This is a genomic window from Synechococcus sp. Tobar12-5m-g (genome assembly GCF_024345415.1).
GTDB lineage: Bacteria > Cyanobacteriota > Cyanobacteriia > PCC-6307 > Cyanobiaceae > Regnicoccus.
The window spans coordinates 1-57671 of sequence record NZ_JAGQBB010000017.1; the positions used below are offsets into that span (position 1 = coordinate 1).

Here is a 57671-nt window from a genome sequence, read left to right on the forward strand (position 1 = left end):
TGGAAGCGGGCCAGTCCCCAAACATGGTGAGATCAGGCTCATTCCAGCCTGATCTCTGCTGAAATAGTCCAATCCGAACAATTGGTGGACCGCGACTGGCTATGCGGACGTGTTGTCCAGAGCTTCCCTAGCTTTCCCGCAGTTGACGTACCAAGTCTTCCACCGGCATAGCCTCAACCTCCGAGAGCTTCTGATTCCAGTCGTCCTTGGCGTCAACCCCTGCAAACGAAGCCACCGAAGACCGCTGTTCTGTCTGTGCCAGCGACGGCTCACTCAGGAAAAGCACCTCGGAGAGGAAGTGATCCACCAAGTCATCCACCGTGGGCTTCTCGAAAACAAGCGATTCGGATAGCGACACGCCAATGTTCTTCTCCAACAGCACATTGAACTCGAGCGCCATCAGCGAATCGAGCCCCATGTTGAAGAGCGGCTCTGACGCATCAATCTGATCAGCCTCGGCAAGGCCCAGCACCTTGGCCAGCTGCTCCTGCACGAACGTTCGGAGCACGGCTCGGCGTTCCATGGTCGGGGTGGCCTGCAGGACGGCAAGAAAGGCGGGAGGGCCAGAATCCCCGCCGGGTGAAGCACCGGATTCGCCGCCTGCCAGCAGGTCGGCCAGGAAGGCCCTCTGGCCCCGGGGAGCCTGACGGGCCAGGCGCTTCCAGTCGTTGCGCAGCACGGCCACGCAGCCGCGAGAGCTCCTGCCCAACAGACTCTCCAGCGCCACCAGGCAGCCCTCCGGTGGCAGCAAACCCACGCCCAGCGCCGAGAGCCGCTGGCGATCCCGACCACCCATGGCCGCGGCCATGCCCTCCCCCTGCCAGGGGCCCCACTGGATCGCCAGGCGGTGGCCAGCGGCAGTCCGGCAGGCGCCATCGAGCGCCCCATTGGCGGCGCCATAGCCGCTCTGGCCAGGCGAGCCCAGCAAGGAGGCCATCGAGGAGAACGCCACGCCGAAACCGAGCGGCTGCTGCGCCAGGGCCGCCTCGATCGCCATCCAGCCGTTGACCTTGACGGCCAGGGCCGCCGCCAGGCGTGCCGGCGTCTGGCCATCCATCAGGCCATCATCGAGCTGGCCCGCTGCATGGAAGAAGCCCCGAACAGGGCGCTCCACACCGCTGAGGCCAAGCCGCAACCGATCAGCGGCATCCGCCGCCGCCAGATCGATCGCCAGGCGATGCAGGCGCACCCCCCGCTGCTCCAGGCTCTCCAGCAGGTCAAGGGCCGTCGCTGAGGGGTCCTCCAGGGAACGGGACACCAGCACCAGCTCCTTCGCTCCCTGGTCCACCAACCAGGGCAGCAACTGCCGGCCGATCCCGCCCAGGGCTCCACTCACCAGGTAAGCCCCCTCGGCGTCGACCCCCAGCGCCGCGGGCCGGGGTGGCTGGGTGATCACCACCTTGCCGGTGTGGCGGGCCTGGGCCATCAGCCGGAAGGCCTCGACGCTGCGCTCGATCGGAAAAACGGCGACCGGCAAGGGGGTGAGCCGGCCGTCGCCCAGCTCGTCGATCAGCCGCACCAGGAGCTCCCGCACCAATCCCGGCGTGGCGGCCGCCACCTCCAGCAGGTCGAAGGGCAGGTAGCGGGCATCGGGGCGCCGTTCCCGGGCCTCCTGGCGGCTCCAGATCTCGATCTTGCCAAGCTCGATGAAGCGCCCCCCCTGAGCCAGGGCGCGGAAGCCGGCATCCACCGCCTCGCCCTTGAGGCTGTTGAGCACCACATCGACGCCGCGGCCGCCGGTGTGGGCCAGCACCTGATCGGCAAACTCCAGGCTGCGGGAATCGAACACCGCCTCCACCCCCTGCTCCAAAAGGCCCGGATGCTTCGCGGCGCTGGCGGTGGCCAAAATGCGGGCGCCGCAGCGGCGAGCCACCTGCAGGGCGGCCTGGCCCACACCGCCGGCGGCCGCATGGATCAGCACGGTTTGGCCCGGCTGCAACTCCGCCAGTTCCACCAGCCCGTACTGGGCGGTGAGGAAGGCGGTGGTCACGCTGGCGCCCACCACCGGGTCCATGGCCGCCGGCAGCGGCACCACCAGCTCGGCGCGGCAGCAGACATGGCTGGCCAGGCTTCCCACCGCCAGGGCCGCCACCACCGTCTGGCCGACCAGCTCATGCGGCACCCCCGCGCCAACGGCCACCACCTGGCCGACACACTCGCCACCGAAGGGCACCTGGGCCTGGGCATCGATCCCCAGTTGGCGGCTGTAGGCCCGCAACAAGCCAAGGGCATTGAGCACGTCGCGGAAATTCAGGCCGGTGGCCGCCACCGCGATCGCCACTTCCCCCGGGGCCGGCTCCTGGGCGGCCAGGGGTTCGGGCCGCAGGCTCTCCAGCATCCCGATGGACGCCGTGGTCCAGCGGAAACGATCGGGAGGCAGGGGCATCATGCGCTCGCAGCGGGCGGTGCCGTTTTGCCAGGCGATCGACCCTTCCTGCTCCGCCAGGGCCCAGAGCAGGGGCCAATCCGCCGGGCCGGGAGCCAGGGTCCGATCCTGCGGCAGCCACAGCCGGCTCCAGCTCAGCTGGCCCTGCTCCAGGGCCGCGGTTTTGCTGAATGCCTCGAGGGCACCCTGGACCGGACCATCCCCCTCCAGCACCAGCCAGATCCGACGGGGCTGGGGGGAGCGCTTTGGGTCGCTGCCGAGCTGCTGGGCCAGGGCCAGCAGGGCCTCCAGCGCCTCCTGCAGGGAGATCCTGCCCAGATCTGGCCAGAACACCACCGGACCAGGACCAGGCACCAGCTCCCCCAGGCCAAGCCGGCGAGCCATCGGGCCCTCCTGGGCCGTCCAGGCCAGGAAGGAGGCGGCCTGGTCGTCGCTGGCCCCCACCAGCCAGGGGGCCTGGGGCGGGCGAACCGGCACCGGCTGGGGCTCCGTCGGCAAGCCGGTCCAGACGCTATGGAACAACCAGTCCGCCGGATTGTCATCACGAGAACTCGCTTCCTCCGGCAGGGGGAACAGCCAATCCAGGGCCTGGCGGGGAAGACGCCGCAGCCGGAAGCCACCGATCCAGCCGATCAGAGCCTCCTGGGGGGCCATGGACGGATCCAGCACCAGCAGGTCGGCTTCCACGAAGGCGGCTTCGTCGTTGGCAACGAGCCGCACCTGGACCTGCAACCGATCGGGCAACGGCAGCCGGGCCAACCAGAGGCGATCGAAGCCAACGGGAAGGAAGACCTGGCCGGCTGCCGCGCTGGGATCAAGGGTGGCCGCCACCGCCTGCAGGCAAGCGTCGAGCAGGGCCCAGTCTTTGGCCCCCTGGGGGCGCTCAAGCTCGGCCCAGGCCAGGCCCTGCTCCTGACGGAGGCCAACCACCCCCCGGAAGGTGGGTCCGTACACCAGACCGATGCGCTCCAGGGCCGCGTAGAAACCCGCCAGCTCCACGGCTGGGGCCGTGGTGGGACAAGCGCTGGGCTCGAACGGCGGCTGAATCGGCTCTTCCGCGGAAGCGGGTGAGCGACCACGGCCGTGGAAGCTCCACTGGGGGGCACTTGAACCGGCCGCGCCGGCGGCATCGGTCAACTCCAGGCTGTGAAATTCCAGGCACTGGCTCACCAGCCCCTGGTTCCCATGGCCCTGGGACCCAGGCCCTTCGCCCATCACCAGCTGCAACCGCACCGGGTTCTGGCCAAGCTTGAGGGGGCGCTCCAGCTCCAGCCCTTCGATGGCAAGAGGGCGCCCCTGCTCCTGGAGCTCCTGCAAGGCCAGAACCAGGAAGCCAGCGGCGGGGAACACCACCTGATGGCGGAGGGCGTGGTCGGCCAGGTCGGCCGGTCGATCGGCGCGCAGGAGGATCTCGAAGCGCTGCTCACGGCCACCCGGAAGGTCGAGCCGCTGCAGCCGTGCTGGCTCCTCCGCAGCGAGCCCTGCTCCAGCCGCAGCGCCGCCAGCTCCGATGCGCGCTACCACCTGCGCGGCGGACCCAAAGACATGGTGGAGCCAGAGGCTGGCCGGTTCCTTCGACTCCCCCAGCACCGGCCACCAGTAACGCTGCTTCTGGAATGGATAGCCCGGCAAACCAACGGAGCGGTGGGGGAAGGGCCGGTGGAAGCCACGCCAATCGACCCGGTGGCCCTGGCAATGCAGATGGGCCAGGCTGGTGAGCATGACGCGGACATCCTCTTGGCCGGGGCGCAGGCTGGGCCACCAGGCCAGGGCCGGATCCGGGAGGCACTGACGCCCCATGCCGGTCAGGGTGGGACGCGCTCCGATCTCCAGAAAGGTCTGGGCGCCCTGGGCCGCCAGGGTGTCGATGCCCCGGGCGAACAGCACGGGACGAATCAGGTGATCGCACCAATAGGAGGGCTGGACGATCTCCTCCCCCGCCAGCCGGCCGGTGAGGTTGCTGACCAGGGCTTGGCGGGGGGGCTGGAAGTGAAGCTGGCTGAGCTCCCGCTCGAAGGCCCCTCGCATCGCCGCCATGGCGGGGGAGTGGAAGGCATGGCTCACCGCCAGGCGATGGACCGCATACCCCTGGGACTGGGCCTGGAGCTCGAGGCGATCGAGCTCCTTGAGCGGCCCGGACACCACGGTGTTGGCGGGACCGTTGCGGGCGGCCACCGTGAGCTGCGGATGCTGTTGCAGCAACCGATCGACCTGGTCGGCCGTGGCCAGCAGGGCCACCATGCCGCCGCCAGAGGGCAGCTCCTGCATGAGGCGGCCCCGGGCCACCACCAGCCGCAGGCCGTCTTCGAGGCTGAACACCCCCGCCAGATGGGCGGCCACCACTTCGCCGACGCTGTGGCCCATCAGCAGATCAGGCCGGATTCCCCAGCTTTGCCAGAGCTGGGCGAGGGCGTAGCCCACCACGAACAGGGCCGGTTGGGTGTAGCGGGTCTGGTTGAGGGCGTGGGCGGCGGCGGCCTCCGCGCCTGCTGGCGGATAGAGCACCTCAGCCAGGGGCTGGGGCAGGAGCGGGTCGAGCAGGCGGGTGCAGGACTCGAAAGCCTCCCGAAAAACGGGATGGTGTCGGATCAGCCCTTCGGCCATGCCCAGGGTCTGGGATCCCTGGCCGGTGAACAGGAAGGCGAGCTTGCCGGGGCGGCGGGCGGCCTGACCCCAGGTGATCCCCTGGGGCTCTTCACCCGCAGCGAAGCCATCGAGCTGCTTCAGCAGGACGGCCGGATCCTGGGCAAGGCAGACCAGCCGGCGCGGGAGCTGGCTGCGCCGCTGGTTGGCCGTGGCGCAGACATCCGCCAAGGGCGGACGACCCGGCTGCCGCATCCACTGGCCCAGCGACGCGGCCTGCTGCCGCAGGGCCGCGTCGGTGCGGGCCGAGAGGCACAGCAGCTGAAGGGGCAACGGCTTCAAGGCCCGGGGCGGCTTCCCGCCGGACTGCTCCGCTGCCGCCTGGGTGGCTTCGCCGAGCACCACGTGGGCGTTGGTGCCGCCGAAACCGAAGGAACTGACCCCCACCACGGCCGGGCGATCCGCTTGCGGGAACGGCTCCAGGCAGGTCTGGACCCTGAGCTTCAGCCCCTTGAAATCGATCGCGGGATTGGGGCTGTGGCAATGGAGGCTGGCGGGAAGCTGCCGGTGATGGACGCAGAGGGCGGCCTTGATCAGCCCCGTGATCCCTGCGGCGGTTTCGCCGTGGCCCAGGTTGCTCTTCACCGAGCCCACCCTGCAGGGCTCCTCCTCCGGCCGGCCTTCACCGAGCACGGTGCCAAGTGCCCGCAGTTCCACCGGGTCCCCCTGGCGTGTTCCAGTGCCATGGGCTTCGACGTACTGCGCAGTGGCCGGATCGATGCCGGCCCGCTGGAACGCCTGGCGTACACAATCCACCTGGGCGCGCAGGTTGGGGGCCACCATGCCGTTGCTGCGGCCGTCGGAATTGATCGCCGTGCCGTGGATCAGGGCGTAGATCAAGTCACCGTTGGCCCGGGCCGCCGAGAGGGGTTTCAGCAGCACCGCCCCGGCCCCTTCGGAGCGCACATAGCCATTGGCGCTGGCATCGAAACTCTTGCAGCGACCATCGGGGGAGAGCAGACCGGCCTTGCAGAAGCCCATCTGGATGGCGGGGCTGATCAGGGCCTGCACCCCCCCGGCCAGGGCCGCCACCGACTCGCCGCGCCACAGGCTCTCGCAGGCCAGATGCACCGCCACCATTGAAGAGGAGCAGGCGGTGTCGACCGTGAAGCTCGGACCCTTGAAGTCGAAGAAATAGGAGAGACGGTTCGCCGCGATTGAGCCGGTATTGCCAGGCAGCAGGAAGGGCTCGTTGTCGGGAACGGCATAGCCTTCCTTGGAAACCCACATAAATTCCCTATAATCCGATGTGGAAATCCCGATGAACACCCCCACCGCCTGACCGCGAACCGCCTCCAGGGGCTGGCCCCCGTCTTCGAGGGCCCGCCAGGCCACCTCCAGCAACAGCCGTTGCTGCGGATCCATGGAGATTGCCTCCCGGGGCGAGATGCCGAAGAAAGCCGCGTCGAACTGGTCGATGCCCTCAATGAAGCCGCCGTGCCGCACGTGCTGATGCAGGGGCCGCTGGGGATCAGGATCGAAATGGAGGGCCAGGTCCCAGCGCTCCGGTGGCACCTCGGTGATCGCATCCCGGCCCTGGATCAGCAAGTCCCAGAAATCCCCAGGTGAATCCACGCCTCCCGGCAGGCGGCAACCCATCCCCACGATGGCAATCGGCTCAGGTGAACGTTGAGCCAAGGAATCGCCGTTGCTCATGCGCATCTATGCAGCCCGACCGGATAACGCCCGCAGGAACAGGCTTGAATACCGTTCGATCAATTCCTCCGGGGTGGGGCACCCAACACCGAGTTCTTCAAGGACCGCCAAGGTCCGGCGACAACTGGTCCTGGAGCGCAGGCCCGGCGTCATCAGCTGGGAGTAGGTGAGTTGTTCGATCCCCCAGCGCTGGGAGAAGAACGGGATGAGGGGATAGAGCGGATTGGCGGGCTGCTCCGACAACGCCCGCAGCCAATCCTCAAGCGGAACCTGCTGCGGGCTCTGGTCGCTGAATCCGTCCAGCAGGTCACTCCACAGCACCGGCTGGGGATGGCTGAGATGGAAGACCTGACCGGCATGTTCGCTCTTCCAGGCCAGGGCGCCGATGGCAGCAGTCACGTAATCCACCGGCACCAGATCCAGCTCTGCCATGACATCGAGGGTCTGGCCCAGCTCAAGGCAGCCCCGCACCAGGCGATGGATGTAGTCGTCAGCGTTCCAGGCGCCGCTGCGGGAATGGCCGCCGATCAGGGAAGGCCGGAACACCGTCACCGGCAGGCCCCGGGCGGCCGCGGCCAGCACCAGACGCTCGCTGACCCACTTGGTCTGGGAGTAGCCGAGCACGATTCCCTGCCATTCGGTGAGGTCATCGGATTCGAGGATCTCGCGGTCGCGGTAGGCGGTGGCTTCGGCCACCGCGGTGCTGGAGATGAACTGGACGGGCAAGGGACGGGGGCCAGCCACCGCCAGGCGCAGCACCTCGAGGGTGCCCCCCACATTGGTGGGGCGGAGCTGGCTGTAGGGCAGCGTGTAGCTGAGCCGGGCCCCGTTGTGAAGAATGCCGCCCAGCCCTTCAGCCAAGACATTGAAGCTGGCGGCGTCCAGGCCGAAGCGGGGCTCGGAGAGGTCACCCGCCACGCCGACGATCCGCTCGCCATAGGACTCCCTCCAGAGCCCGTAGCTGCTCAGATTGGCCCGCACCCGCTCACGGGCCCCCGGGTTGGAATCGGCGCGGGCCAGGCAATGGACCGTGAGATAGGGCCAACGCTCGAGCTGGTCGGCCAGCAGGTGGGCACCAAGGAAGCCGGTGGCCCCGGTCATGAGCACCGCCTGGCCAGGGCCATCCGGCGAAGTGCCCGTGGCGCTGAAGGACCCTGGCCAGTCAGCTGGCAAGACGGCGTCTCTGGACAGGTCGGTGCCCGCTCCAGCGCCGTTGGCCGACTGGCTTCCCCCTCCCAGCAGCAGCAGCACGTGGCTGGCCAGGCTTCCCAGCGAGGGATCCCCCGCCATGGCCCCGAGTCCCAGGCTCACGCCCAGGCCTGACTGCACCGCCGTGGCCAGCTCGACGGCCATCATCGAATCCATCCCGAGCAACTGGAGGTCGGTGCTGGCCTGAAGATCGGCCACGTCATAACCCCCCAGCTCAGCGAGCACATCAGCCAGGCAGCGCACCATGGCCGCCTCGGCCGTGGTGCCGTCTGTGTTGCCCTCGTGCTCCCTGATCTCCGCGAGCTCCAGGGTCAAGGCCTTGAACCGGGGCAAGAAGCGATCATGGGCCTGCTCCTCCAGCTCCACGACCACGGCCCGGGCCGCGCCGCTCCCCATCCAGCGCTCCAGGCTGGCCAGGGCCTGATTTGGCTTGATCTTGCGAAGAAAATCAGCCGTCCCTGCCGCCATGCCCTCTCCCGCCCAGGGGCCCCAGTTGATGCTCAACGCCGGCAGGCCCTGGGCCTTTCGCTCGGCCATCAGCCCGTCAAGGGCCCCATTGGCGGCGCCATAGGCGGCCTGGCCAGGCGAGCCGAGCAGACCCGCCACGGAGGAGTAACAGAGGAAAAAATCGAGCGGCAGGCCCCGGCTGAGCCGGTCAAGCTGCAGAGCCCCCAGCACCTTGGCGGCGGCAACGGCGGCACAACGCTCCGGTGTCTGGTTGATCAGCAGGCCATCATCCAGCACACCGGCGGCGTGGATGATGCCCTGCAGGGGCAGTCCGCTGGCGGCGATGCGGGCGAAGACGGCTTCAAGGGCGGCGCCATCAGCCACGTCGGCACTCTCCACCGTCACGGTGGCCCCGAGGGCTTCGAGTTCGGCGACGACGCCGAGCTGGGCGGGGTTGGCGGGCCGGCGGGCCAGCAGCACCAGATGCCGGCTGCCGGCGCCCACGAGCCAGCGGGCCGTGGCGAGGCCCAGGGCCCCCAGCCCTCCGCTGATCAGCACCGTGGCGGCGGCCCGCAGCGCCGGGCCAGGGGCCTCGAGCAACGCCGGCGGCGCCGGATCCAGGCTCACCCGTTCCACCCTTCCGCCCCTGAGCCGCCGTTCTTCGAGGGCCTTCAGGGCCGGTGCCTGGTGGAGCAGGGCGGCCAGCTCGGATCCGCAGGAATCGCACCACAACAGAGCTCCCCCCTGGGGCCCCGCTTCCCGAATCCAGCAGCGGGCCAGGGCCGCCAAAGCTTCGCCGCCGGCCTGGTCCAGGCCGCTCAGGGCCCAGTGCACCGCTTCGAGGCGGCCGCTGCGCTCCAGCAGGCCCCGCAGCAAGGGCAGCCATTCCGCCCAGAAGGGCTCTCCAGCCAGGGCTTCGGCCGCGGGAGGTTCCAGGCCCGCCAACAGCACGACCACCGGCGGGCTGGCGCCATCCCCGTCCGCCCGGGGGCCATCGAGCCAGGCATCGAGGCCGTTGAGATCGGCACTCCAGCAGGCTCCGGCCCCGATCGCTTTGGCCAAGCCTGATCCGAGGTCGGCCTTTCCCCCGAGCAACATCAAGGGAGCGGTCCCAGGAAGGGCACCGTGCTCGAGGACCTCCAGGGGCATCCAGCAGCGCCAACGGTCGAGGTGAAAAGCCTGGTTGGGCTGGATCCGGTGGTGCTCCTCAATCCAGAACGATCCACGCTCGAACGGCACGGTGGGGAGCACCTGGCGAGGCCAGAGTTGCCGAGGGGAAAGCGGACGCCAGTCGAGCTGGCAGCCCGCCAACCAGAGTTCCACCGCCCGGGCGATGCCGGGAGCTTCGAGGGGAAGCTGCACGTCATACCCATGGGCCGTGAGTTCCTCGCTGGCCTCGGAGGCAGCCACCAGGCGGGGCCGTGACGGGAACGCCGCGAGCATGTGGGCCAGGTCCGCCGACTCGGGGCCATACACCACCGCAGAGGGCTCCACCCCGAGTTGCTGCCAGGCCTCCACCCAATCGCTCCCCTCCCGCGGCAGCGGGACCAGCAGGTCCCAGGCCAGGCGAGGAGCGGTGGGCAGAGCCTCCCTGCAAATCACCGCGGGCGACTCGGCCCCATCCAGCCAGTCAGCGAGGGCGGCGGCGGCCGCCATCGGCGACGAGGCATTCAGGGCCAACCGCCAGCGAAGGCTGCGGCGGCCCTCCCGGCTGGTGGCACACAGAACCTGCCAGCTCGACTGGGGCCGTTCGGGCAACCAGCCTGCATACCGCACTACCAGCCTGTGGAGGTTGTCCTCGCTGGAGGCCGACAGCAGCAGCCAGTCGTCAGCTGGGGGCGCCGCAGGCGGCTCGATGATCGACTCCACCGGCGCCTGCTCGAGGATCACATGGGCATTGGTGCCGTTCCAGCCGAACGAACTCACCGCCGCCCGCCTGGGGCCCTCCTGGCGTGGCCAGGGTTCCAGGACCTCGGGAAGCCGGAGCGCCCACTGATCCCAGTCCATCAGAGGGGTGGGTTGGCGCAGATGCAGGTGCGGCGGCACCAGCCCCTTCTGGACCATCAGGATGCCCTTGATCAGGCCGGCGATTCCGGAAGCCCCCTCCAGGTGGCCGATGTTGGTCTTGACCGAGCCCAGCAAGAGGGGAGCATCCCTATCGGCTGTGGCGTAGATCGGGGCCAGGGCCTTGAGCTCGATCGGATCACCCAGGGCGGTGCCGGTGCCATGGGCCTCCAGCACATCGATCTGATCACCCTCCAGTTGGGCCAGGGCCAGGGTCTGGCGCATCAGGGCGGCCTGAGCTTCGCCACTGGGAACGGTGAGCCCCGCCGTGGCACCGTCCTGGTTCACGCCACTGCCGCGCAGCACCGCCCAGATCGGATCGCCGGCCGCCATCGCATCGGCCAACCGCTTCAGCACCACCACGCCGCAGCCTTCGCTGCGCACATACCCGTCGGCAGCCGCATCGAAGGATTTGCAGCGGCCATCGGCGGCCATCATTCCGCTCTTTGCCAGGCAAAGGCTGTTCACCGGCGAAAGAATCAGGCTCACGCCACCGGCGATGGCCAGGTTGGAGCCCCGATCCCGCAGGGAGCGGCAGGCCAGGTCCACCGTCACCAGGGAGGAGGAGCAGGCGGTATCAACCGCCAGGGAGGGCCCGGTCAAGCCCAACAGGTAGGAGAGCCGGCCCGGCGCCATGCTGAGGCTGGAGCCGGAGGCGAAATAGAGGTCGAAGCGTTCATCCCCAACCTCGCTGCGCAACTGGCGCCAGGAGTAATCGCTGGTGCAGATGCCCATGAACACCCCCGTGGCCGTGCCCTTCAACCGATCGGTGGCGATGGCCGCCGACTCCAGAGCGTCTTGGGCCACCTCGAGGATGAGCCTGTGCTGGGGATCCATGGCCTGGGCCTCCCGGGGGGAGACGCCGAAGCTGGCGGGATCGAACTGGTCGACATTGGCCAGGAACCCACCCCGCCGGAAATGCATCTTTCCGGGGCGGCCGGGGCTGGGATCGAAAAAATCGTCAATCGGCCAACGGCTGGGGGGCACCTCACTGAGCCCATCGCCGCCTTCACAGAGAAACGTCCAGAACGCCTCCGGACTCTCCAGGTTCGGCTTCCCTTCACCACCGGGGAAACGGCAGCCCACCCCAATGACGGCAATGGGTTCAGCCTGGAGAAGTTGACGCTGATCGTGGGCCTTCTGGGCCAGCAGTGCCAGTTGAAGCGCAGAGAGACCCTTAACCATGGAGCAAGTATTCCATGACCTTCTGGGGATCGGAATGCAGGGCGCACTCCCGGTAGCGATGCCGCAACAGCTGATAACGGTCAGGATCGGCCAGCCAGGCTCCCACAACCGCCGCCAGGTCACTGGCGCTATGGATGGTGGTTTCGAGCCCTCGGTCGCGGAAGAACCGCAGGGCCAAAAGCTCCTGGGGCATGGTGCCCCCTAGGTGGTGAAAGATCAGGGGACAGCCCAGCATCAGAGCTTCTGTGGCGGTGCGGGCTCCAGGCCGGCTGACCATCGCCCAGCAGCGGCGATAGAGGGCAGCCATGGCCTTGGGTTCCTGGAAATCCATGGCCGTGACAGCCAGGTCTGGGTGGCGAGCGGTCCACTCCTCCACGGCTTCCTTCACTTCCCTGCGGCGTCCGCACAGGGCCACCACCTCCAGTTGACCCGCCCAGGGGAGCAGCTGCTCCAGAAGGGCCAGATGACTGTTCGCGCCGTTCGAACCTGACCCGAGCACAAGGAGAGGAGACCCATCAAGGGTAAGCGGTGCTGGGCCACCCCCATGGAAAGGCACCGGGAGGAGCGGGCCCAGCACGTTGATGCGCTCCTGGGGATATCTCCGCTTCTTTGCCTCAAGAGCCACAGCCTCGGTGATAGCCCAGAAGCCATCGGCCGCGCGGGTTACCCAGTTGCGGGTGAAGCCGAAGCCACCATCGACTTCCGTGCAACAGACGACGCAGCGTAGGTGCGGCCCGACGATGTGCTTTGCCAGATCGAAATGACCGCGGTTGGTGTGGGGATGGGTGGAGATCAGCAGATCCGGACGGAATCGGCGCAGCTCCTGAACGAAATGGCCACGGCCGATCAGGACGGTGCCGGGCTTGGTGAAATCTTCGGTTTCCAGGATTCGCCAGTAGATCTTGTGGAGCCAGGGAGCTTTCGTCTGAATCCAATTATAGAGATTGGTCGCGTCGTCATAGTAGGCACAGGTGTCTTCGTGGAAGAGGACCGCTACATCCACGCGGGGAGTCTGAAGACCAAACCACTCAACCAGGGCATTCGCGGCCGCCTGATGAGCGGTGCCTGCCCTGGAGGTGAGAATCAGAACGCCCATCATACAAGCGTCGCAGGAAGGCTTCCCTGCCGCTTGATTTTTTCCGACTGCCACACAAGAACCACCAGCAACAGCCAACCCACCACAAAGATTCCAATCGCCATCGCTCGACCGGCGGAGAAACCCATCGTTTCCTTGATCCAGATGGGCCAGAGGCTCCAGGACATCGCCGGCTGCACCAGGCGATCGACGACAACGGCGCTGCTGAAAAACGCCGACAGCCGGGCGCCCCATTCCAGGGCGAAACGCGCCGCGAACAGTCGCGGCTGCTGGTCAAGGGTGATCGCCGCTTGCCAGAGGCACTGGAGGGCGGCCCCGACGATGGGAACGCCTGCTGAGAAAAGGGCAAGGCCAGCAAACCAGATCATGGGGAGCTCCTCGAACACCACCAACCCAGCCCCGATCAGGATCACGCTCTGAACCGCCAGAGCTGAAAGAAGCAGCAAGGCCCAGCGGCGATGTTGCACCGCTTGCCAAGCGATCATCCCGAGTCCATACCCCCCTGCCCCAACCGCGAGGGCAACACTGAGTCGTGATGCACCCATGGCCGTGACCACCCAGGCGGGGAATAGAAGGTCGCAGGCCGCCAACGCGAAGGCCACGGTGGTGCCAAGCAAGAGGAGTGGCCGGGTCGAGGAGCTTGCCCAGAGCTCCGCTACTCCAGCCCGCAGGCCAGGCACCCAGACCTGACGAGGCCGAAGCGGGGCGAGGGCCACCCGGGGCCAACGGACCAGGGCCACACACGCCAGGGCCACCAAGCAGGTGGCGCCGTCGAGGACCAGCGCCCCCGGGAGGCCGCCGATCCCCGCCAGGGTCGCGCCAAAGATAGGGGCAGTGGCCATCACCAGTCCCTCGCCATTGGCAAACAGGCCGTTGGCCCTGCCCAGTTGCTGCGTCGGAACCATCTGGGGGATGAGGCTCGCGAAGCAAAGCACCAGCGTGGCTTCCGCCACCGCTGCCAGGGACAGCAGAGCCAGGATGAACGCCAGCGGAACAGCCTGGCGCATCAGGGCAACGGCCAACAGCAGCGTGACGGTTCCGCCAAGGCCGTTGGCGATCAGCATCACGCGGCGCCGGGGCCAGCCGGCCAGCCTTCGACCCAGCAAGGGAAGGGCGAGCAGCTTGGCCAGCAGGATGACGATCGCCACCGTCGCAAAGCTGGAGAGTTGGCCATCCCGCTGGAACAACCACAGCCCGAGCGCATAGAGGCTGGTCTGGGTTCCGAAGTTCGAGACCAGCTGACCTGCCCAGAGGATGGTGAAGGCATTGGGCAAAGCAGGCGCTTCCCACGGGGCCGGATCCTAGGTACCAGCAAAGGTCGCGCCCTACGGTGCCGGAACGGACACCTCCGCTCCCCCTTGACCCTCAGGCTCACCAACACGCTCACCCGGCGCAGCGAACCCTTCGTCCCGCTGGTGCCCGCTCAGGTGTCGATCTACTGCTGCGGGGTCACGGTCTACGACCTCTGCCACCTGGGCCATGCCCGCAGCTACATCGCCTGGGATGTGCTGCGCCGGTACCTGACTTGGAGCGGCTTTGCGGTCACCTTCGTGCAGAACGTCACCGACATCGACGACAAGATCCTGCAGCGGGCCACCGCCGAGGGCAGCTCCATGGAGGAGGTGAGCGAGAGGAACATCACCGCCTTCCAGGCCGATATGGCGGCCTTGAACATCCTGCCGCCCGACCGCATGCCCCGGGCCACCCGCTGCCTCGATGGCATCCGCCAGTTGATTGGTGAACTGGAGTCGAAGGGGGCGGCCTATTCCGCCGACGGAGATGTGTATTTCGCCGTGACCAAGGCGGCGGGCTACGGCAAATTGTCGGGCCGCGATCTCAGCGAGCAGCAGGACAACGCCGACGGCCGGGTGTCTGGCGAGGAGGAACGGCGCAAGCACCACCCCTTCGACTTCGCCCTCTGGAAAGGGGCCAAGCCCGGCGAACCCAGCTTTCCTTCCCCCTGGGGACCGGGCCGGCCGGGCTGGCACATCGAGTGCTCGGCGATGGTGCGGCAGGAACTCGGCGATTCGATCGACATCCACCTCGGCGGCGCCGACCTGATCTTTCCCCACCACGAGAACGAGATCGCCCAGTCGGAAGCGGCCACCGGCAAGCCCCTGGCCCGTTACTGGCTGCACAACGGCATGGTCAATGTCAGCGGCGAGAAGATGGGCAAGTCGCTCGGCAACTTCACCACGATCCGGGCCTTGCTGGAGAGCGGCGTCAGCCCGATGACCCTGCGGCTGTTCGTGCTCCAGGCCCACTACCGCAAGCCGCTCGATTTCAGCGCCGAGGCCCTCGAGGCGGCCGCCACAGGGTGGCGCGGCCTCAACGCCGCCCTCGAGCTCGTGGCGCGGTTCGGCGACCGGCTGGGCTTCGAGCCCCCCGACCCGGCCGAGCCGCTGTCAGCGAACCCCGAGAGCAGCGACACCAGCGACTCCCGGGAGGCCTTCATCGCCGCCATGGACGATGACCTCAACAGCTCGGCCGCCCTGGCGGTGTTGTTCAAGCTGGCCCGACCGCTGCGGGCCCTCTCCAACCGGCTGGAGCGGGGCGAGGACCCCCACGAACCCGATCCCCTCCCCGGCGCCACGCCATCCGACCTCCTGGCCCAGTGGCAGCTCCTGGTGGAGCTGGCCGGGGTGCTGGGGCTGAAGGCTGAGCCCTCCCCCACGGCACCGCCCCGGGAAGACCCTGCCGCCGCCGGACCGGTGGAACGGGAGATCGCCGCCCTGATCAAACAGCGGTTGGAGGCCCGAAAGGCCAGGAACTACGCCGCCGCCGACGCGATCCGCGACCAACTGCGCGGCCATGGCATCGAGCTGATCGACCGCCCCGGCGGCAGCACCGACTGGATCCGCAGGTAGGGCTGAGGCTGGCCCTGAGACAGCGGGGGAACAGATCCAGCAGCTGCCCAACGCCGATAGCGTGGAAGCCACCACAACCCAGCCACGTCAGACCCGCCGGGAACAGCCACCGCTGCTCGATCTGCCTGGGGTCCTCACCCTGATGGTCGGCACAGTCCTGGCCCTGATCGCACTCTTCTCCAGCGACGACCATGTCGACCTCTTCCGCCAGCAGCGCCTCGAGCTACCCCAGCTGGCCGGCGTCTGGCTCATCGCTGGGTCCCTTCCGCTCCTTCTTGTCGATGCTCAACTGGCGACCCGTCGCCGATTTAGAGCGGAGAGAACAGATCGCCGAGAGCAGGATTCAGCAGCTCAAGAGCGAACAAGAGCAGCTGAAGAGCGAGCGAATGCAGATCGAGAGCGACTGCGTGCGGATCGAGAACGAGATCGCGCGACTGAAAGAGCTCAACGCCAAACTCGCTGCGCTCTGGCCCAGCTCCAGCACCAGCTCGACCCCACCGACGACTCCCGCCAGCGACTGCGCGCCGTGATCGCCTTGCTGCGGGAGTACGGCGAGCTGGGGTAGGCGATGGTCGATCCGGGGCTTGCCTTCTGAGCCGGGGTTTGCCGTCTGAGTCCGTCGGGAGCTCACTCCCCCGGCGAACCGGTCGGGCCCTTGCCGGCCATCAGGGTCTCGATCCGGCGGATGCGCTTGACCGTGGTTTGCCACACCTCGCGGCGGAAGGACTCCTCGGCGGGGCAGGCTTCCACCAGTGCCTCGATGGGCTCGCCCCGTTCGAAGGCATCCCAGAGTTCCCGCTCCAGCCGGGCCCGCTCGATGAAGTTCCAGCGCTTCAGCCAGAGCACGGCGGACCGGCAGGGGCCTCCAGTGTGACGCCCACACCCCGGCCCATGCGGGGGCCTGGCGCTGATGGGAGACTGGCGTCCATCGACGGAGCTTCGTGGTGAAGGCGATCAGCGTGCTGGGCTCCACCGGCTCGATCGGCACCCAGACCCTGGAGCTGGCCGAGGAGTTCCCGGATCGCTTCCAGGTGGTGGCCCTCACCGCCGGCCGCAACCTGAGCCTGCTCACCGAGCAGATCCAGCGCCACGCCCCCGAGGTGGTGGCGCTGGCCGATGCCGCCCTGCTGCCCGAGCTGCGCGCCCGCCTCGATGCCCTGGAGCCCGCCGCCCGGCCCACCCGGCGGCCCGAGCTGCTGGGGGGCAGCGAGGGTCTGTGCGCCGCCGCCGCGTGGCCCACGGCGGAGCTGGTGGTGACCGGCATCGTCGGCTGCGCCGGCCTGCTGCCCACCCTGGCGGCGATCCACGCCGGCAAAGACCTCGCTCTCGCCAACAAGGAGACCCTGATCGCCGCAGGTCCGGTGGTGTTGCCGGAGCTCAAAAAAAGCGGCAGCCGCCTGCTGCCCGCCGATTCCGAGCACTCCGCCATCTTCCAGTGCCTGCAGGGCACCCCCTGGGCCGACACCGCCCGCCTCTCGACCGGCGTGCCCACCCCGGGCCTGCGCCGCATCCAGCTCACCGCCTCCGGTGGCGCCTTCCGCGACTGGCCCGCCGCTGATCTCGCCAAGGCCACCGTGGCCGACGCCACCAGCCACCCCAACTGGAGCATGGGCCGCAAGATCACCGTGGATTCCGCCACCTTGATGAACAAGGGGCTGGAGGTGATCGAGGCCCATTACCTTTTCGGCCTGGGCTTCGACCAGATCGAGATCATCATCCACCCCCAGAGCATCATCCACTCGATGGTGGAGCTGGCCGATTCCTCGGTGCTGGCCCAACTGGGCTGGCCCGACATGAAGCTGCCCCTGCTCTACTGCCTCAGCTGGCCCGAGCGCCTGGGCACCCCCTGGCGCCGGCTCGATCTCACCGAAGTGGGCACGCTCAGCTTCCGTGCCCCCGACCGGGCCAAGTACCCCTGCATGCAGCTGGCCTACGCCGCCGGCCGCGCCGGTGGCACGATGCCGGCGGTGCTCAACGCCGCCAACGAGCAGGCCGTGGCCCTCTTCCTGGAGGAGCGCATTCCCTTCCTGGCGATTCCAGAGCTGATCGAGCGGGTCTGCGATCGCCACCGGCCCGACCTGCAGGCCGATCCAGCCCTGGACGACGTGCTGGCCGCCGATGGCTGGGCACGGATGGCGGTGCACGAGGCTGCCGCCACGATGGTGCCTGCCTCTGGCGCCACGGCCCAGCTCCTGCCCCGCTAAGCCATGGCGATCGCCCATCACCTGCTGCTCTGCGCCACGCCCAGCAAGCCACTGTGTGGGGATCCCGCCGTGGGGGCCGCCAGCTGGGAGCGGCTCAAACAGCTGGTGCGGGAGCTGGACCTGGAAAATCCGGCCCGGGCCGGCGGAATCGTGCTGCGGGGCAAGGCCGATTGCCTGCGGATCTGCGGCGGCGGCCCGGTCCTGCTGGTCTGGCCGGAGGGAATCTGGTATGGGGGCGTGACGCCGGAGCGGATCGAGCGGATTGTGCGGGAGCACATCCTTGGCGGCACCCCGATCGAAGCCTGGATTCTCAGGCGCACGCCGTTTGACCAGGCTGCCGTTCCAGTTGCTGGCGCAGCCACTGGGCCGTGAGCTGGTCCGACCAGCTGCCACCGGGGGCGTGAAAACCGTTGTGACCGCCACCGGGGGTCAGCACAACCTCAAGCGCGTCTTCCCGGGCCTCGAACGCACGCCCTCCCTCCCGCCGGCCGGCCAGGGCGACGGCGGGGGCGGCCGGAACCCAGGGGTCATCGAGGGCGTGGATCAGCAGGCTCGGCGGCAGGGAAGGCGCAGACTCCAGCAGTCCGGGCAGCGGACTGGCCTGGGCGTAGTAGTCATCCACCGAGGCGAAGCCCCAGCGGGGCGCGGTGATCAAGGCGTCGAAGCCGCGGATGCTGCGCACCTGGGCCAGGGCACGCCGCTCGGCCGGGCCGAGAGCCTGGGGATCGGCAAGGGTCTGGCGCCGCAGGCTGCGCAGCAACCAGCGCTCATAAAGCCGGTTGCGGGGCCGGCCGATCGCCGCCGAGCACGCCGCCAGGTCGAGCGGACTGCTGATCGCGACCAGCCCATCCAGCATCCGTTCCCCCTGCTGGGCGGCTCGCACCCCGTTCAGGAACACGGTCCCGCCCAGGGAGAACCCAACCCCGAAGAGCGGCCGCCCATCCGCCAGCTGCCGGGCTCGCCGCAGGGCCGGGGCCAGGTCTCCGTTGCAGCGGGCCGCGTAGGTGCCGGGGGCCAGGGAGCGGCCGGCGCCGGCCCCCCGCAGATTCAGGCGCAGCACCGCAAAGCCCGCCGCCTGCAGGGCCAGGCCCAGGCGGCGCACCCCGGTGGCCTGGCTGGAGCCCCCCAGGCCATGAAGCAACACCACCAGGGCGTGGGGCTGAACGCCCGCGGGACGATCGAGCAAGGCCAGCAACTGTTCGCCCTTCCCGATCGGGATCCGATGGGCCACCCCCCGATCGGCGGGGAAGCGGGGTCCCTGCAAGGTGTCCCGCAGGGTCTGCAGATCGGCGCCCCACCAGGGGGGCCGGGGCCGAAAGGGCGGAACCTCAACCGCATCAGGCATGGGCAGCAGCCTGGGGTTGCCCCTGCAGCCACTCCGCCAGGCCGATCGGCGCCACATCCGGGCCGCTGGTGATCTCGATGATGCGGCCGGACGCAGCGGGAACCTGGAGGGCATCGAGGCAGACCCGGGCCACCAGGCGCCGCGGGATGCTGTTGCTCTCCTGCTGATCCGGGCCGCTGAAGCGAATGCCTTCGGCCTCGAGGTTCTGCTCCGTTTCCTTGAGCCCGCCGGGTCGCACCACCGTCCAGGCCAGGCCACTCTCCTGAAGCCAGCGCTCCCCCAGCCGCTTCCAGAGCAGGATCAGGCCGAACAGGTTGAGGGGATGGAAGAGGCGGCCGCTGCACAGGGAACTGACCAGCACCACCCGGCCCACCCCGGCGGCGCGGCAGGCGTCGATCTGGGAGCGCATCGCCAGGGCGTCCACCTGCAGAGGGCCGCTCAGGTCGATCGAAGGGCGCGCCCCGGTGGCGATCACCAGGACCTCCACCCCCTGCAAAGCCCGCTCCAGGGCTGGCTGGTCGCCAAGCTCAAGGCGGATCAGCTCGGCCCCCTCCAGGCCAGCCGGAACCAAGGAGCTGGGCCGCACGATCGCCCTGACCCGATAACCCCGTCCCAGGGCCTCCTGCACCACCCGCCAGCCGGTCTTTCCCGAGGCGCCGGTGACGGCCAGCATGCCTGGATTGGAAGGATCGGTCATGGAAGATCAGAAGACAGGGTCCAGTTCTCAGGGTTCACCGTCAAATCCATCTGCCTTGGATCAATCAGGTGTGTCAATCATGGCATCGGCCCGTAACTCCGCCGCGGATGGTCCGCCCTTCCTTCCCCTTCCTTCCCCTTCCTTCCTCCTGAGCAACTACTGCCGGCATCTCAGTCATGGGCATCTTGCCTTCGGATTTACAACTGAGCCGCCTTGCCCGATCTTGCCTAGGCCAACTCAGGCCCACGCATCCAACCTAATCTGTGGCACAGGCTGGCTCCTTGCTCACCTCAAGAAGCTTCTGGAGGCGCCGCTTGCGACGAGGCGTCAGGATCAATGATCCGTCTTCCGTGACAACGTGGTAACTGGCCAACGCCTGCAACCAACTCTGGGACTCCTCAGAACTTGGAGCGCCTGCAGCCTTGGTGCGCAGAAAGATCTCAACGGCCTGGGCAGGAAGATTGGTCCATGCATCGCCAATCCAAGGCTTCGGGCTTGTAACAAAGTGCAAGATTTTTGCAAAGCCAAGGCCGGGGTCGGAGAGAAAGTTGGCAGGGAGATAGAGGGGCGTCACGTTCCAGAGAGGGGAAAGAAAATGAATCGAACCAGCGAGAACGACATTCATGACATCCTGATCCTGGAGACGCAACGATAGGCCTTTGGCCAGAATTTTATCTCGCCCACGAATCAATTGATCAGCAATCGCCTCACGTCGCCAAACCTCCAGCGACAAGACGAGGACACCGGTATTGAAAACCTCGCCTCGGCGCGTTGAAACTCCTAACGCCCTCAGGTGGGGACGATAGAACAGGAAATAGGTTGATGGCTGACAGGCAGCGAATGGCATGTCGGGCGCTGCAGCAACGGCGACTCCTTCCGGGAGTTGGTCAATTAGCAGACGGAGGTCATCTTGAATGATGAGGTCCGTATCAAGGTAGATGACTCGATCAAGGCTGGATGGCAGGAGCTCTGCCAAGAGCCAACGTCCGTAGAACGCCGCAGCGTTGCCTTGGCAGCCCACGTTGTACGTTTGCAAGTGGGGGAAGCGGGAAGCGGATAGCTCGCCGAGCCAGTAGGTCACACAGGGCAGCCCGTGGCGCGCAGCCTCACTGGCCACGCGCGCTGGAAAGCCGCTGTCCGAGCCAAAGCAGACGAAGTGGACCGTTGGCGCCGGTGGGGCAGTGTGGCGCGCAATGGACCAGAACAGGGATGGGAGATGGGGCTCGACCGACGCGTCTGCACAGTGGCAGAGGTGCAGGTCAGGGACGGATGGCATAAATCGCTGATGCAGTGACGACGTTCGGAATGCAGTCGTTGATCCGTAGGCCATCGATTCGGCGTACAGGAGGCGGCAGCGTTATGCCGCGAAAAGCTATGAGGCGAGCCCGTGAACCCTCCAAGGAGGAACTACTTTAGGCGCATGACCACCAATCGAAGACGAACCTGGCGAAAGGCCTGATCAATTCGTTTGCAATTGATCGTACTCGATTCGAGGGAAGTTCAGGTGGGTCCTTGAATCACTTGCCCAGAACAGGACCGATGGTTGGCCGGGTTCCTCACACAATCGGGCGCCTGATTCAGGTCATTGATAAAAACCCTTGCGCAGGAATTCAACGGCCTCAGACAGTTGAATTGAGGGGCCAAGGCAAAGTCTGGGGGGAAAGGCTGCCCATGGCCCGGTTTCGGCCGCACAATGACGGCCTGGATCCCTGGCCATGGCCTCCCCCTCCTTCGACCTGGCCCCGCGCCGCTCACCGACGGGGGGAACGCCACTTGGGGGATCGCCGCCAGGCCCCAGGCCGCGTCAGTGGCAGCTGCGGCTGATCGAACTGCTGCGGCGCCGGCTGGAGCGAAGCGGAGCCGATGGCGAGGACGTGCTGATCCATGCCGGACCCGGAGCCGGCAAGACGCTCGGAGCCCTGCTCGCCTTCCAGCGCCTGCAGGGGGAAGGACGGCTCAGCCACCTGCTGGTGTTCTGCCACCGCAGCTCCATCGCCGCCCAGTGGCGCGCCGCCGCCAGCCAGCTCGGCCTCAACCTCGGCGATTGGCCCCTGGCCTCTGCCGATCCGGCCAGCGGCGCCGGACTGCTGCTCAGCTACCAGGGCGCGGCCCGCCAGATCGAGAGGCTCGAGCGGGAGCTGAGCTGGACCGCCAGCGCCCGGGTGCTGGCGGTGGCCGATGAGGTGCACCACCTCGGCATCGATCCGGAGGAACCGGAGGCCGCCGTCTGGGGCCAGGCCTTCCAGCTGCTCAGCCAGGGCTGTGTCCTGCGGCTCGGGCTGAGCGGCACCCCCTTCCGTGCCGACAACCTGGCCTTCCGCGCCGCCCGGCGCCACAGCCAATGGGAGCGGGGAGAACTGGTGGAGCGGATCGCCGCCGATCTCACCGTGGAGCCACGCCAGTTGATCGCGGCCGGGGATGTGCGCCCCCTGGAGTTCCGCTTCCAGGATGGCTGGGTCGACCACGGCCGCCTCGGCGACACCGAGCGCTCCGCACTCTCGGTGGAGCTGCGCGAGAGCTGGCGCGCCCGCAACCTGCGGCGGGCCATCCAGCCTGGCGATGCCAGCAGCATCGCCCTGCGGGTGCTGCTCCAGGCCCAGCGCCGCCTCGACAGGTTGCGCGCCACCGAGCACCCGGAGGCGGGCGGGCTGGTGATCGCCCGCGACATCGCCCATGCCAGGCGAATCACCGGCCTGCTCGAGGAGGAGGGGGATCGGGTCGTTCTGGTCCATTCCCAGGATCCCGAAGCGGCCACCCGCCTGCAGGCGTTCCGCCAGGGAGAAGCCAAGTGGCTGGTGAGCATCGACATGTGCGCCGAGGGGTTCGACGCCCCCCGCCTGCGGGTGGTGGCCTACCTGTCCACGGTGGTGACCCGCAGCCGCTTCCTCCAGGCCATCACCAGGGCGGTGCGGATGGAGGCCGGTCGCTGCGGCCTGGAGGGAATCCCGCGCCAGGCCTCCTACGTGTTCGCCCCCGCCGATCCGCGCCTGATCGCCTTTGCCCGCACCTGGTCGGTGGCGGAGCCCTACCAAATCCGGCCAGCGGCGATTCCCACGGACGCGGTCGCTGCTGGTGGCGCCAGTGGCGGCACCAGCCTTCCCCTCCAAGCCCTGGCCGAGGGTGTCGGCGAGGTCATCCGGCTGCGGGGGCCGGAGCTGCCGCGCTTCCTGAGCCGCCCTGCCTGATCCCCCTGGCAGCGGTCACACCATTGCCGTTGAAGAAAAAATGCGAAGTTGCGCGCAACAACCAGGCAGGTGATCGAGGCTGTCGCCAGCCTGATCCACCCTCGGGGCAGGACCATGGGCCAGGCGTCTCTCCATCGCGTGCTTGCGGCCCAGGTGAGCTGGGCGTCAGCTCGAATCGCCGCCCTCGACGGCCACGAACGCTACGAAGACAGCTTTGCGCTCACCGAGGAGTTCCGCGAGTGGATCCTCTGTGTGGACGACCATCCCGGTCGGCTCGAAGCCCTCCTGGCTCCCTTGCCTCCCTTGCGGCGACGAGCGGAGTGGCCCCCGGGCGAGCCACGCCAGCCGGAAGGATTCATCGAGTCCTGACCCTGAGGGCACACCCTGAAGGTCAGGCCCAGCCCAGACCCGCGCCCCGCTGGACAGCCACCCGCCGCCAGCGGCCTTGGTGCCCTAGGCTCAACTCATACTCACTCCGCTTAAGCCCGATGACGGTCGAGAATCCCACCGCTGACCAGCCGCCGGTGGAAAACCTGGTGATCGTCGGCTCCGGCCCGGCCGGATACACCGCTGCCATCTACGCCGCCCGCGCCAATCTCAGCCCCCTGCTGATCACCGGTTTCCAGGATGGCGGCATCCCCGGGGGTCAGCTGATGACCACCACCCATGTCGAGAACTATCCCGGCTTTCCCGATGGCATCCTCGGCCCCGACCTGATGGACCGGATGAAGGCCCAGGCGGAACGCTGGGGAACCCGGCTGGTGGAGGCCGATGCCGAGGCGATCGATCTGTCCCAGCGTCCCTACCGGGTGCGCGTCGAGGGCGAATGGGTACAGACCCAGGCCCTCATCCTGGCCACCGGCGCGAGCGCCAACCGGCTCGGCCTCCCCCAGGAGGAGAAGTTCTGGAGCCATGGCATCAGCGCCTGCGCCATCTGCGACGGGGCCACCCCCCAGTTCCGCAACGAGGAACTGGCCGTGGTGGGTGGGGGCGACTCCGCCTGCGAGGAGGCGGTGTACCTCACCAAGTACGGCAGCCACGTGCACCTGATCGTGCGGCGCGATTCCCTGCGGGCCAGCGCCGCCATGGCCGATCGGGTGCTGGCCAACCCCGCCATCACGGTGCACTGGAACCGGGCCCTGGTCGACGTCAGCGGTGACGACTGGCTCAGCAGCCTCACCCTGGGCGATCTCAACGGCGGCTCCAGCCTGGAGTTGCCGGTGCGCGGCCTCTTCTACGCGATCGGCCACACCCCCAACACCCGCCTGGTCCGTGACCAGCTGCAGGTGGATGCCAAGGGCTATCTGGTGACCACCCCCGGCCAGCCCGACACCAGCTGCGAAGGGGTGTTCGCCGCCGGCGATGTGGCCGATGCCCAGTGGCGCCAGGGGATCACCGCGGCGGGCAGCGGCTGCCAGGCCGCCCTGGCGGCGGAGCGCTGGCTGAGCCACCACGACCTGGCCGTGACCGTGACCCGCGCGGCGGTGGAGCCCGAGCCGGCCGGCGAACCGGTCGCCACGCTGGTGAGCGATGCCGAGAATTTCGATCCGGCTGCGCTCTGGCAGAAAGGCGGCTTTGCCCTGCGCAAGCTCTACCACGAGAGCGACAAGCCCCTGTTGGTGGTCTACACCTCGCCGAGCTGCGGCCCCTGCCACGTGCTCAAGCCCCAGCTCAAGCGTGTGCTGGGCGAACTGGGTGGCACCGCCCTCGGCGTCGAGATCGACATCGAGGCCGACCAGGAGATCGCCGTGCAAGCGGGAGTGAACGGCACCCCCACCGTGCAGCTGTTCTTCCACAAGCAACTGAAACAGCAATGGAAGGGCGTCAAGCAGCGCAGCGAATTCCGCAGCGCCATCGACACCCTCTTGCTGACACCGGTGCGTTGATCAGCGTCGCCGCGGGCCGCCGGGGCGGTTGCCGCCCGGGCGCGGGCCGGTGGTGCCCACGTTGCGCTCCCGGTAGGTGATGCGTCCCCGGGTGAGGTCGTAGGGGCTGATCTCAACGAGCACCTTGTCCCCGGCCAGCAGCTTGATGCGGAACTTGGTGAGCTTGCCGGCGGCGCGGCAGAGACACTGGTGACCGGAGGGCTGATCGAGGGTGACCAGGTAGAAGCCGTTGCCCTGTTCCTTCTCGATCACACCCGAGGTTTCGATCATGCGCGGCTGGTGCTCGATTCAGACAATCCCTTCACCATAAATTGGCGCCTCGCCACCTCAGCGGCGACTAGGGTCAGCGTCGGCCTGAACCAAAAGCATTTTGATCGCCCCCCCCCTGTCGTTGGACCTTGGCCTGCTGCTGATCTCCATCGGGGTGGTGAACCTCTGGAAAGCCCGCCAGAACGGCAGCGCCAGCTGACGCTGCCGGCCTCCCGCCCTGACCACCCTCCTGTTCCACAAGCCCTACGGCGTGCTCAGCCAGTTCACGGCCGAACCAGCCAGCCGCTGGAGCAGCCTCGCCGGTTTCATCGCCATCCCCGGGGTCTACGCCGCCGGCCGCCTCGACGCCGATAGTGAAGGGCTGTTGCTGCTCACCAGCAACGGCGCCCTGCAGCAGCGACTCACCGATCCCCGCCGGGGCCACTGGCGCCGCTACTGGGTGCAGGTGGAGGGGACTCCCAGAGCCAGCAGCCTGGAGGCCCTCCGCTCCGGGTTGATCGTGCAAGGGAAGCGAACCCTGCCGGCCCGGGCCGCCATCCTGAGGGATCCACCCCAGACACCACGGGATCCGCCGGTTCGCCACCGTCTCACGGTTCCGACCAGCTGGTTGCAGCTGGAGCTATGCGAAGGACGGAACCGCCAGGTGCGCCGCATGACGGCGGCGGTGGGCCTGCCCACCCTGCGGCTGATCCGCAGCGCCATCGACCTGATGGACGGGGAACCGGCCCTCAGCCTCAGCGGGTTGGAGCCGGGTCAGTGGCGCCTGCCGAGCGAGCGGGAAAGCAAACGGCTGCAAGCGCTGTTGCGCCGATCAGAATCCCATTCCCCGGGCCCTGGCGGGTAGGGAGGCTTGGCCAGGGGTCAGCCGATCACCTTCTGCAGCTCCCGCGCCGTCTGGAGTTGGCCGTAGTAGTAGTTGGCGCGGGAGCGCCGATCGGCATCCTCCAGGGAATCGAAGGCATCGAAGCCCACGGTGAGCCAGAGTTCATGGCCGCAGATGCGGTTCAGCTCCGCCACCGCCTCCTGCTCGAGGTTGGCGAGCCGGCGCTGCAGGTTCTTGATCTGGGCAATGGACATGGCAGGGCTGGGCAGGGAAGGATCGGAACTCGGCGGGGACGTCGCCCGGCGAACGCACGGGGCGAGAGCCATAGTACATCTGAACTGATCAGAAGGGGAGCTTCTTCTTGACGTCCTTGGCCAGGTCCACGTCCATCTCCCGCAACCGCTTGAGGATCGTGCCGAAGTACTCCTTCAGGTAGTCCTCCAGGTGGGTCGTGGCCGCCGGGTCGAGATCGAAGGCCGCGTAGCTCTCCTGCATCGGCGCCTCCAGGCTGACGCCGCCGCCCGTCACCTCGGCGAAGGCCAGACGCTCGGCCACGTTCACACCCGGCTCGAAGAAGGAGGCGAAGGCCTGCATCATCCGAATCAGGACCGGCCGCACCCGGAACACCCGGGCCGGCTTGCCGCTGTACTTCTCACAGAGCTGGGTGAGCTCGCCGGTGTTCCATGCCTTGGGTCCAACCACGGGATAGGCGTGCTGGATCGTGGCCGGGTGATCCAGGGCCGCCACCGCAAAGCGGGCCACGTCCTGGGTGTTCATGTAGGCGATGGGGGTCGGCGTGCCACTCACCCACACCGTCTGGCTCTCCAGCACCGGCATGGCGAACTGGCCGATCACCCCCTGCATGAAGGCCACGCAGCGCAGGATCGTGTAGTCGAGGCCCGAGCCGATCAGGGCCTGCTCGGTGCAGTACTTGATGTCCATCAGCGGCACGTTGCGGTGCTTCTCGGCGTCGAGCAGGGAAACAAAGACAAAGCGCTGGACGCCCGCCTGCAGGCAGGCCTGGATCAGGTTGAGCTTGCCGGTCCAGTCGATCGTGTAGATGCTTTCGCTGTCGGTCGCCCGAGCCGTGGCCGCATCGATCACCGCATCCTGGCCCTCCAGGGCATAGAGGAGGCTGTCCGGTTCGAGCAGGTTGCCCCGGGTGAGCTCGCAGCCCCATTCCTGCAGAAACGCGGCCTTGCGGGGTGAACGAACCATGCAGCGCACCTGGTGCCCCTGATCGAGGGCGCGGCGGGCGATCTGGCGACCGAGGGTTCCCGTGGCGCCAACGACCAGAACCTGCATGAACCACCGGCATGGAGGGGGAGCCTAGGGCTGCGGCCGGGGGCGACGCGGGCGCTGCTCAGTCTTTCTGGAGCTTGAGCAGAACCGCGCCGCCGACCAGGCCCACCGGAATCAACACCCAGAAGATCGCTGCGATGCCGAAGATTTCAGAGGCCATGACAGGTGGCGGCAAGAGCTACCCATTGTGCGCCCCCGCCACCTCCAGCACCACGGCCAAGGGGGCCTCCGTGCGCAGCTGGCCCGGCATCACGCCGCTGACGGCGGCAGACCAGCCCGCCGCCCGCAGCGCTTCCACCAGAGCAGCCATCCCCGGGGGGCCACGCCCCAGCCTCCGGCCGATCTCCGCCGTGGGCCAGCTGCGGGCCGGTAGGCCCCCATCCGCCGCCAGGGCGGCGTGGAGCCGCGCCGCTGCCCGGCAGAGGCTGGGGTCCTCAGCCGGGACGGCCATCGCCACCAGGGTGGGGCCGTGCTGCAGGGGCCCGATCCAGAGCGGTCCGCTCACCGCCAGGGGCCGATCCGGGCCGCAACAGCCCGCCCAACTGCGCAGGTTCACCAACGGCTGCACCTGTTGATCACCGCAGCGGTGGCAGTAGGCCACCATCCCCAGCTGGTTCTCCTCCCCGGGCTCAAGGCGACGCCGCAGGCGCACCGCCGTCCGGAAGGTGCGCCCCTCGCTGAAGCTGAACAGGGGCTCCACCCCCCGGCCCATGGCCCAGGCCGTCCGGGCGATCACGCCCAGCTGCAGCCGCAGGGCCAGCTCCCAGCTGGCCGGATGGGCCCGGGCCGCCGCCCCCAGCAGCCGGATCGCCGCCGGCCGGTCATGGCCGGTGGGGGAGCGACCGTCGGTGCTGGCCAGGTAGAGCACGCCGCCGAAGCCGACGGCCTCCAGGGCCAGGGGCAGGAGGGCGGTGGGGCAACCGAAGGCATCGAGGTCGACCAGCTCGAACCGCTCCTCCCTAATCAGACAATCGGCCAGCAACTTCTGGGCGGTGAGGCAGGTCACCCGCAACGGCACCACCGGCCGCAGCCGCAGGGGGGCGAGGTTGGCCTGCAGCAGGGGCAAGCGGTCGGGATCGGCGTCGTTGGCCCAGACGGATGCGGCTGCCGCCTCCTGGCCATAGCGCAGGGCGCGGATGCCGCAACCGGCCATCAGATCCAGCACCCGCAGCGGGCCCCGGCTCGCCAGGTGGCGCGCCAGCAGCACACCCAGGTCCCGGGCCGGCCGCGAGGCGGCCTGGAAGAAGCCAGCCCCGAGGCGCAGTCGCGCTGATGCTTCGCAATAGTGAGTGGAGTCCTGCGTGGGTTCTGCTCCCTTGGTGACGACCCTGCTCCAGCCTGTCGCAACGATGGGCGCCGATTGGGGCCGTCAGGCGATCTGGCACTGGCGGGGCCTGGCCTGCCACTGGCGGGTGCTGGGGGATCCTGGCCACCCGCCCCTGCTGCTGCTGCACGGCTTCGCCTGTGGTTCCGGCCACTGGCGCCACACGGCCGGGCCCCTGGCAGCGGCCGGTTGGTGCGTATACGGACTGGATCTGATCGGCTTCGGCGGCTCAGCCCAACCTGCACTCAGGCTCGACAACCGGATCTGGGCCCGCCAGGCCCGGGCTTTCCTGGAAGAGGTGGTCCAGGCTCCCGCCGTCCTGGTGGGCCATTCGCTCGGCAGCCTGGTGGCCCTCAGCTGCGCCACCTTCTTCCCGGGCTGGGTGCGGGCCGTGGCGGCCGCCACCCTGCCCGATCCCACACTGTTGATCACCCTGCCGCGGCGGCGCGCCCCCTGGCGGCGGCGCCTGAAACGGCTGGTGGTGACCCTGCTCTGCCGGCTGTTGCCCCTGGAGCTGCTGGTGCCGCTGATCGCCCGCACCCCACTGCTGGATCTGGGCCTTCAATCGGCCTACAACCGGCCGGTGATCGGGGATCGGGAGCTGCATCAGCTGATCGCCAGACCAGCCCGGCGTCCCACCGCCGCCTGGGCCTTGCGGGGCATGAGCATCGGCATGGCCCTTCGGCCGCGGGCTGCCACCGCCGCGGCGCTGCTGGATCGCATGGGCCAACCCCTGCTGGTGCTCTGGGGCGGGGCCGACCGGCTGGTGCCGATCGAGGTGTCGCGGCAGCTGGCAAGGCACAAGCCCGATCTGGAACTGGTGGTGCTCGATGGCATCGGCCATTGCCCCCAGGATGAGGCCGCCGGCCCATTTGTTGGGCTGCTGCTCGACTGGCTGAGCCGCCTCCCGGCCCCGGCCCCAACCGGGCCGCGGCCACCCCTGAAGGCGGCCACGTAATTTGGGTGCTGGCGAGCGCTGCGGGCATGAAGCACACCCTTTCGGTGCTGGTCGAAGACGAATCCGGTGCCCTCAGCCGGATCTCCGGGCTGTTCGCAAGGCGCGGCTTCAACATCGAGAGCCTGGCGGTCGGCCCGGCCGAGCGCCAGGGGGTCTCACGGCTGACGATGGTGGTCGAAGGCGACGCCTCCACCCTTCAGCAGATGACCAAGCAGCTCAACAAGCTGGTCAATGTGCTGAATGTGATCGACCTCACCACGATTCCGGCGGTGGAGCGGGAGTTGATGCTGTTGAAAGTGGCGGCGCCACCGGAGCGGCGCTCGGAAATCCTCGACCTGGTCCAGGTGTTCCGCGCCAATGTGGTGGATGTGGCCGACAACGCCCTGATCCTCGAAGTGGTGGGGGACCCCGGCAAGCTCGTGGCGATCGAGCAGATCCTCGAGGCCTACGGCATCCTGGAGATCGTTCGCACGGGCCGGGTTGCCCTGGAGCGGGCTTCCGGGGTGAACACGGCCTTCCTGAAGGTCACCGCCTCCGACAAGCGGGTGCCGGCCTGAAGCTCCGCCAATGGTTTGCCCTTGAACTCAGGGTTTGCCCTTGATCAGGGTGCCGCCCTCCACCAAGGTGGCCGTGATCAGCCGGTCGCCCTGCCGGATCTGATCCACCACCTCCATGCCTTTCACCACCCGGCCGAACACCGCATAGCGGCCGTCCAGCTCCACCAGCGGCCGCAGGGCGAAATAGAACTGGGCGCTGGCGGAATTGGGGTCGGCCGAGCGGGCCATCGCAATCGCGCCCCGTTCGTGGAGCAGCTTCAACTTGCCGAGCTGGGTGGGATCGAGCAACTCCTGGCCATAGCGGGGGTCAGCCTCCCCCTTCAGCCCGATTTCCAGGGGGATGGTGCGTGGCTGGCCCGTGGCTGTGTCGATGAAGCCGCCACTTCCATAGAGGCTGGATGACACCTTCGGATCGGCGCTCTGGGGATCGCCACCCTGAACAACGAAGGGGGAAGGCTCCCGCACCACCCGGTGGAACACCGTGTTGTTGTAGGTGCCGCGGCGCACCAGATCGACGAAGTTGCCGGCGGTCAGCGGGGCCGCCTCTCCGATCAGGGACACCTGAATCTCGCCACGGCTGGTCTTGAGGGCCACCAGGGCCCTGCCGCTCAGGCACGGGGTGGTGGCGGTGGCACAGCCGACACCGGCCTTGCCTGGATCGGCAGCGCAGGCGGTGAGGCCAACCGGCGCGAACAGCAACAGCGCCAGCAGGAGGACGCGGGTGAGGGGAACGGCCATGCCGATCAAACGCCCTCCAGGGGAACCTTGAGGAAGCGGGCCAGCTCGGCGCCGCTCTGCTCCAGCTGGGCCAGGGGCAGGGGCTCACCCACCCGGGTCAGCGGCAGATCGCGGCGCCCCTGAAGACGCAGGGCCAGGCGTCGGCGGGGATTGAGCCCGTCGCGCACGTCCACCTTCACCGCCTGGATGTCCCGCAGGGGGATGTCGATGGAAATCCGTTGGCGAAAGCCCCGGCGGCTGATCGTGGCGGTGCCCGTGGCCTGGTCGAAGCGGTTGCTGCCCGAGCCCAGGTCGATGGCGATCACTCCCCACAGATAGGAGGCCAAAAGCAGGGCCGCCAGGCCGTAGGCCCCCATCACCAGCCCCTGGGGAACCCAGGCGAGGGCGGCGGGGTGACCGATCGGCAGCAGGTCGATGCCCAGGCGGCTGGAAAGGCTGGTGAGCAGGAAGCCTGCGCCACCGGCGCTCACCGCCGCCGCCACCACCAGGTTCGACGGTCGCCGGGATCCCAGCACGGGTTGATCGAGCAGCTGGGAGGTGTTGCCGGCCGGGGGCCGGGGCGGCGAGGCGGCCGAGGAAGGGACCGAAGCCATGGCGGGCATGGGGGAGCGATGTTCTGCCATCTTCGCCTTCCCACCGCGAGGCCGTGCTCGGGGGCGTTGCAACCCCGCAGCGGTGAATGGGAAGAAATGCTTAAAGCCCAGCCATGGGAAGCCATGTCAGGCCGTTGCGACCAGTCCCGGCCTCCCCTCGAACGTTGTTACGATCGCCGGGTCTTACATCAAGCAGCGGGTTCTCCACCTGCCTATGCACCCATGACGATTGCCCTAGGGCGCGCGCCGGCGACACGGGGATGGTTCGATGTCCTCGACGACTGGCTCAAGCGCGACCGGTTTGTTTTTGTCGGCTGGTCCGGCCTGTTGCTGTTCCCCACCGCTTACCTGGCGTTGGGCGGCTGGCTGACCGGCACCACCTTCGCCACCTCCTGGTACACCCACGGCATCGCCAGCAGCTACCTGGAGGGCTGCAACTTCCTCACCGCCGCCGTCAGCACCCCCGCTGATGCGATGGGCCACAGCCTGCTGCTGCTCTGGGGCCCGGAAGCCCAGGGTGACTTCGTGCGCTGGGTGCAACTGGGCGGTCTCTGGCCGTTCGTGGCCTTGCACGGTGCCTTCTCCTTGATCGGCTTCATGCTGCGCCAGTTCGAGATCGCCCGGCTGGTGGGAATCCGCCCTTACAACGCGATCGCCTTCTCCGGGCCGATCGCCGTGTTCGTGAGCGTGTTCCTGATCTATCCGCTGGGCCAGAGCAGCTGGTTCTTCGCTCCCAGCTTCGGTGTGGCGGCGATCTTCCGCTTCCTGCTGTTCCTGCAGGGCTTCCACAACTGGACGCTGAACCCCTTCCACATGATGGGGGTGGCCGGCATCCTGGGCGGTGCGCTGCTGTGCGCCATCCACGGCGCCACGGTGGAGAACACCCTGTTCGAGGATTCCGAGCAGGCGAACACCTTCAAGGCGTTCGAGCCCACCCAGGAGGAGGAAACCTATTCGATGGTCACAGCCAACCGCTTCTGGAGCCAGATCTTCGGGATCGCCTTCTCCAACAAGCGCTGGCTGCACTTCTTCATGCTGTTCGTGCCGGTGATGGGTCTGTGGACCAGCAGCATCGGCATCATCGGCCTGGCGCTGAACCTGCGGGCCTACGACTTCGTGAGCCAGGAGATCCGCGCCGCCGAGGACCCCGAGTTCGAGACCTTCTACACGAAGAACATTCTTCTCAATGAAGGTCTGCGTGCCTGGATGGCACCGGCCGACCAGCCCCATGAAAACTTCGTCTTCCCTGAGGAGGTCCTGCCCCGTGGTAACGCTCTCTAGTCCCTCCCTTGTCGCCGTCGGCGGCAAGGACCTCGACTCCACCGGATATGCCTGGTGGGCCGGTAATGCCCGCCTGATCAATCTCTCCGGCCGTCTGCTCGGGGCCCACGTGGCCCACGCCGGCCTGATGGTCTTCTGGGCCGGCGCGATGATGCTGTTTGAAGTGAGTCACTTCAGCTTCGACAAGCCCATGTACGAACAGGGCCTGATCCTGTTCCCCCACGTGGCCACCCTGGGCTATGGCGTCGGCCCCGGTGGTGAGGTCACCAGCCTCTACCCCTTCTTCGTGGTGGGGGTGTTGCACCTGATCAGCTCGGCTGTGCTCGGCCTGGGCGGCCTGTATCACGCCTTGCGCGGCCCGGAGATTCTGGAGAACTACTCCTCCTTCTTCTCCCAGGACTGGCGTGACAAGAACCAGATGACCAACATCATCGGCTACCACCTCATCTTGCTCGGTGTCGGTGCCCTGCTGCTGGTGTTCAAGGCGATGTTCTTCGGCGGTGTGTACGACACCTGGGCGCCTGGCGGTGGCGACGTGCGGATGATCACCAATCCCACCTTGAGCCCGGCCGTGATCTTCGGCTACCTCACCGCCGCACCCTTCGGAGGCGAGGGCTGGATCATCGGGGTGAACTCGATGGAGGACATCATCGGTGGCCACATCTGGATCGGCCTGATCTGCATCTTTGGTGGCATCTGGCACGTGATCACCAAGCCGTTCGGCTGGGTGCGACGCGCCTTCATCTGGAACGGTGAGGCCTACCTGAGCTACAGCCTGGGGGCCCTGAGCCTGATGAGCTTCATCGCCTCCACCTACATCTGGTTCAACAACACCGCCTACCCCTCTGAGTTCTACGGGCCCACCAACGCCGAATCCTCCCAGGCTCAGAGTTTCACCTTCCTGGTGCGTGACCAGCGCCTCGGCGCCAACATCGGATCGGCCATGGGCCCCACCGGCCTGGGCAAATACCTGATGCGTTCACCCACCGGTGAGATCATCTTTGGCGGAGAAACCATGCGCTTCTGGGACTTCCGCGGCCCCTGGCTCGAGCCCCTGCGTGGTCCCAATGGCCTCAGCCTCGACAAGCTCCAAAATGACATTCAGCCCTGGCAAGTGCGCCGGGCCGCTGAATACATGACCCATGCCCCGAACGCGTCGCTCAATTCCGTGGGCGGCATCATCACCGAACCCAACTCGGTGAACTTCGTGAACGTGCGTCAGTGGCTTTCGGCCACCCAGTTTGTTCTGGCCTTCTTCTTCCTGGTGGGTCACCTGTGGCATGCGGGACGGGCCCGCGCCGCGGCCGCCGGTTTCGAGAAGGGCATCGACCGCAAGGCCGAACCAACCCTGGCGATGCCCGATCTCGACTGAGTCGTGCCTCGAATTGATTCCTCTGAGGATCGATCCAACCCCCGGCCCTGCGGGGGTTTTTTCATGGTCAACGCCACGGGGTTGGCCTGATCACTCCAGCAGCCAACGGCGCACCAGCGGAAGGCTCAGTCCGATCACATTGCTGAAACAACCCTCAATCCGCTCCACCATCAAACCGCCGCGGCCCTCAAGGGCAAAGCCGCCGGCACAGAGCAAGGGCTCACCACTGGCGACATAGGCCTCGATCTCCACCTCTGTCAAGGCGGCGAACAGCACCCGGGTGGTCACCGTGGCAAGCAGGGGTGCCGCCAGGGGGTTCTCCCCCCTGAGCAGGCAATGGCCGGTGTGGAGCTCCCCCCAACGGCCCGCCATCCGTCGCCAGCGCCGGCTCGCCTGAGCAGCATCGCCGGGCTTGCCGAACACCTCCCCCTCGAACTCCAGCACCGAATCGCAACCCAACACCGGGTGCCCGGGCCGCCCGCCAGGGGCTGCGGCCCCGAGGGCAACCACGGCCGCCGCCTTCGCCTCGGCGAGCCGCTGCACCAGCTGGCGGGGGTCGCGGCAGGCCGCCGCAGCGGCGATCGCCTCCTCATCGACGCCGCTCACCTGGACGCGGTGGGGAATAGCCGCTTGCTGGAGCAGGCGTCGGCGTGCCGGTGAAGCGGAGGCGAGCAGGAGGGGCTGCATCAGAATGGCCTCTCGAGTGGTTGAACGGTGGCTCCCATCCTGCGTCGCGTCCGCTCCTGACCGTCCGGGAGAATCAGAACCATGGACCTGGAGACCCCCCCCAACGACGGCCGTTCGTTCAGCCGGGCCGCCAGCGCCCTGCGCTGCCTGCCGTTCCGACGGGCCTTCTACGCCCTGGTGCAAGGGGAGGCGATCAGCAGCGAGGCCCTCTGCGACCGCCCCGACTGGCGCAGCTTCTGCTTTCTGTCGATGGGTCCACAGCGGGTCGAAGACCACTTCATCTGGCTGATCCGGCTCGGGGTGCTGCGCCGTGAGGTGGACGGCCAGGGGCTGACCGATCGGGTTCGGCTGACACCGATGGGGCGCCAGTTGCTCGCCGGCTTCCCCGAGGAAATCCCCCGGGCCGGCCTGGCCGAGCGGATCCACCAGAATCTGCGCCGCCACCGGCCCCGTCTGTGAACAGCGGCCAGCCAACGCACCCTGGGGCGCTGATGGTGCTCGGCACCAGCAGTGGCGCCGGCAAATCCCTGATGACCGCGGCCCTCTGTCGGGTGCTGCGGCGACGGGGCGAGGTCCCGCTGCCCTTCAAGGGCCAGAACATGAGCCTGAACGCCTGGGTGGATGCGGCCGGCGGCGAGATGGCCTACAGCCAGGCCCTTCAGTCCTGGGCGGCGGGGCTGGAGCCGGAAGTGGCGATGAACCCGGTGCTGCTCAAGCCCCAGGGCGACAACACCAGCGAGGTGATCCACCTGGGGCGTTCGGTGGGCATCGCCCGCGCCGAGCACTACTACCGCGACTGGTTCCGGCCGGGCTGGGCGGCGATCCGCACAGGATTGAGCAGCCTCAGGACCTCCCATCCCAGCGGACGGCTGGTGCTGGAGGGGGCCGGCAGCCCGGTGGAGGTGAACCTGCAGGCCCGCGATCTCACCAACCTGCGCCTCGCCCAGTTCCTGCGGGCCCGCTGCCTGCTGGTGGCCGACATCGAGCGCGGCGGGGTGTTCGCCCAGATCGTGGGCACCCTGGCCCTGCTGCGGCCGGTGGAGCGGCCCCTGATCAAAGGGATCCTGATTAACCGCTTCCGCGGCCGGCGAGAGCTCTTCGATGAAGGCCGCCTCTGGCTGGAGCGGCAGACGGGGATTCCGGTGCTGGGGGTGATGCCCTGGCTCGATGAGCTGTTTCCCCCCGAGGATTCGCTCGATCTGCTGGAGCGGCGCGCCCGCAAACCCGACGCGGAGCTGGAGATCGCCGTGGTGCGCCTGCCGTCGATCAGCAACTTCTCCGATTTCGATCCGCTCGAAGCGGAACCCAGCGTTCGGCTGCGCTGGATCAGGCCGGGCGAGCCCCTTGGACAACCGGCCGCCGTGATTCTGCCGGGCAGCAAGCAGACCCTCCGGGACCTGTCGGCGCTGCAGGCCAGCCCGCTGGCCGACGCATTGCGGCATCACGTCGAAGGGGGAGGCCATCTGTTCGGAATCTGTGGCGGCCTGCAGATGCTGGGGCAGAGGCTGCACGACCCAGAGCGCCTGGAAGGAAGCGGTGCGGACGCTGCCGTGGAGAAAGGGCTGGGCTATCTGCCCTTGGACACCCGCTTCGGCGGCGCGAAAGCCTTGCGCCAACGACGCAGCAGGGCCCTTTGGCCTGGCATCGCCGCCGCCGAACTGGCCGGCTTCGAGCTCCACCGGGGGGTAAGCAACTGCACCGATCCCCAGGCCTGCCACCCGCTGGCGGAAGCAGATGGCCTGGGCTGGTGGCGAAGCGGCCGGTGCGAGATGGAGGGAACGGAACCGTGCGGAAGCGTGGCAGGCACCTATCTGCATGGAGTGTTCGACAATGGCCCCTGGCGCCGAGGCTGGCTCAATCACCTGCGTGCCGGCCTGGGCCTGGCCCCCCTCAACGAGCTGGTACCCGATCACGCCAATCACCGCGAGCAGCTACTGGATCGCCTCGCTGATGCGTTCGAGGCCCATGTGAACCTGCTGCCCCTGTTGGGCCGAGATTAGGCTGCATCGAACCGGCAGCTCCGGGTGTCAGGCATTGCCCCAGACCGCTTTTTTCAATGGCGCGAGCATCAGCCTGCAGCCTTCCAGTCAGGCCCAGCGCACCCCGGCCGTGACAACCCGATCAACTTCAGCCAAACCAGGATCGGGTCGTGCTCAGCAAAACCACCTTTCCGGCATTGAAAACGCTGGGGGAGCAGGCTTGACTGATCGTTCTGATCTTGCCTTGGTGAGCAGCGATGCCGCCGCGCTGCTGGGCCCCTCCTCCTTCGAGCTGGTGGCCTGAACGGCATGGGGCAGGAGGTGCTCATACAGTGGCCCAACGGCCAGACCAGCCGGGTGGATACCGGTGTGGCCTGGCTGGAGGCCGCCCGCAGAGCCGATCAGGCCATCCCCACCGGCTGCCTGGGGGGAAGTTGTGGGGCCTGTGAAATCGAGGTGAACGGCCAGGTGGTGCGCGCCTGCATCAGCGCCGTGCCGCCGGCGCGCAGCGGTCAGCTGCAAGTGGATTTAGCCAGTGATCCCTACTGGTGAAGCACGTCGCCCTGGCTTCAGGCTGCGGCCTGCGGCAGCTCCCCTTCCACCAGGAACGACTCCCGGGGAAAGCGATGCACCGTCCCATCGTCATGGCACAGAAAAGAGGCGTGATCACCCGTTGACCTCCGTTGACCTCGCAGGTGAACTCCACTGGATCGAAGGGTGTAGAGCCCAGGGGCCATGGAAAACTCGCGAGCGGATCCTCGCTGGATCAACCCTGCTGGATCAGCCCACCCCCCAGCAGCAGGTCACTGGCGTAGAACACCGCCGCCTGCCCCGGTGCAATCGAGAACTGTTCCTCTTCGAACTCCAGCCGGCCGCGAAAGGGCCGCTCTGCGGCCTGATCAGCGGCCGTTGCCGGCAGGGGTGTGAGCAGGGCCCGCACGGGCCCACTGCGATAGCGCACCTGCACCTCCAGGTCCAGAGGCTCGGTGGGGGGATCGATCGACACCCAGTTGATCGCTCCCACAACGCAGCTGGAGCGGGCGGCTTCGGCGCGGGGGGCCACCACCACCCGGTTCAGGGCGGCGTCAAGCCGCACCACATGCAACGGCTCGCGCCAGGCAACCCCGAGCCCCTTGCGCTGGCCGATCGTGAAGTGCTCAAGGCCGTCATGATGGCCGATCACCGTCCCGTCCGCCAGCACGATCTCCCCCTGCCGAGGGGGCAGGTAGGCATCCAGAAAGGCCTTCATCGAGCCGTGGTGATCGGCCAGGCAAAGGTCCTGGCTTTCCGGCTTGTGGGCCGTGCGCAGCCCCTGCCGCTCCGCCTCGAGGCGGGTGTCCGCCTTGGTGATTTCCCCGAGCGGAAACACCAGCCGCCCCAGCACATCCTGGGGCAGGTCGTAGAGGAAGTAGCTCTGGTCCTTGCTGGCATCGAGGCCCCGCAAGAGCTGGGTGCGGCCGTTGGGGCTCTGCTCTGCCGAGCGCAACCGGGCGTAGTGACCGGTGGCCACGCGCGCGATGCCTCGTTCCGCCTTGGCCCAATCGAGCATCGGGGTGAACTTCACCTCCCGGTTGCAGCGGGAGCAGGGCAGGGGGGTGACGCCGCCGGCGTAGCCCTCCACCAGGAAATCGACGATCTGCTCCTGGAAGTGTGCGCGGGAATCCACCACGTGGTGGGGAACCGCCAACTGCTCGCAAAGGCCGGCCGCATCCACCAGCCCCTCGGCGCAGCAGCTGCCCTTGCCGCTCATCAGCCAGAGGGTGATCCCCTCCACCTGCCAGCCGGCTTCCACCAGAAGGGCAGCGCTGAGGGAACTGTCGACGCCGCCGGAGAGGCCCACGGCCACCCGATGCTCGCCCGGCCAGGCGCGCAACCGCTCGATCGCCGCGGCCGTGGCGGGAGGGGCGGGGGCGGAGACGGAACGGGTCACAGCGGAGGGCCTCGACGCGGAAACGAAGCGGCCTGCGACAGAACTCCCATCATGGAACCAGCCCGCGCCGCCCTTGCCGTGCCCCCCTGGCCCGCCCGTGATGCCGCCCACCTTCTGGTGCACTCCGACCAGATGGCGGCCCTTGAGGCGGAGCTGTTCGCCAGCGGGCTGCCCATCGAGGCCCTGATGGAGAAGGCTGCCCTGCAGATCAGCCGGCGGCTGCTCGCCGAGCCGGCCCTGCTGGCTGGGGGGGTGGTGGTGCTGGTGGGACCCGGTCACAACGGCGGCGATGGGCTGGTGGTGGCCCGGGAGCTGCACCTGGCCGGCATCGACGTGACGCTCTGGTGCCCCTTCGAGCGCCGCAAACCGCTCACGGACGCCCACTGGCGCCACGCCCTCTGGCTGGGCCTGGCGTGGAGCACCACCAGCCCGGATCCAACCGACCCCCGCCTCTGGATCGATGCCCTGTTCGGCATCGGCCAGCACCGCCCCCCCGGGGAGGCGATCGAGCGCCTGCTGGCAGCCCGCCAGCTGGAGCGGCCCGGCCACCTGGTGGCGATCGATGCGCCCACCGGCCTCTGCGCCGACAGCGGTCGGGTGCTGGGGGGCGCTGCCGCCTGCGCCAGCCGCACCTTCTGCCTGGGGCTGCGCAAGCAGGGGCTGGTGCAGGACAGCGCCCTGGCCTGGGTGGGGGAGCTGGAGCGTCTCGACCTGGGACTGCCGGCCGCCCGGCTCAACGCCCTGCCGGCGGACCAGCCCCTGGGCCTGACGGCGGCGGATCTGGCTTCCGCCCCCTGGCCCAAGCCCCCCCCGGCGGCGGCGAAGTACGGGCGGGGCCGTTTGCTGGTGGTGGCCGGCAGCAACGCCTATCGCGGCGCTGCCCTGCTCAGCCTGCTGGGGGCAAGCGCCAGCGGTTGCGGCAGCCTGCGGGCCGCCGTGCCGCTCCCGGTGGCTGAAGGCCTCTGGGCCGTGCAACCCCACGTGGTGGCGCACCGTGCCCTGGCCAGCACAGGCTCCGGGGGCCTCTGCCTGGCGGCTCTGGGGGAAGCGGGCGCCCTGGATCGCCTCGACGCGGTGCTGCTCGGCCCGGGCATCGGCGGCGCCAACGTCGGCGATGGTGAGGATGCAGCCGATCAATCCCTGGCCTGGCAGGCGCTGCAGGCGTTTGGTGGCCTGCTGGTAGTCGATGCCGATGGACTCAACCGCCTGGCCGCCGGCGCGGCGGGCAGGCCTGGCGAGGCCTGGCTGCGGGGGCGCCGGGGTGCCACCTGGCTGACGCCCCATGCCGGCGAGTTCGCCCGGCTCTTCCCTGACCTGGCGGGGGAGCCGCCGCTGGAAGCCGCCGCCGCCGCCGCCGCCCGCTCTGGTGCCACCGTGCTGCTCAAGGGGGCCCGCAGTGTGGTGGCCGCGGCCAATGGCCGCCGCTGGCAGCTGCTGGAGGCCGCCGCCCCGGCCGCCCGCGCCGGGCTGGGGGATGTGCTGGCAGGCTATGCCGCAGGCCGTGGAGCCACCGGTGGTATCGAACCGGAGTGTGGCCAGGATGGGGAGCTGCTGGCGGCCGCCGCCCTGGAGCATGCCCAGGCCGGCCTGCAGTGCTGCCGGATGTTCGGCGCCGGCGCCGCCACGCCCCAGGCGATCGCCGCCCGGCTGTCCCGGCAACTGTTCTGTTTTGCAAGCAAGGCCGTGAAAGGTTGTTGAAAACACACCCCACCAGGCCAATTGCCTGGAGATTGGCAAAACTTTTCGGGTTTTCATGGCTGTCGCCAGTCTTCAGTCCCGGGACAGCGGCCGCAGGCGCAGGACGGATTCAATCCATTGGTACCTGACCTCGATCGGCCGCGAGCCGCTGCTCACCCCGGCTGAGGAAATCGAACTCGGCAACCAGGTCCAGACGATGATGCGCCTGCTGGAGGGCGACGAACCGGCCGAAGCCCCCGGCAAGCACAACCAGGTGATGCGGGTCGGCCGCCGGGCCAAGCAGCGCATGATCAAAGCCAACCTCCGGCTGGTGGTCAGCGTGGCCAAGAAGTACCAGGGCAAAGGGCTTGAGCTGCTCGACCTCGTCCAGGAGGGTTCCCTGGGGCTCGAGCGGGCTGTCGAGAAGTTCGACCCCACCCGGGGTTACAAGTTCTCCACCTATGCCTTCTGGTGGATCCGCCAGAGCATGACCCGGGGGATCGCCTGCCAGTCGCGCACGATCCGGCTGCCCGTCCACCTCGGTGAGCGATTGAACGCCGTTCGCCGCGTCAGCCTGGAGCTGGCCCAGAAGCTCGGGGCGATGCCCAGCCGCCTGGAGATCGCCGAGGCGATGGCGATTCCGATCGAGGAGCTCGACGGGCTGTTACGCCAATCTCTCACCACCTCCAGCCTGGATGCTCCCGTGAATGGCCAGGACGGCCGCAGCGCCCTGGGTGATCTGATCGCCTGCCCAGCCAGCCAGGAGCCCCTCGAGCTGATGCAACAGGCGATGGACCACGACCAGCTGCAGCAGTGGCTCGGCCAGCTCTCGGCCCAGGAGCGCCAGGTGCTTGACCTGCGCTTCGGCATCAACGGAGCCCAGCGCAGCACCCTGGCCGAGATCGGTCGGTTGATGGACGTGTCCCGTGAGCGGGTGCGGCAGGTGGAATTGAAGGCTCTGCAGAAACTGCGCAGCCTGTCCGAGTTGTGCTCAGTGGGCCCCTGAGAGGTCAGTGCTCGGCTTATCAGTCTTCTGCCCAGATGAAACGGGTGAGTTCGGTGGGATCGGGCTCGGGGGCCGCCAGGGCAAAGCTCACTGAATCGGCCACCTCGGCATCGATCTCGGTTTCAATCGCCTTGAGTTCCTCGGCGCTGGCCAACCCGGCGCCGATCAGCTGGGCCGCCAGGGCCTTGATCGGATCCCGCTGGGCCCAGAAGGCCTTCTCCGCTTCGCTGCGCAGTTCGTCGGGATCGGCCAGGGAGTGGCCGCGGAACCGATAGGTGAGGCACTCCAGCACCGTGGGGCCATCACCAGCCCGGGCCCGCTCGATCGCCCGCTGGGCGGCGGCGCGCACCGCCAGCACGTCCATGCCGTCGACTTCCTCCCCCGCCATGCCGAAGGCGGCAGCCTTGCGCCAGATCTCCGGCTCGCTGGTGGCCCGTTCGTGGGCCATGCCGATCGCCCACTTGTTGTTCTCCACCACGAACAGGATCGGCAGCTTCCAGAGCGCCGCCATGTTCAGGCATTCGAAGAACTGGCCGTTGTTGCAGGTGCCGTCGCCGAAGAAGGCCGCCGTGACGGAATCGCTGCTGGCATCACCGAGGGCGTCGCGCTTGTAGCGGCTGGTGAAGGCGGCGCCGAGGGCCACCGGAATCCCCTCGCCGATGAAGGCGTAGCCGCCCAGGAGGTGGTGCTCCCTGGAGAAAAGGTGCATCGAGCCGCCGCGACCCTTGCTGCAACCGGTGGCCTTGCCGAACAGCTCGCTCATCACCTCCCGGGCGGGCACGCCGGCACTGAGGGCGTGCACGTGATCGCGGTAGGTGCTGCAGAACCAGTCGTGCTGGGCCTTCATGGCCTTGATCACGCCGGTGGCCACCGCTTCCTGGCCGTTGTAGAGATGCACGAAGCCAAACATCTTGCCCCGGTAGTACATCTCGGCGCATTTGTCTTCGAAGCGCCGGCCCAGGGTCATGTCGCGGTAGAGCATCAGGCCCTCCTCACGGCTCACCGTGAGCGGAGCGGCCGTGAAGGCCGCCAGCCGTTGGGCGTGGCTGCCGGCGGCCTCGGCAGCCATCGTTTCCGGGGGGAGCTTGAGCGCGAACTCCTGGGTCATGACTGGAGTGGCCTGGACTTCAGGGGCCGACTGTACGGGGTCCAACCATCGGAAGGAGTCAAAACCGATGCTGCTGCCTACACTCACCTCCAACATCACCCGAGACGGGACTGGGAGTCGCTGCGGTTGGAACTTCCGATCGACCACTACCGCCTGCTCGGGGTCAGCCCCTCCTCCGATGGCCAGAACGTGCTGCGCACCCTGCAGCAACGGCTGGACAATCCCCCCGGCCAGGGCTTCAGCCACGAGGCGCTCCAGGCCAGGGCCGAGCTGCTGCGGGCCAGTGCCGACCTGCTCAGCGACGAGGAACGGCGGAACGCCTACGAGGCCGATCTGATCGCCTTCGAGGGCAGTGGCGGCGCCGGGGCGCCGGGCCTGGATGTGCCCATCTCCAAGGAGGTGGGAGGCTTGCTGTTGCTGATGGAGGCCGGCCAGCCCCTGGACGCGTTCGAAACCGCTCGCCACAGCCTCCAACCCCCCCAGACCCCGGCCCTGGGCAGCAGCCGTGAAGCCGATCTCACCCTGCTGGTGGGGCTCACCTGCCTCCATGCCGCCACCGATCTGCGGCGGGAGCGGCATTTCGAGGCCGCCGCTTCCCTGCTGCTGCAGGGCAGACAACTGCTGCAGCGCATGGGCCAGGCGCCGGAGCAACGCCGCCAGCTCGACCACGAGCTCGACAACCTCCTGCCCTTCCGGGTGCTGGACCTGCTCAGCCGTGACCTCACTGCCACCGCGGAACGGCAGGAGGGCCTCCGCTGGCTCGAGGTGCTGGTCAAGAAGCGCGGCGGCCTGGAGGGGGACGGGGATCCGGAGCTGCCCCGCCAGGAGTTCCAGGCTTTCTTCAAGCAGATTCGCCAGTTCCTCACCGTGCAGGAGCAGGTGGATCTCTTTGGCCGCTGGGCGAAGGAAGGCTCCGCCACGGCGGAATTCCTGGCCAGCTACGCCCTCACCGCCTCCGGCTTCGCCCAGCGCAAGCCGGAGCGGATCGCCGCGGCCCATCAGCGGCTGACCCACAGCGGCCATCCCGGCGTCGGCCCCTACCTGGCCTGCCAGCACCTGCTGCTCGGCCAGATCGAAGCGGCCCAGGCCACCTTCTTGAGCACGGCCGACCAGGACCTGCGCCGCTGGGCCGAGCAGCAAAGCGACGATCCCCTCGCCCAGCTCTGCGCCTACTGCCGGGATTGGCTGTCGCGGGAGGTTCTGCCGGGCTACCGCGACATCGAAACCGATGCCGACCTGGATGCCTACTTCGCCGATCGCGACATTCAGTCCTATGTGGAGGGGCAGGATCGATCCCCTGGCACGACCGACTGGCCAGGCCCCCTGGGACCGGCGCCCGGGGCCCAGGGGGATTCGCCCGATCCGCTTGGCCTGGATCCAGCACCGAAATCACCGCAACCGAAGGCGAGGCCAGCGACCCAACGCCGTCCTGGGCGCAAGTCCGGCTGGCTGATCCCGTCGGCCCTCGGCCTCGCTGGCGCCGCTGTGGCCGGGGGCGCCTGGTTTGCCTTCAGGCCGCTCAACCAGCCCCCTGCGCCCCCCAAGGCCACCGCTTCCCTCAAGCCCGCAGCAGCGCAGCCTGCCAAGCCCCCTTCCGCGCCACCAGCGGCGGTGATCCCCGCCACCGGCCCCCTCCGGGCGATCGACCCCAGCGAGGCCGAAATCAAGGGCCTGCTGGAGGCCTGGTTGAAGGCCAAAGCGCAGGTGCTGGCCGGCCAGTCCCCCGGCCGGCCGCTGGCTGAGCTGGCCCGCCCGGCCCTGGTGGACGGCCTGCAGGCCGAGGCACGCCGGAACGCCAGCCGGCGGGAGCAGCAGAGGGTGAAGGCCGAGGTGGAGCAGCTCGCGGTGATCAGCAGCAGCCCGAAACGGATTGAAACCACCTCCAAGCTGCTCTACAGCGAGCAGACCACCAACGCAGCCGGCACGGTGGTGAGCCGCACCGCTCCGATCGAGCTGAGCAACAGTTACGTGTTCGCCCGGGACGACGGCATCTGGCGGCTGGCGGCCTGGCGCCCCCGCCGTTGAGGGCCCTCGGAGCGGTCGCTTTTTAGGATCCAGAGGCGGCAGGCCCTCCAGCCTCCGCCCCACCGCCCGGTCCGCCCCCATGTTCGACGAGCTTTCCCAGCGTTTTGAAGACGCCGTCAAGAGCCTGAGGGGACAGGACACGATCACCGAGGGCAACGTCGATGGGGCGCTCAAGCAGGTGCGGCGCGCCCTGCTCGAAGCCGATGTGAGCCTGGAGGTGATCAAGGGCTTCATCGCCGATGTGCGTCAGAAGGCGATCGGAGCCGAGGTGGTGCGGGGGGTCAGCCCGGATCAGCAGTTCATCCAGCTGGTGCACCAGGCGCTGGTGGAGGTGATGGGGGGTGCTAACGCTCCCCTGGCCCGGGCCGAGACCGCCCCCACCGTGATCCTGATGGCCGGCCTGCAGGGGGCGGGCAAAACCACCGCCACCGCCAAGCTCGGCCTGCACCTCAAGGAGCAGGGGCGCCGGGCCCTGCTGGTGGCCGCCGACGTCTACCGGCCCGCGGCGATTGACCAGCTGCAGACCCTGGGGAACCAGATCGGCGTGGAGGTGTTCAGCCTCGGGGCCGATGCCAAACCGGAGGACATCGCCGCCGCCGGCGTGGCCAAAGCCCGCGCCGAGGGCTTCGACACCGTGCTGGTGGACACCGCCGGCCGGCTCCAGATCGATGCCGCGATGATGGAGGAGATGGTGCGGATCCGCGCTGCAGCCCAGCCCGATGAGGTGCTGCTGGTGGTGGATTCGATGATCGGCCAGGAGGCGGCCGAGCTCACCCGCGCCTTCCACGACCAGGTGGGACTCACCGGGGCCGTGCTCACCAAGCTCGATGGCGATTCCCGCGGAGGTGCGGCCCTCTCGATCCGCCAGGTGAGCGGGGCGCCGATCAAGTTCATCGGCACCGGCGAGAAGGTGGAGGCGCTGCAGCCTTTCCACCCGGAGCGGATGGCCAGCCGCATCCTCGGCATGGGCGATGTGCTCACCCTGGTGGAGAAAGCCAGCAAGGAGGTGGAGCTGGCCGATGTGGAGCGCATGCAGCAGAAGCTGCAGGAGGCCTCCTTCGATTTCTCCGATTTCGTTCAGCAGATGCGCATGATCAAGCGCATGGGCTCCCTGGGCGGGCTGATCAAGCTGATTCCGGGGATGAACAAGCTCGATGACGGCATGCTGAAGCAAGGCGAAGCTCAGCTGAAGCGGATCGAGGCGATGATCGGCTCGATGACCGAGGCCGAGCGCAAGCAACCCCAACTGCTCGCCGCCCAACCGTCCCGCCGGCGGCGCATCGCCGCCGGCAGCGGCCACAGCCCGGCGGAGGTGGACAAGGTGCTCGCCGATTTCCAGAAGATGCGCGGCTTCATGCAGCAGATGACCCGCGGCGGCGGCATGCCCGGCATGGGCGGACTGCCAGGGCTCGGTGGTGGTTTTCCCGGAATGCCCGGAATGCCGGGGATGATGGGCCAGGGAGCTGCCATGGCGGGGGCGTCGGGGCGCGGTGCGGGCGCCGGCCCCCGGAAGACCAGCCGACCGGCCAAGAAGCGCAAGGGTTTCGGCCAGCTTTGACGGCGGGCATCAGCCTGGATGCCAAGAGTTCCCTTGGCCGCTGATGGCTCCTGTAGAGTCGTGGGCTGGAAATCCAATGACAACGCCACAATGATCAAGCTCCGCCTGAAGCGGTTCGGCAAAAAGCGGGAAGCGAGCTTCCGCCTCGTCGTCACCAACAGCACCTCCCGCCGGGATGGCCGTCCGCTTGAGGAACTGGGCTTCTACAACCCCCGCACCAAGGAAACCCGCCTTGATACCGAAGCGATCCGGGTGCGCCTCAGCCAGGGTGCCCAACCCACCGACACCGTGCGCTCCCTGCTGGAGAAAGGTGGCCTGATCGAGAAAACCATCCGTCCCGGCGAAACCGTCGGCAAAGCCAAGCAGGCCGCTGCCCGGGAAGCCCTGATCCAGCAAGCGGCCAAGCAAGCCGCCGAGGCCAAGGCAGCGGCCCTTGCCGCTGAAGCTGCTGCCGCTGAAGCCGCCCAATCGGCCCCCGAACCCGAACCGGTCAGCGCCGAAGCGTGAGCGTCCGGCCGATGGCCGGATCTGAGCGGATTGCTTCCTTCTCGATCAATCTCCCCGATCAGGCCGCCGCGCTCGCCCTGGCCGGCCAAGCCGAATCCACCTTGCGTCGGCTGGAAGCTCTCACCGGCGCCAGCTTTGTGCTGAGGGGGCTGCGGTTGGTGATCCAGGGGCCGCCGGCCCAACTCGAGCGGTCCGCCGCGCTGGTGGAGCTGGTCCGGCCGCTCTGGGTGGAGGGCCAGGCGGTGGCGCAGGCCGACCTCCAGACGGCCCTGGCGGCCCTCGACACAGGCCGTGGCGATCAGCACCGCGAACTCAGCAGCCAGGTGCTGGCTCGCAGCACGAAGGGCAAGCTGCTGCGGCCCCGCACCGAAGCCCAGCGGGCCTACGTGGAGGCAATCGAGCGCCATGACCTCACCCTGGCGATCGGGCCCGCCGGCACCGGCAAAACCCTGCTGGCCACCGTGCAGGCCGTGCGGATGCTGCAGGAGCGCCGCGTCGAGCGCCTGGTGCTCACCCGGCCCGCCGTAGAGGCCGGCGAGCGCCTTGGCTTTCTGCCCGGCGACCTGCAGCAGAAGGTGGACCCCTACCTGCGGCCCCTCTACGACGCCCTGCATGAGCTGCTGGGGGCGGAGCGCACCAGCGCGATGCTGGAGCGGGGTGTGATCGAAGTGGCGCCCCTGGCCTACATGCGCGGCCGCACCCTGGAAGGCGCCTTCGTGATCGTCGACGAGGCCCAGAACACGACAGCCACCCAGATGCGCATGGTGCTCACCCGGCTGGGGGAGCACTCCCGCATGGTGGTCACCGGCGATCCCAGCCAGGTGGACCTGCCCCGCCACCAGGTCAGTGGTCTGGCCGAAGCCGTTCGGGTGCTGGCGGGGGTGGAGGGGGTGGCGATCTGCCCGCTCACCGACGCCGATGTGGTGCGCCACCCCGTGGTGCAGCGGGTCGTGCAGGCCTATGCCCGCTTTGACCAGGACCGGGCGGCGGCGGACAACAGATAGGGAGATCCACACTCCACACCCCCAGCCACGCTGTCAGGATGGGCAAGTTCGATCCAAGAGCCATGCCGGCCAGCAGCAATTTCCAGGAAGCGATCCGCGAGGCCCAGCAGGGGGCCTTGGTTGGTCCCAATGTGGTCAACAAGGCCCTGCCCTACGTGGGCGGCGGCATGGTGCTCACGGCAGCCGGCGTGGTCGGTGGCCTGTCGATGATCGGCAGCCCGATCTTCATGCCCCTGTTCTGGGTGTCGTTGATCGGCAACTTCATCCTCTTCTTCGTCGCCCAGAACGCGGCGATGAAGGGCAACAACGGAACCGCCCTGCCGATCCTGGCGGCCTACAGCCTGATCACCGGCTTCACCCTCAGCGGCATCGTGGCGCTGGCGATCGGGACCGCCGGCATCGGGGCGATCGGCACGGCCGCCCTGGCCACCGGCATCACCTTCGTGATCGCCTCGGTGGTGGGGCGCAACATGAGCGACAGCCTCGGCCAAGCCCTCAGCGGCGTGGTCGGCCTCGGCATCCTCGGGCTGCTGATCGCCATGGTGGTGCAGATCGTGGGCGGGATCTTCATTCCAGGCTTCGGCGGCAACGGCTTCGAGTTGCTGATCGCCGGCTTCGGCACGGTGCTGTTCGTGGGAGCGGCCTTCGTGGACTTCTACACGATGCCGCGCACCTACAACGACGATCAATACCTGGCCGGCGCCCTGGGGATGTATCTCACCTACATCAACCTGTTCATCTTCATCCTGCGCCTGATCATCGCCCTCAACGGGGGCGGTCGCAGGGACTGAAGCCTGAGTCAAGGCTCAAGACACCGGGACCGGGCCAGCACTTCCAGACTCAGCCATGGCCAGGGAGTGTTCCCTGGCTTTTTCATGTTGGAATGCCTCCCATCTCAGGACTCCAGGCAGTCCTGGTCCAACCGCATCCCATGAGCAAAATCGCCCTGATCACAGGCATCACCGGCCAGGACGGCAGTTACCTCACCGAGCTGCTGCTGGAGAAGGGCTATGAGGTGCATGGCATCAAGCGGCGGGCCAGCAGCTTCAACACCAGCCGGATCGACCACCTCTACCAGGATCCCCACGAAAGCGATCCCCGCCTGGTGCTCCACTACGGCGATCTCACCGACTCCACCAATCTGATCCGGATCGTGCAGCAGGTGCAGCCCGATGAGATCTACAACCTCGGCGCCCAGAGCCATGTGGCGGTGAGCTTCGAAAGCCCGGAATACACCGCCAACGGTGATGCCCTCGGCACCCTGCGCATCCTCGAAGCCGTGCGCATCCTCGGCCTTACCCACAAAACCCGCATCTACCAGGCCAGCACCAGCGAGCTCTACGGCCTGGTGCAGGAGATCCCCCAGAAGGAAACCACCCCCTTCTATCCGCGCAGTCCGTATGGGGTGGCCAAGCTCTACGCCTACTGGATCACGGTGAACTACCGCGAGGCCTATGGCATGTATGCCTGCAACGGCATCCTGTTCAACCACGAAAGCCCCAGGCGCGGCGAAACCTTTGTAACCCGCAAGATCAGCCGCGGCCTGGCCCGCATCGATGCCGGCCTCGACCAGGCCCTGTTCATGGGCAACCTCGATTCCCTGCGGGACTGGGGCCATGCCCGGGATTATGTGGAGATGCAGTGGCGCATGCTGCAGCAGGAGGCACCGGAGGACTTCGTGATCGCCACCGGCCGCCAGGAGAGCGTGCGGCGCTTCATCGAGCTCTGCGCCCTGGAACTGGGCTGGGGGGGGATCGAGTGGAGCGGCGAGGGCCTGGGAGAAACCGGCCAGCGCGCCGATACCGGTGCCATGGTGGTGCGGATCGACCCCCGTTACTTCCGCCCGGCCGAGGTGGAAACCCTGCTGGGGGATCCCACCAAGGCCCGCGAGAAGCTGGGCTGGACCCCCACCACCACCCTTGAGGAGCTGGTGGCGGAGATGGTGGCGGCTGATGTGGAAGAGGCCTCCAAGGAGGCCACCCTGCGACGCGAAGGCTTCACGGTGGTGGGCTCGATGGAGAATCCGCCGGCATTGGTGAGGCCGTGAGCGGCCATTTAGGCCAGGGAGGCAGGGAATGGTGCTGATCACCAAAGCGGATCGGATCTTTGTGGCAGGCCACCGGGGCATGGCGGGCAGCGCCATCTGCCGGGCCCTGGAGGCCAGGGGTTACACCAACCTGCTCACGGCTACCCGCCAGGAGCTGGATCTGCTTGACCCGGCGGCGGTGGCGGCCTGGTTCGCCGCCAAGCGGCCGGAGGTGGTGGTGCTGGCGGCGGCCAAGGTGGGCGGCATCCTGGCCAACGCCACCTACCCGGCCGACTTCCTGCTGGAGAACATCAAGATCCAGAACCATGTGATCGAGAACGCCTGGCGCCAGGGCGCACGGCGGCTGTTGTTCCTGGGCAGCAGCTGCATCTATCCCAAGTTCGCCGAGCAACCGATCCGGGAGGAGGCCCTCCTCACCGGCGCCCTGGAGCCCACCAACGCCTGGTATGCGATCGCCAAAATCACCGGCATCCAGCTCTGCAGGGCCCTGCGTCAGCAGCACGGCTTTGACGCCATCAGCCTGATGCCCACCAACCTCTACGGACCGGGCGACAATTACCACCCCACCAACAGCCATGTGCTGCCGGCCCTGATCCGCCGCTTCCATGAAGCCAAGGAAGCTGGGGCCCCCAGCGTCACCTGCTGGGGCAGCGGCTCGCCGCTGCGGGAGTTCCTGCACGTGGATGACCTGGCCGATGCGGCGGTGTTCTGCCTGGAGCGTTGGCAACCCTCCATCACCCCGGCGGAACCCGATCCGCTGCAGTTCCTCAACGTGGGCACCGGCGTCGATCTGCCGATCCGGGAGCTGGCCGCCCTGGTAGCGGAGGCCGTGGGCTATCGGGGCGAGATCCTCTGGGACCGCAGCAAACCGGATGGAACTCCCAAGAAGCAGCTCGATGTGAGCCGTCTCGCCGCCCTGGGCTGGACAGCGAAGATCCCCCTGGCCGAGGGGTTGCGCCGCACCGCCGAGGCCTACGGCCGGGACTCCGAGCTGGCCAGCCTGCAGCGGCAATGAGGGTTCTGGTCACCGGCGGGGCGGGCTACATCGGCAGCCACGCGGTGCGGGCCCTGCAGCGGGCCGGCCACCAGCCGGTGGTGCTTGACAACCTGGTGTACGGCCACCGGGCTGTGGTGGAGGATGTGCTGCGGGTGCCGCTGGTGGTGGGCCAGGTGGGCGATCGGGCCCTGCTCGATCAGGTGCTCAGCGGCTCCCATCCTGTCCTTGCCGATGGCAGCACCGCCGGAGCATCGATCGACGCGGTGCTGCACTTCGCCGCCTACGCCTACGTGGGGGAATCGGTGCTCGACCCCGCCCGCTACTACCGCAACAACCTGGGGGACACCCTCACCCTGCTCGAAGCTCTGATCGCCCCAAGCCCGGGCAGCGATTCCGCCGAGCGGGAGGCCCCGATTCCGATCGTGTTCTCCTCCACCTGCGCCACCTATGGGGTGCCGGACCAGGTGCCGATCACCGAGGACACACCCCAGCGACCGATCAATCCCTACGGCCGCAGCAAGTGGATGGTGGAGCAGCTGCTCGCCGACTTCGGCCGCGCCTACGGGCTGCCGAGCGTGATCTTCCGCTACTTCAATGCGGCCGGCGCCGATCCAGCCGGCGACCTCGGCGAGGACCACACCCCGGAAACCCACCTGATTCCGCTGGTGCTAGATGCCCTCGCCGGCCGCCGACCCGACGTGAAGCTGCTCGGCGACGACTACCCGACCGCCGATGGCAGCTGCATCCGCGACTACATCCACGTCAGCGATCTCGCCGATGCCCATGTGCTCGGCCTGGAGCGGCTGATGGGCCAGGGGAGCCCCGGGGCGCCTCGGCCCCAGGCACCCCTCATCTACAACCTCGGCAACGGCGCCGGCGCTTCGGTGCGGCAGGTGATCGCCGCCGCGCGGGCGGTGACGGGCCGGGATCTCACGGTGACGGTGCAGCCGCGCCGAGAGGGCGACCCGCCGGAACTGGTGGCCAGCGCCCGCAAGGCCAAAGAGGAGCTGGGCTGGCAGCCGTGTTACCCGGAGTTGAGCACGATCCTGCGGCACGCCTGGGCCTGGCATCAGCGCCGCCACGGCCTGGCGGTGGGGTGAAATGGACAAGAATCGTTCTGATCGGAAAAAATAGAAGGAATTGCCAGCCTGCCTGATCCAGTCACCACAGAGCAAGCCAGTCAGTACCAAAAGCATCATCATGAACACTGCTTGGCCGATTTCCAAGTTCAGCCCATCCATTCCCATGAATTCCCCAAGAAACAGTCCCTAGTTGTAGGATGGTAAAGAGGCTGCTTGAGCCCTGCTCGCGCCCAATCACAGCCCCAAGCCATTCCTATGCCTAATTGATTGCACTGTTACCTGTTCATTTGATTCGCGCTGAGAAGATGACGTCAAAGAATAGCATCGCCAACGCTTGGCTCATCCACCAATCAATGGGACAGGGATTGCCGAAATCACCTCATCCTCGTCTAAAGATTACCGGTCATTGATAGTAACCATAGGCACAGCATTGCAAAGGTCCATTGAGCGTCTGCACCATGTTTAAGCAAGCGATGTTCCGTCTTCTGCCAAACAGCCTGAGGAGGACCCTTCGCACCCAGGCCACCTTGGTGCTGGCGCCGTTCATTGAAACGCAACCGGCACCGAAGTTGATCCGGGCAACCGCCCGCGAGCAATGGAAGCTGATCATGTTCAATTTCGGCACCAGCCTGCTGGAAGCGTTCAGCGAAGGGGCCAGCCTGGCGGTGATCTTTCTGGCGGTGGACCTACTGAGCAACCCGATGGCTTCGGATGGAAGCACGGGCATGAACTGGTTGGCAAATCCGCTTGTTGGGCGTTTCCCGAAACTGGTGGAAATGCTCGCGGGAATGCCGCACACTGCGATCATCCTGGCCCTGCTTGCCCTCGCTGTGCTGCTGCAGGCCATCCAAAGCCTCACCCGTTACTTGAATGGGGTAACCGTGGCCTATTTCAGCGCCCGATGCACTGCCTTGGTCACGGCAAAAATCCACAGCCAGATCCTCAGCCTCACCTACCCATGCTCCAGCAGCTATACGGTGGGTGATCTCACGGATTACGCCGCGGTGGGTTCCCAGGCGGTCAGCGTCCAGATCACCCAGAGCAGTCAACTCCTGTTGCAGATGCTGCTCACGGGCGTCTATCTCACGGTCCTGATTTCCCTTTCGCCTTGGTTGTTGCTGCTGGCAGCTGGCGTGGCATTAGCCATCACCCTGCTGCAGAAGCAGTTGCTGCCTCGTATCGGCAGGCAAGCAAACCGGGTCACCGATAGCCAGCTGGCGATCAACACATTGATCACCGAAGACTTTCAGGGCCTGCGGCTGTTGCATACTAGCGGTCAACTGGAAGCTGCTGATCAGGCAGTCCGACACCAGATGTGGGAAATGGAGTTAGGAATGCGACGGCAGAGCCAACTGATGAACATCATCGGGCCCGTTTCGTCATTTTTGCCGATTGCCGCGATCGCCTTGATCGCCGGGCTGAGCCTGTCCGTGTTCGGAGCACGGGGCACTGGCGTGCTGCCCAGCCTGGTCACCTTCGTGTTGACCCTGCAACGATTGAATGTGCGCCTTGCAGGCATCGCCAGCACCTTCAACAGCATCGCCGAGAACAGCGGCAGATTCAAACGGCTCAACCAGATCCTTTCCCCCGAAGGCAAGCAGTTCCGACGCCAAGGTGGGATTCCCTTTGAAGGGCTTCGTAATGAAGTTTGGCTGCAGGAAGTGGGGCTGCAATATGCGCCAGACTTGCCTCAAGCCCTCAAACAGATCACCTTGAAACTTCCCAAGGGGCACACCGTGGCGCTGGTGGGAGCAAGCGGGGCTGGCAAGAGCTCGATCGCCGATCTGCTGGTGGGGCTCTACGAGCCCACAGAGGGTCGGATACTGGTTGATGGCACTGATCTTGCCACGTTGAACCTACAAAGCTGGCAGCAACAGATTGGTGTGGTGAGCCAGGACACCTTCCTTTTTAATGCCTCTATAGCGAAGAATATCGCCTTTGGCTGCCCCCGGGCAAGCCATAAAGACATCGAAGTCGCCGCTGAAGTGGCCCAGGCTGCAGGGTTCATCAACCTGTTACCGAAGGGATACGACACCCTGGTAGGAGAGCGGGGCTACAAGCTCAGTGGCGGCCAGCGGCAACGGATTTCCCTGGCCCGGGCGATCCTGCGAAACCCGGAATTGCTGATTCTTGATGAAGCCACGAGCGCCCTCGACAGCCAAAGCGAACGGCTGGTCCAGGAGGCCATCGAGCGTTTCGAGAGGGAACACACTGTTTTAGTGATCGCCCACCGCTTAAGCACGATCGTGAACGCTGACCAAATCTGCGTGATGGACCATGGCAAGATCCTGGAACGGGGTCACCATCAAGAGCTTCTTGAACGGGATGGGCATTATTCCGTTCTTTGGAAACAGCAAGCCTGCCTTGAAAATGAGACGCCACGTATCCAGTTACCATCATCATCAATTTGAGCCAAGGCTTTCCCTCTTCCCTGCTCTGCCCCTAAGATCTGCCGAGCCAATCAGCCCTCGGAACTTGCCTTGATCCAGTGGCTCTAGAGGCGGATCTTGATACCCGGTGTGAATCGGAAGGCGTTCATGTCTTGATCGTCTCAAGAGGCAGCCCAGTTGCTAGCCATCCTGCAGAGCCATCTCCTGGCCATTCCACTGAGCTTAAACGAATTGCCAGTACACGACAGGCACTGCTCTGTGCCCTGGAGCACTGTGCGGTGGAAGTGATGCGCACCGCACAAGATGAGGACGTTCAGCACTCGACCTTACGTTGAACCCGATATGGTTCCAGGCTCATTTAGCCTGAGGCGATGGCCAACCAAAACCTGTCCACCCTCCAGGAGATGAGGTAGGTGCTGCATCAGCGCTTCGAGGCGGAATTTCAGAGGCGCGTTCAGGCATCTCTGGCAGCCACGGCTTCGAGTGCTGATGGATCCGGTGATGATGGATACGAGGCGTGGCTGCTCGGCTCCAAGGCCCGCCGGTGCCCCGGATCGTATGGATCAATCACTCGCCGAAAACCCCAGCATGGTGGTTTTTACATGACTGGAGCGGACGGAAATCCTCATACTTGAGGTGCCCTAATGTAGGCATGCTTCCAGACTGGATTCTTGGCCACATTCATTTTAATTTCGTCGCTCAACTACTTAATTAGCTGCCCATGAAGTTCCGCTCAAGAGTTTTTTCGAAACTTAGCATTCATTATCTAAGGATTACCAAGTACATTTTGCGACGTATGGGCTATCGCGTAGTCCCTACTGGTCTCGGCTATTTTGATGCAGCAGCTGTCATCGAGGAGGCGAAGAAGAGGGGATTATCCATATGCGAGTATCTTGAAGAATCAAATTTAGGTTCTGTCGGAAGCAGAAGGGACTTGGTTGTTGGACTTATTGAGCAATGTCATTTGCAAAGTAATGTGGATTCGATTCTAGAAATAGGCTCGGGGACTTGTATGTTCCTTGAAAAGCTTATCAAGTCGGATAAGCCCGTATCTGTAGATATGTATGAACCTGATATTCCGTGGCTTTCATATGGAAAGCAAGCAATTTCAAGCCTGGGAATCAAGGTCAATGCCTGGCCTTCGGATGGCCGCTCACTAGATCGAACGGCCAGCCAGAGTATTGACAAAGTGTACGCACACGGGGTTTTTGTATATACTACTGCCTTAAGAACATGTGGATACTTCATGGAGGCTTCGAGGGTTCTTAAGAGTGGAGGATTGTTTATATTTGACGTTTTTATCGCAGAGAAAGCAATCTGTGAGGTTATCGAAAGGTTTCGTCTTTCCAACCCTGATGGATATGATTTTCCTGTTTTTATGCATTCAAATTGGATTACAAGTGCGGCTCACTCATGCGGATTTGAGATCATTAATCGCTTTGATACACCCTATCATGGGATAAACACAACTTACTTCATTCTTCAAAAGAAGTAGCTTGCAGTACACTCTGTCTGTTGCAATCACTCCCCTTTGGGCATTGTTATGAAATCCCCCTATTTTAGTCAGGTTGTACATTGCGGGAGGACCCTGGCTTTGATACTTGGATCTCAGTTTAAGGACGACGGAATTTGTTTTTTTACTCCTGGAGATTTCACCCAGCAGCTCGGGTACATGAACCGCCCCGAGGGCTACGTGATCCCCCCCCACGTTCACAACCCCGTGGCTCGCGAGGCTCAGTTCACCAAGGAGGTGCTCTTCATCAAATCCGGCAAGGTGCGGGTCGATTTCTACAATGACGACCAGACCTACCTCGAAAGCCGCATCCTCGAAACCGGCGACGTGATCTTGCTCGCCTACGGCGGCCATGGCTTCGAGATGCTAGAACCAACCGAGATGATCGAAGTGAAGCAAGGTCCCTATGTAGGCGACCAGGACAAAACCCGCTTCGAAGGCGTCCGTGCCGATCAAACCGTGATCAAGCCATGAACCAGCCCTTCGATGCCAGCACTCTCTACTACGACCTCCTCTACCAGCAGAAAGACAGCGCTGCCGAAGTCAACTACGTCGACCAGCTGTTGCGGCGCCATGGCATCCCCGGCACCTCACTGCTGGAATTCGGCTCTGGCACCGGCCGCCACGGCTGCCTGCTGGCCGAGCGCGGCTACCGCGTACATGGGATCGAGCGCAGCGACGCCATGGTGCAGGCCGCCCAGCAGGCGCCCGGCTTCACCTGCCAGCAGGGCGACATCACCACCACCCGTCTGAGCCAGCCGGTGGATGCGGTGATCTCCCTGTTCCATGTGCTCAGCTACCAAACCAGCAACGCCGCCGTACAGGCCACCTTCGCCAACGCCGCCCACCACCTCCCCAGAGGTGGCCTCTTCCTGTTTGACGTCTGGTACTCTCCCGCCGTAGCAGCCCAGCAACCCGAGGTTCGCATCAAGCGCATCTCCACCCCAGATCTGGCCATCACCCGCATCGCCGAACCCACCATCCACCCCAACGACAACAGGGTGGACGTGCACTACACCTTTTCGCCCAGCACACCGGCAGCGGGGAGCTGCACACCTTCAACGAAACCCACCCCATGCGCCACTTCTCCTTGCCGGAACTCGACCTGTTCGCCGAAGCGACCGGATTTGATCGCCTCTGCGCCGAAGAATGGCTCGAGGGAGATCCGCCTTCGGCGGCCACCTGGGGCGTATGCCTGGTGCTGCGCAAGCAATGAGCGATTTCATCCCAGTCAACGAGCCCGTGATCGGCGATCGTGAGAAAGAGCTGGTGATGACGTGCCTCAACACCGGCTGGATCTCGTCAGAAGGACCGTTCGTGAGCCAGTTCGAGGAATCATTCAGCCGCCGCGTTGGCCGCAAACACGGCGTGGCCTGCTCCAACGGCACCGCAGCCCTCGACCTGGCCGTAGCTGCCTTGCGCCTCGGCCCCGGCGATGAGGTGATCCTGCCCACCTTCACGATCATCTCCTGCGCCGCCGCCATCGTGCGCGCCGGCGCCACCCCCGTGGTGGTCGACGCCGATCCCGTCACCTGGAACATGGTGCCCGAGCAGGTGGCCGCCGCTGTCACCCCCCGCACTGCCGCAATCATGGTGGTGCACATCTACGGCCTGCCCGTGGATATGGACCCAATTCTCGAGCTGGCCGAACGCCACCAGCTCGCCGTGATCGAAGACGCCGCCGAACTGATCGGCGGCACCTACAAGGGCCGCCCCTGCGGCTCCTTCGGGCACATCAGCACCTTCAGCTTCTACCCCAACAAGCACATCACAACTGGCGAAGGCGGCATGGTCGTCACCGACGACCATGCCCTTGCCGACCGCTGCCGATCACTGCGAAACCTCTGCTTTCAACCTAAGCAGCGGTTTGTGCATGAGGAGTTGGGCTGGAATTATCGGATGACGAATCTGCAGGCGGCACTTGGGTTGGGGCAGCTGGAAAGCCTAGACCAAGCACTAGAAAAGAAACGCAGCATTGGTCACGAATATACTAAGTTACTAAGCAAAGAAGACGCCCTGCAGCTGCCACATGAAAATACTGTCTACGCCCAAAATCTCTACTGGGTCTTTGGC

At 66.9% G+C, this 57671-nt stretch carries 49 protein-coding genes (1 of these 49 running past the window's edge); 31 read left to right on the forward strand and 18 right to left on the reverse strand.

All coding sequences use genetic code 11. The features are described 5' to 3' along the window. Positions 1-127: 127 nt before the first annotated feature. The 4 genes from KBY66_RS15630 to KBY66_RS10995 form a co-directional block, all read right to left on the reverse strand. Positions 128-6667, reverse strand: coding sequence for a type I polyketide synthase (locus tag KBY66_RS15630; RefSeq protein WP_261346982.1), 6540 nt, complete (start codon positions 6665-6667; stop codon positions 128-130). 24 nt (positions 6668-6691) lie between these two features. Then, positions 6692-11590 carry a thioester reductase domain-containing protein gene (locus KBY66_RS10985; RefSeq protein WP_255089506.1) on the reverse strand — a complete coding sequence of 1633 codons (4899 nt, stop codon included), beginning with the start codon at positions 11588-11590 and terminating at the stop codon, positions 6692-6694. Further along, on the reverse strand, positions 11583-12593 hold the full coding sequence (locus KBY66_RS10990; RefSeq protein WP_255089508.1) for a glycosyltransferase: 1011 nt from the start codon (positions 12591-12593) through the stop codon (positions 11583-11585). Before KBY66_RS10990 ends, KBY66_RS10985 begins: the two co-directional genes overlap by 8 nt. A 92-nt stretch (positions 12594-12685) precedes the next feature. Continuing rightward, complete coding sequence (locus KBY66_RS10995) at positions 12686-13960, reverse strand: MFS transporter (RefSeq protein WP_255089510.1); 1275 nt, start codon at positions 13958-13960, stop codon at positions 12686-12688. 84 nt (positions 13961-14044) lie between these two features. Between KBY66_RS10995 and cysS the strand changes: the two genes are divergently transcribed. Both cysS and KBY66_RS11005 read left to right on the forward strand, forming a co-directional pair. After that, a complete protein-coding gene (cysS, locus tag KBY66_RS11000) occupies positions 14045-15553 on the forward strand; it encodes a cysteine--tRNA ligase (RefSeq protein ID WP_255089512.1) in 1509 nt (502 codons plus the stop codon). A 191-nt stretch (positions 15554-15744) separates the two neighbouring features. Beyond that, positions 15745-16083, forward strand: coding sequence for a hypothetical protein (locus KBY66_RS11005; protein WP_255089514.1), 339 nt, complete (start codon positions 15745-15747; stop codon positions 16081-16083). Positions 16084-16180: 97 nt separating this feature from the next. On the opposite strand, the gene KBY66_RS11010 is transcribed toward KBY66_RS11005, so the two are convergent. Further along, entirely contained in the window at positions 16181-16399 is a 219-nt protein-coding gene (locus tag KBY66_RS11010) for a hypothetical protein (RefSeq protein ID WP_255089515.1), read from the reverse strand. Between the two features lie 98 nt (positions 16400-16497). Between KBY66_RS11010 and KBY66_RS11015 the strand changes: the two genes are divergently transcribed. After that, positions 16498-17757 (forward strand): 1-deoxy-D-xylulose-5-phosphate reductoisomerase, encoded by a 1260-nt coding sequence (locus KBY66_RS11015; RefSeq protein WP_255089516.1) that lies wholly within the window; start codon positions 16498-16500, stop codon positions 17755-17757. A gap of 3 nt (positions 17758-17760) precedes the next feature. Then, positions 17761-18129 (forward strand): (2Fe-2S) ferredoxin domain-containing protein, encoded by a 369-nt coding sequence (locus tag KBY66_RS11020; protein WP_255089517.1) that lies wholly within the window; start codon positions 17761-17763, stop codon positions 18127-18129. Here KBY66_RS11020 and KBY66_RS11025 read toward each other — a convergent pair. The 3 genes from KBY66_RS11025 to KBY66_RS11035 form a co-directional block, all read right to left on the reverse strand. Continuing rightward, a complete protein-coding gene (locus KBY66_RS11025) occupies positions 18068-19102 on the reverse strand; it encodes a YheT family hydrolase (RefSeq protein ID WP_255089519.1) in 1035 nt (344 codons plus the stop codon). The two genes, KBY66_RS11020 and KBY66_RS11025, sit on opposite strands and share 62 nt — an antisense overlap. After that, complete coding sequence (locus KBY66_RS11030) at positions 19095-19799, reverse strand: SDR family oxidoreductase (protein ID WP_255089521.1); 705 nt, start codon at positions 19797-19799, stop codon at positions 19095-19097. The genes KBY66_RS11025 and KBY66_RS11030 overlap by 8 nt, the downstream gene beginning before the upstream one ends. Positions 19800-20055: 256 nt before the next feature. Continuing rightward, positions 20056-20880, reverse strand: a complete 825-nt coding sequence (locus tag KBY66_RS11035) for a glycosyltransferase (RefSeq protein ID WP_255089523.1) — start codon at positions 20878-20880, stop codon at positions 20056-20058. A gap of 634 nt (positions 20881-21514) precedes the next feature. Here KBY66_RS11035 and KBY66_RS11040 point away from each other — a divergent pair. The 3 genes from KBY66_RS11040 to trxB all read left to right on the forward strand — a co-directional run bounded on the left by KBY66_RS11040 (position 21515) and on the right by trxB (position 24870). Continuing rightward, complete coding sequence (locus KBY66_RS11040) at positions 21515-22984, forward strand: DEAD/DEAH box helicase (protein WP_255089525.1); 1470 nt, start codon at positions 21515-21517, stop codon at positions 22982-22984. A 114-nt stretch (positions 22985-23098) separates the two neighbouring features. After that, positions 23099-23353: a hypothetical protein gene (locus KBY66_RS11045; RefSeq protein ID WP_255089529.1), complete on the forward strand. Its 255-nt coding sequence runs from the start codon at positions 23099-23101 to the stop codon at positions 23351-23353. 119 nt (positions 23354-23472) lie between these two features. Beyond that, positions 23473-24870, forward strand: coding sequence for a thioredoxin-disulfide reductase (gene trxB / locus KBY66_RS11050; RefSeq protein WP_255089530.1), 1398 nt, complete (start codon positions 23473-23475; stop codon positions 24868-24870). On the opposite strand, the gene infA is transcribed toward trxB, so the two are convergent. Further along, positions 24871-25140 carry a translation initiation factor IF-1 gene (gene infA / locus KBY66_RS11055; RefSeq protein WP_255089532.1) on the reverse strand — a complete coding sequence of 90 codons (270 nt, stop codon included), beginning with the start codon at positions 25138-25140 and terminating at the stop codon, positions 24871-24873. It lies immediately after the preceding gene. Between the two features lie 250 nt (positions 25141-25390). On the opposite strand from infA, the gene KBY66_RS11060 reads away from it, so the two are divergent. Next, entirely contained in the window at positions 25391-25984 is a 594-nt protein-coding gene (locus tag KBY66_RS11060; RefSeq protein WP_255089533.1) for a pseudouridine synthase, read from the forward strand. Positions 25985-26001: 17 nt separating this feature from the next. Here KBY66_RS11060 and KBY66_RS11065 read toward each other — a convergent pair whose 3' ends face one another. The 4 genes from KBY66_RS11065 to KBY66_RS11080 all read right to left on the reverse strand — a co-directional run bounded on the left by KBY66_RS11065 (position 26002) and on the right by KBY66_RS11080 (position 28529). Next, a complete protein-coding gene (locus KBY66_RS11065; protein WP_255089534.1) occupies positions 26002-26217 on the reverse strand; it encodes a hypothetical protein in 216 nt (71 codons plus the stop codon). An 88-nt stretch (positions 26218-26305) separates the two neighbouring features. Further along, a complete protein-coding gene (locus tag KBY66_RS11070; protein WP_255089535.1) occupies positions 26306-27268 on the reverse strand; it encodes an NAD(P)H-binding protein in 963 nt (320 codons plus the stop codon). Positions 27269-27326: 58 nt separating this feature from the next. Further along, positions 27327-27425: a cytochrome b6-f complex subunit PetM gene (gene petM / locus KBY66_RS11075; protein ID WP_071801415.1), complete on the reverse strand. Its 99-nt coding sequence runs from the start codon at positions 27423-27425 to the stop codon at positions 27327-27329. Between the two features lie 18 nt (positions 27426-27443). Continuing rightward, positions 27444-28529 (reverse strand): N2,N2-dimethylguanosine tRNA methyltransferase, encoded by a 1086-nt coding sequence (locus KBY66_RS11080; RefSeq protein WP_255089591.1) that lies wholly within the window; start codon positions 28527-28529, stop codon positions 27444-27446. A 55-nt stretch (positions 28530-28584) separates the two neighbouring features. Here KBY66_RS11080 and KBY66_RS11085 point away from each other — a divergent pair, with 55 nt between their 5' ends. Next, complete coding sequence (locus KBY66_RS11085) at positions 28585-29547, forward strand: alpha/beta fold hydrolase (RefSeq protein WP_399225336.1); 963 nt, start codon at positions 28585-28587, stop codon at positions 29545-29547. 26 nt (positions 29548-29573) lie between these two features. Further along, entirely contained in the window at positions 29574-30104 is a 531-nt protein-coding gene (gene ilvN / locus KBY66_RS11090) for an acetolactate synthase small subunit (protein ID WP_255089542.1), read from the forward strand. Positions 30105-30131: 27 nt separating this feature from the next. On the opposite strand, the gene KBY66_RS11095 is transcribed toward ilvN, so the two are convergent. After that, positions 30132-30842, reverse strand: a complete 711-nt coding sequence (locus KBY66_RS11095; RefSeq protein ID WP_255089543.1) for a peptidylprolyl isomerase — start codon at positions 30840-30842, stop codon at positions 30132-30134. A 5-nt stretch (positions 30843-30847) separates the two neighbouring features. Further along, a complete protein-coding gene (locus KBY66_RS11100; RefSeq protein WP_255089544.1) occupies positions 30848-31435 on the reverse strand; it encodes a photosystem I assembly protein Ycf4 in 588 nt (195 codons plus the stop codon). Between the two features lie 222 nt (positions 31436-31657). On the opposite strand from KBY66_RS11100, the gene psbD reads away from it, so the two are divergent. Together psbD and psbC are read left to right on the forward strand one after the other, a co-directional pair. Then, a complete protein-coding gene (gene psbD / locus KBY66_RS11105; RefSeq protein WP_255088745.1) occupies positions 31658-32716 on the forward strand; it encodes a photosystem II D2 protein (photosystem q(a) protein) in 1059 nt (352 codons plus the stop codon). Then, the gene (psbC, locus tag KBY66_RS11110; RefSeq protein ID WP_255089546.1) at positions 32700-34088 is read left to right on the forward strand and encodes a photosystem II reaction center protein CP43; all 1389 of its coding nucleotides are present in this window, start codon (positions 32700-32702) and stop codon (positions 34086-34088) included. The genes psbD and psbC overlap by 17 nt, the downstream gene beginning before the upstream one ends. A 90-nt stretch (positions 34089-34178) precedes the next feature. Here psbC and KBY66_RS11115 read toward each other — a convergent pair whose 3' ends face one another. Continuing rightward, positions 34179-34775 (reverse strand): nucleoside triphosphate pyrophosphatase, encoded by a 597-nt coding sequence (locus KBY66_RS11115; protein ID WP_255089548.1) that lies wholly within the window; start codon positions 34773-34775, stop codon positions 34179-34181. 81 nt (positions 34776-34856) lie between these two features. Between KBY66_RS11115 and KBY66_RS11120 the strand changes: the two genes are divergently transcribed. From KBY66_RS11120 to KBY66_RS11135, 4 genes are read left to right on the forward strand one after another with little or no spacing between them, the layout of a single operon-like run. Continuing rightward, positions 34857-35234, forward strand: coding sequence for an Npun_F0494 family protein (locus KBY66_RS11120; protein WP_255089553.1), 378 nt, complete (start codon positions 34857-34859; stop codon positions 35232-35234). A 32-nt stretch (positions 35235-35266) separates the two neighbouring features. After that, the gene (locus tag KBY66_RS11125; protein WP_255089554.1) at positions 35267-36775 is read left to right on the forward strand and encodes a cobyric acid synthase; all 1509 of its coding nucleotides are present in this window, start codon (positions 35267-35269) and stop codon (positions 36773-36775) included. A 34-nt stretch (positions 36776-36809) separates the two neighbouring features. Further along, a complete protein-coding gene (locus KBY66_RS11130) occupies positions 36810-37058 on the forward strand; it encodes a hypothetical protein (RefSeq protein ID WP_255089556.1) in 249 nt (82 codons plus the stop codon). Positions 37059-37063: 5 nt separating this feature from the next. After that, positions 37064-37306 (forward strand): 2Fe-2S iron-sulfur cluster-binding protein, encoded by a 243-nt coding sequence (locus tag KBY66_RS11135; RefSeq protein WP_255089557.1) that lies wholly within the window; start codon positions 37064-37066, stop codon positions 37304-37306. A 214-nt stretch (positions 37307-37520) separates the two neighbouring features. Here KBY66_RS11135 and mnmA read toward each other — a convergent pair whose 3' ends face one another. Next, entirely contained in the window at positions 37521-38684 is a 1164-nt protein-coding gene (gene mnmA / locus KBY66_RS11140) for a tRNA 2-thiouridine(34) synthase MnmA (protein ID WP_255089558.1), read from the reverse strand. A gap of 51 nt (positions 38685-38735) precedes the next feature. Between mnmA and KBY66_RS11145 the strand changes: the two genes are divergently transcribed. Beyond that, on the forward strand, positions 38736-40382 hold the full coding sequence (locus KBY66_RS11145; protein WP_255089560.1) for an NAD(P)H-hydrate epimerase: 1647 nt from the start codon (positions 38736-38738) through the stop codon (positions 40380-40382). Between the two features lie 55 nt (positions 40383-40437). Next, complete coding sequence (locus tag KBY66_RS11150) at positions 40438-41367, forward strand: sigma-70 family RNA polymerase sigma factor (protein ID WP_255089561.1); 930 nt, start codon at positions 40438-40440, stop codon at positions 41365-41367. Positions 41368-41386: 19 nt separating this feature from the next. Here KBY66_RS11150 and pdhA read toward each other — a convergent pair whose 3' ends face one another. Further along, positions 41387-42475, reverse strand: a complete 1089-nt coding sequence (gene pdhA / locus KBY66_RS11155; protein ID WP_255089562.1) for a pyruvate dehydrogenase (acetyl-transferring) E1 component subunit alpha — start codon at positions 42473-42475, stop codon at positions 41387-41389. A gap of 126 nt (positions 42476-42601) precedes the next feature. Here pdhA and KBY66_RS11160 point away from each other — a divergent pair, with 126 nt between their 5' ends. The 13 genes from KBY66_RS11160 to KBY66_RS11220 form a co-directional block, all read left to right on the forward strand. Continuing rightward, on the forward strand, positions 42602-44500 hold the full coding sequence (locus KBY66_RS11160) for an IMS domain-containing protein (protein ID WP_255089563.1): 1899 nt from the start codon (positions 42602-42604) through the stop codon (positions 44498-44500). A gap of 79 nt (positions 44501-44579) precedes the next feature. After that, complete coding sequence (ffh, locus tag KBY66_RS11165; RefSeq protein WP_255089564.1) at positions 44580-46058, forward strand: signal recognition particle protein; 1479 nt, start codon at positions 44580-44582, stop codon at positions 46056-46058. A 90-nt stretch (positions 46059-46148) separates the two neighbouring features. Beyond that, on the forward strand, positions 46149-46565 hold the full coding sequence (gene rpsP, locus KBY66_RS11170; protein WP_255089566.1) for a 30S ribosomal protein S16: 417 nt from the start codon (positions 46149-46151) through the stop codon (positions 46563-46565). A gap of 11 nt (positions 46566-46576) precedes the next feature. Further along, positions 46577-47569: a PhoH family protein gene (locus KBY66_RS11175; RefSeq protein WP_255089568.1), complete on the forward strand. Its 993-nt coding sequence runs from the start codon at positions 46577-46579 to the stop codon at positions 47567-47569. 62 nt (positions 47570-47631) lie between these two features. Then, a complete protein-coding gene (locus KBY66_RS11180; protein WP_255089569.1) occupies positions 47632-48360 on the forward strand; it encodes a Bax inhibitor-1 family protein in 729 nt (242 codons plus the stop codon). Between the two features lie 140 nt (positions 48361-48500). Further along, positions 48501-49616: a GDP-mannose 4,6-dehydratase gene (gene gmd / locus KBY66_RS11185; protein WP_255089570.1), complete on the forward strand. Its 1116-nt coding sequence runs from the start codon at positions 48501-48503 to the stop codon at positions 49614-49616. Positions 49617-49644: 28 nt separating this feature from the next. Continuing rightward, the gene (locus KBY66_RS11190) at positions 49645-50631 is read left to right on the forward strand and encodes a GDP-L-fucose synthase family protein (RefSeq protein WP_255089571.1); all 987 of its coding nucleotides are present in this window, start codon (positions 49645-49647) and stop codon (positions 50629-50631) included. Beyond that, a complete protein-coding gene (gene galE, locus KBY66_RS11195) occupies positions 50628-51713 on the forward strand; it encodes a UDP-glucose 4-epimerase GalE (RefSeq protein WP_255089573.1) in 1086 nt (361 codons plus the stop codon). Before KBY66_RS11190 ends, galE begins: the two co-directional genes overlap by 4 nt. Positions 51714-52168: 455 nt before the next feature. Continuing rightward, the gene (locus KBY66_RS11200) at positions 52169-54106 is read left to right on the forward strand and encodes an ABC transporter ATP-binding protein (RefSeq protein ID WP_255089575.1); all 1938 of its coding nucleotides are present in this window, start codon (positions 52169-52171) and stop codon (positions 54104-54106) included. A 775-nt stretch (positions 54107-54881) separates the two neighbouring features. Beyond that, positions 54882-55580, forward strand: coding sequence for a class I SAM-dependent methyltransferase (locus tag KBY66_RS11205; RefSeq protein ID WP_255089576.1), 699 nt, complete (start codon positions 54882-54884; stop codon positions 55578-55580). A gap of 177 nt (positions 55581-55757) precedes the next feature. Beyond that, a complete protein-coding gene (locus KBY66_RS11210) occupies positions 55758-56072 on the forward strand; it encodes a hypothetical protein (RefSeq protein WP_255089580.1) in 315 nt (104 codons plus the stop codon). Further along, on the forward strand, positions 56069-56857 hold the full coding sequence (locus KBY66_RS11215) for a class I SAM-dependent DNA methyltransferase (protein WP_255089581.1): 789 nt from the start codon (positions 56069-56071) through the stop codon (positions 56855-56857). Before KBY66_RS11210 ends, KBY66_RS11215 begins: the two co-directional genes overlap by 4 nt. After that, positions 56811-57671, forward strand: the 5' portion of a protein-coding gene (locus tag KBY66_RS11220; protein WP_255089582.1) for a DegT/DnrJ/EryC1/StrS family aminotransferase. The gene runs 267 nt beyond the window's last position; only the first 861 of its 1128 coding nucleotides appear in the window; it begins with the start codon at positions 56811-56813; its stop codon lies off the right edge, out of view. The genes KBY66_RS11215 and KBY66_RS11220 overlap by 47 nt, the downstream gene beginning before the upstream one ends.

Bases quoted from the DNA above. Each gene is read 5' to 3' on its own strand.
- KBY66_RS10985 (WP_255089506.1), bottom strand. From the start codon at position 11,590: ATGGTTAAGGGTCTCTCTGCGCTTCAACTGGCACTGCTGGCCCAGAAG.
- KBY66_RS11005 (WP_255089514.1), top strand. From the start codon at position 15,745: ATGTCGACCTCTTCCGCCAGCAGCGCCTCGAGCTACCCCAGCTGGCCG.
- KBY66_RS11020 (WP_255089517.1), top strand. From the start codon at position 17,761: ATGGCGATCGCCCATCACCTGCTGCTCTGCGCCACGCCCAGCAAGCCA.
- KBY66_RS11025 (WP_255089519.1), bottom strand. From the start codon at position 19,102: ATGCCTGATGCGGTTGAGGTTCCGCCCTTTCGGCCCCGGCCCCCCTGG.
- KBY66_RS11030 (WP_255089521.1), bottom strand. From the start codon at position 19,799: ATGACCGATCCTTCCAATCCAGGCATGCTGGCCGTCACCGGCGCCTCG.
- KBY66_RS11040 (WP_255089525.1), top strand. From the start codon at position 21,515: ATGGCCTCCCCCTCCTTCGACCTGGCCCCGCGCCGCTCACCGACGGGG.
- KBY66_RS11045 (WP_255089529.1), top strand. From the start codon at position 23,099: ATGGGCCAGGCGTCTCTCCATCGCGTGCTTGCGGCCCAGGTGAGCTGG.
- trxB (WP_255089530.1), top strand. From the start codon at position 23,473: ATGACGGTCGAGAATCCCACCGCTGACCAGCCGCCGGTGGAAAACCTG.
- infA (WP_255089532.1), bottom strand. From the start codon at position 25,140: ATGATCGAAACCTCGGGTGTGATCGAGAAGGAACAGGGCAACGGCTTC.
- KBY66_RS11065 (WP_255089534.1), bottom strand. From the start codon at position 26,217: ATGTCCATTGCCCAGATCAAGAACCTGCAGCGCCGGCTCGCCAACCTC.
- KBY66_RS11070 (WP_255089535.1), bottom strand. From the start codon at position 27,268: ATGCAGGTTCTGGTCGTTGGCGCCACGGGAACCCTCGGTCGCCAGATC.
- petM (WP_071801415.1), bottom strand. From the start codon at position 27,425: ATGGCCTCTGAAATCTTCGGCATCGCAGCGATCTTCTGGGTGTTGATT.
- ilvN (WP_255089542.1), top strand. From the start codon at position 29,574: ATGAAGCACACCCTTTCGGTGCTGGTCGAAGACGAATCCGGTGCCCTC.
- KBY66_RS11095 (WP_255089543.1), bottom strand. From the start codon at position 30,842: ATGGCCGTTCCCCTCACCCGCGTCCTCCTGCTGGCGCTGTTGCTGTTC.
- KBY66_RS11100 (WP_255089544.1), bottom strand. From the start codon at position 31,435: ATGGCTTCGGTCCCTTCCTCGGCCGCCTCGCCGCCCCGGCCCCCGGCC.
- psbD (WP_255088745.1), top strand. From the start codon at position 31,658: ATGACGATTGCCCTAGGGCGCGCGCCGGCGACACGGGGATGGTTCGAT.
- KBY66_RS11115 (WP_255089548.1), bottom strand. From the start codon at position 34,775: ATGCAGCCCCTCCTGCTCGCCTCCGCTTCACCGGCACGCCGACGCCTG.
- KBY66_RS11120 (WP_255089553.1), top strand. From the start codon at position 34,857: ATGGACCTGGAGACCCCCCCCAACGACGGCCGTTCGTTCAGCCGGGCC.
- KBY66_RS11125 (WP_255089554.1), top strand. From the start codon at position 35,267: ATGGTGCTCGGCACCAGCAGTGGCGCCGGCAAATCCCTGATGACCGCG.
- KBY66_RS11135 (WP_255089557.1), top strand. From the start codon at position 37,064: ATGGGGCAGGAGGTGCTCATACAGTGGCCCAACGGCCAGACCAGCCGG.
- KBY66_RS11145 (WP_255089560.1), top strand. From the start codon at position 38,736: ATGGAACCAGCCCGCGCCGCCCTTGCCGTGCCCCCCTGGCCCGCCCGT.
- KBY66_RS11150 (WP_255089561.1), top strand. From the start codon at position 40,438: ATGGCTGTCGCCAGTCTTCAGTCCCGGGACAGCGGCCGCAGGCGCAGG.
- pdhA (WP_255089562.1), bottom strand. From the start codon at position 42,475: ATGACCCAGGAGTTCGCGCTCAAGCTCCCCCCGGAAACGATGGCTGCC.
- ffh (WP_255089564.1), top strand. From the start codon at position 44,580: ATGTTCGACGAGCTTTCCCAGCGTTTTGAAGACGCCGTCAAGAGCCTG.
- rpsP (WP_255089566.1), top strand. From the start codon at position 46,149: ATGATCAAGCTCCGCCTGAAGCGGTTCGGCAAAAAGCGGGAAGCGAGC.
- KBY66_RS11175 (WP_255089568.1), top strand. From the start codon at position 46,577: ATGGCCGGATCTGAGCGGATTGCTTCCTTCTCGATCAATCTCCCCGAT.
- KBY66_RS11180 (WP_255089569.1), top strand. From the start codon at position 47,632: ATGCCGGCCAGCAGCAATTTCCAGGAAGCGATCCGCGAGGCCCAGCAG.
- gmd (WP_255089570.1), top strand. From the start codon at position 48,501: ATGAGCAAAATCGCCCTGATCACAGGCATCACCGGCCAGGACGGCAGT.
- KBY66_RS11190 (WP_255089571.1), top strand. From the start codon at position 49,645: ATGGTGCTGATCACCAAAGCGGATCGGATCTTTGTGGCAGGCCACCGG.
- galE (WP_255089573.1), top strand. From the start codon at position 50,628: ATGAGGGTTCTGGTCACCGGCGGGGCGGGCTACATCGGCAGCCACGCG.
- KBY66_RS11200 (WP_255089575.1), top strand. From the start codon at position 52,169: ATGTTCCGTCTTCTGCCAAACAGCCTGAGGAGGACCCTTCGCACCCAG.
- KBY66_RS11205 (WP_255089576.1), top strand. From the start codon at position 54,882: ATGGGCTATCGCGTAGTCCCTACTGGTCTCGGCTATTTTGATGCAGCA.
- KBY66_RS11210 (WP_255089580.1), top strand. From the start codon at position 55,758: ATGAACCGCCCCGAGGGCTACGTGATCCCCCCCCACGTTCACAACCCC.
- KBY66_RS11215 (WP_255089581.1), top strand. From the start codon at position 56,069: ATGAACCAGCCCTTCGATGCCAGCACTCTCTACTACGACCTCCTCTAC.